56 protein-coding genes are annotated in these 55,583 nt (G+C 44.7%); 34 read left to right on the top strand and 22 right to left on the bottom strand.

Features of this window, described 5'->3' with window-relative positions:
* Positions 1 to 1,018: 1,018 nt before the first annotated feature.
* Positions 1,019 to 2,140 carry a calcium/proton exchanger gene (gene cax, locus JGK16_RS08985; protein ID WP_293186864.1) on the bottom strand — a complete coding sequence of 374 codons (1,122 nt, stop codon included), beginning with the start codon at positions 2,138 to 2,140 and terminating at the stop codon, positions 1,019 to 1,021.
* A gap of 363 nt (positions 2,141 to 2,503) precedes the next feature.
* Between cax and nuoB the strand changes: the two genes are divergently transcribed.
* The 9 genes from nuoB (at position 2,504) to JGK16_RS08940 (ending at position 11,094) form a co-directional block, all read left to right on the top strand.
* A complete protein-coding gene (nuoB, locus tag JGK16_RS08980; protein WP_293186872.1) occupies positions 2,504 to 3,205 on the top strand; it encodes an NADH-quinone oxidoreductase subunit NuoB in 702 nt (233 codons plus the stop codon).
* Between the two features lie 175 nt (positions 3,206 to 3,380).
* Positions 3,381 to 3,929: a GNAT family N-acetyltransferase gene (locus JGK16_RS08975; RefSeq protein WP_293190210.1), complete on the top strand. Its 549-nt coding sequence runs from the start codon at positions 3,381 to 3,383 to the stop codon at positions 3,927 to 3,929.
* 212 nt (positions 3,930 to 4,141) lie between these two features.
* Positions 4,142 to 5,251, top strand: a complete 1,110-nt coding sequence (locus JGK16_RS08970; protein WP_293190212.1) for a DUF262 domain-containing protein — start codon at positions 4,142 to 4,144, stop codon at positions 5,249 to 5,251.
* Positions 5,248 to 5,898 carry an MAE_28990/MAE_18760 family HEPN-like nuclease gene (locus JGK16_RS08965; RefSeq protein ID WP_293190214.1) on the top strand — a complete coding sequence of 217 codons (651 nt, stop codon included), beginning with the start codon at positions 5,248 to 5,250 and terminating at the stop codon, positions 5,896 to 5,898. Before JGK16_RS08970 ends, JGK16_RS08965 begins: the two co-directional genes overlap by 4 nt.
* 32 nt (positions 5,899 to 5,930) lie before the next feature.
* Positions 5,931 to 6,470 carry a GrpB family protein gene (locus JGK16_RS08960; RefSeq protein WP_293190216.1) on the top strand — a complete coding sequence of 180 codons (540 nt, stop codon included), beginning with the start codon at positions 5,931 to 5,933 and terminating at the stop codon, positions 6,468 to 6,470.
* Positions 6,471 to 6,474: 4 nt separating this feature from the next.
* Positions 6,475 to 6,768 carry an antibiotic biosynthesis monooxygenase gene (locus tag JGK16_RS08955; protein WP_293190218.1) on the top strand — a complete coding sequence of 98 codons (294 nt, stop codon included), beginning with the start codon at positions 6,475 to 6,477 and terminating at the stop codon, positions 6,766 to 6,768.
* A gap of 149 nt (positions 6,769 to 6,917) precedes the next feature.
* Positions 6,918 to 7,334 carry a VOC family protein gene (locus tag JGK16_RS08950; RefSeq protein WP_293190220.1) on the top strand — a complete coding sequence of 139 codons (417 nt, stop codon included), beginning with the start codon at positions 6,918 to 6,920 and terminating at the stop codon, positions 7,332 to 7,334.
* Positions 7,335 to 7,763: 429 nt separating this feature from the next.
* Positions 7,764 to 7,982 (top strand): hypothetical protein, encoded by a 219-nt coding sequence (locus tag JGK16_RS08945; protein ID WP_293186870.1) that lies wholly within the window; start codon positions 7,764 to 7,766, stop codon positions 7,980 to 7,982.
* A gap of 328 nt (positions 7,983 to 8,310) precedes the next feature.
* A complete protein-coding gene (locus JGK16_RS08940; RefSeq protein ID WP_293190222.1) occupies positions 8,311 to 11,094 on the top strand; it encodes a DUF3536 domain-containing protein in 2,784 nt (927 codons plus the stop codon).
* A gap of 70 nt (positions 11,095 to 11,164) precedes the next feature.
* Here JGK16_RS08940 and JGK16_RS08935 read toward each other — a convergent pair whose 3' ends face one another.
* Positions 11,165 to 11,296: a hypothetical protein gene (locus JGK16_RS08935; protein ID WP_293182345.1), complete on the bottom strand. Its 132-nt coding sequence runs from the start codon at positions 11,294 to 11,296 to the stop codon at positions 11,165 to 11,167.
* 48 nt (positions 11,297 to 11,344) lie between these two features.
* On the opposite strand from JGK16_RS08935, the gene JGK16_RS08930 reads away from it, so the two are divergent.
* The gene (locus tag JGK16_RS08930) at positions 11,345 to 11,578 is read left to right on the top strand and encodes a ferredoxin-thioredoxin reductase variable chain (RefSeq protein ID WP_293182347.1); all 234 of its coding nucleotides are present in this window, start codon (positions 11,345 to 11,347) and stop codon (positions 11,576 to 11,578) included.
* A 547-nt stretch (positions 11,579 to 12,125) separates the two neighbouring features.
* On the opposite strand, the gene JGK16_RS08925 is transcribed toward JGK16_RS08930, so the two are convergent.
* Complete coding sequence (locus JGK16_RS08925) at positions 12,126 to 12,851, bottom strand: response regulator transcription factor (protein WP_293182349.1); 726 nt, start codon at positions 12,849 to 12,851, stop codon at positions 12,126 to 12,128.
* 394 nt (positions 12,852 to 13,245) lie between these two features.
* On the opposite strand from JGK16_RS08925, the gene JGK16_RS08920 reads away from it, so the two are divergent.
* The 4 genes from JGK16_RS08920 (at position 13,246) to JGK16_RS08905 (ending at position 18,761) form a co-directional block, all read left to right on the top strand.
* Positions 13,246 to 14,106: a phycobilisome linker polypeptide gene (locus JGK16_RS08920; protein WP_293182351.1), complete on the top strand. Its 861-nt coding sequence runs from the start codon at positions 13,246 to 13,248 to the stop codon at positions 14,104 to 14,106.
* Between the two features lie 334 nt (positions 14,107 to 14,440).
* On the top strand, positions 14,441 to 15,193 hold the full coding sequence (locus JGK16_RS08915; RefSeq protein ID WP_293190223.1) for a phycobilisome rod-core linker polypeptide: 753 nt from the start codon (positions 14,441 to 14,443) through the stop codon (positions 15,191 to 15,193).
* A gap of 557 nt (positions 15,194 to 15,750) precedes the next feature.
* The gene (locus tag JGK16_RS08910; protein ID WP_293182355.1) at positions 15,751 to 16,056 is read left to right on the top strand and encodes a CpeR family transcriptional regulator; all 306 of its coding nucleotides are present in this window, start codon (positions 15,751 to 15,753) and stop codon (positions 16,054 to 16,056) included.
* Positions 16,057 to 16,145: 89 nt separating this feature from the next.
* On the top strand, positions 16,146 to 18,761 hold the full coding sequence (locus JGK16_RS08905) for a PAS domain S-box protein (protein ID WP_293202975.1): 2,616 nt from the start codon (positions 16,146 to 16,148) through the stop codon (positions 18,759 to 18,761).
* A gap of 370 nt (positions 18,762 to 19,131) precedes the next feature.
* On the opposite strand, the gene JGK16_RS08900 is transcribed toward JGK16_RS08905, so the two are convergent.
* From JGK16_RS08900 to JGK16_RS08885, 3 genes are all read right to left on the bottom strand, one after another.
* Positions 19,132 to 20,241: a hypothetical protein gene (locus JGK16_RS08900; protein WP_293182359.1), complete on the bottom strand. Its 1,110-nt coding sequence runs from the start codon at positions 20,239 to 20,241 to the stop codon at positions 19,132 to 19,134.
* A gap of 228 nt (positions 20,242 to 20,469) precedes the next feature.
* A complete protein-coding gene (locus JGK16_RS08895; RefSeq protein ID WP_293202973.1) occupies positions 20,470 to 23,535 on the bottom strand; it encodes a poly(A) polymerase in 3,066 nt (1,021 codons plus the stop codon).
* A gap of 511 nt (positions 23,536 to 24,046) precedes the next feature.
* Entirely contained in the window at positions 24,047 to 25,063 is a 1,017-nt protein-coding gene (locus JGK16_RS08885) for an adenosine kinase (protein ID WP_293190225.1), read from the bottom strand.
* 179 nt (positions 25,064 to 25,242) lie between these two features.
* Between JGK16_RS08885 and JGK16_RS08880 the strand changes: the two genes are divergently transcribed.
* The 4 genes from JGK16_RS08880 (at position 25,243) to JGK16_RS08865 (ending at position 29,003) form a co-directional block, all read left to right on the top strand.
* Positions 25,243 to 26,802, top strand: coding sequence for a bifunctional aminoglycoside phosphotransferase/ATP-binding protein (locus JGK16_RS08880; protein ID WP_293190227.1), 1,560 nt, complete (start codon positions 25,243 to 25,245; stop codon positions 26,800 to 26,802).
* 87 nt (positions 26,803 to 26,889) lie between these two features.
* Positions 26,890 to 27,213, top strand: a complete 324-nt coding sequence (locus JGK16_RS08875) for a hypothetical protein (RefSeq protein ID WP_293156260.1) — start codon at positions 26,890 to 26,892, stop codon at positions 27,211 to 27,213.
* Positions 27,214 to 27,619: 406 nt separating this feature from the next.
* Positions 27,620 to 28,414 carry a YdcF family protein gene (locus tag JGK16_RS08870; RefSeq protein ID WP_293190229.1) on the top strand — a complete coding sequence of 265 codons (795 nt, stop codon included), beginning with the start codon at positions 27,620 to 27,622 and terminating at the stop codon, positions 28,412 to 28,414.
* 352 nt (positions 28,415 to 28,766) lie between these two features.
* Positions 28,767 to 29,003: a hypothetical protein gene (locus JGK16_RS08865; RefSeq protein WP_293156254.1), complete on the top strand. Its 237-nt coding sequence runs from the start codon at positions 28,767 to 28,769 to the stop codon at positions 29,001 to 29,003.
* Between the two features lie 170 nt (positions 29,004 to 29,173).
* Here JGK16_RS08865 and JGK16_RS08860 read toward each other — a convergent pair whose 3' ends face one another.
* A complete protein-coding gene (locus JGK16_RS08860; protein WP_293182463.1) occupies positions 29,174 to 30,154 on the bottom strand; it encodes an ABC transporter ATP-binding protein in 981 nt (326 codons plus the stop codon).
* A gap of 110 nt (positions 30,155 to 30,264) precedes the next feature.
* Here JGK16_RS08860 and JGK16_RS08855 point away from each other — a divergent pair, with 110 nt between their 5' ends.
* The gene (locus tag JGK16_RS08855) at positions 30,265 to 30,453 is read left to right on the top strand and encodes a hypothetical protein (protein ID WP_293182371.1); all 189 of its coding nucleotides are present in this window, start codon (positions 30,265 to 30,267) and stop codon (positions 30,451 to 30,453) included.
* A gap of 159 nt (positions 30,454 to 30,612) precedes the next feature.
* Here the strand turns inward: JGK16_RS08855 and JGK16_RS08850 are convergent, their stop codons facing one another.
* Complete coding sequence (locus JGK16_RS08850) at positions 30,613 to 31,542, bottom strand: phosphoribulokinase (RefSeq protein WP_293182373.1); 930 nt, start codon at positions 31,540 to 31,542, stop codon at positions 30,613 to 30,615.
* Between the two features lie 165 nt (positions 31,543 to 31,707).
* A complete protein-coding gene (locus tag JGK16_RS08845) occupies positions 31,708 to 31,890 on the bottom strand; it encodes a hypothetical protein (protein ID WP_293182375.1) in 183 nt (60 codons plus the stop codon).
* A 367-nt stretch (positions 31,891 to 32,257) separates the two neighbouring features.
* On the opposite strand from JGK16_RS08845, the gene JGK16_RS08840 reads away from it, so the two are divergent.
* Positions 32,258 to 33,391 carry an adenylate/guanylate cyclase domain-containing protein gene (locus JGK16_RS08840; RefSeq protein WP_293182377.1) on the top strand — a complete coding sequence of 378 codons (1,134 nt, stop codon included), beginning with the start codon at positions 32,258 to 32,260 and terminating at the stop codon, positions 33,389 to 33,391.
* A gap of 575 nt (positions 33,392 to 33,966) precedes the next feature.
* On the opposite strand, the gene JGK16_RS08835 is transcribed toward JGK16_RS08840, so the two are convergent.
* Positions 33,967 to 34,224 (bottom strand): hypothetical protein, encoded by a 258-nt coding sequence (locus JGK16_RS08835; RefSeq protein WP_293156235.1) that lies wholly within the window; start codon positions 34,222 to 34,224, stop codon positions 33,967 to 33,969.
* A 219-nt stretch (positions 34,225 to 34,443) separates the two neighbouring features.
* On the opposite strand from JGK16_RS08835, the gene JGK16_RS08830 reads away from it, so the two are divergent.
* From JGK16_RS08830 to JGK16_RS08820, 3 genes are all read left to right on the top strand, one after another.
* Entirely contained in the window at positions 34,444 to 36,849 is a 2,406-nt protein-coding gene (locus JGK16_RS08830; protein WP_293190231.1) for an ATP-binding protein, read from the top strand.
* A gap of 84 nt (positions 36,850 to 36,933) precedes the next feature.
* Positions 36,934 to 37,125, top strand: coding sequence for a hypothetical protein (locus tag JGK16_RS08825; protein ID WP_293182381.1), 192 nt, complete (start codon positions 36,934 to 36,936; stop codon positions 37,123 to 37,125).
* Between the two features lie 110 nt (positions 37,126 to 37,235).
* On the top strand, positions 37,236 to 37,634 hold the full coding sequence (locus JGK16_RS08820; RefSeq protein ID WP_293202971.1) for a hypothetical protein: 399 nt from the start codon (positions 37,236 to 37,238) through the stop codon (positions 37,632 to 37,634).
* A gap of 78 nt (positions 37,635 to 37,712) precedes the next feature.
* Here the strand turns inward: JGK16_RS08820 and crn3 are convergent, their stop codons facing one another.
* The 7 genes from crn3 to JGK16_RS08785 form a co-directional block, all read right to left on the bottom strand.
* On the bottom strand, positions 37,713 to 38,042 hold the full coding sequence (gene crn3 / locus JGK16_RS08815) for a CRISPR-associated ring nuclease Crn3/Csx3 (protein ID WP_293182385.1): 330 nt from the start codon (positions 38,040 to 38,042) through the stop codon (positions 37,713 to 37,715).
* Positions 38,043 to 38,318: 276 nt separating this feature from the next.
* Positions 38,319 to 39,272, bottom strand: coding sequence for a DUF192 domain-containing protein (locus tag JGK16_RS08810; protein WP_293202969.1), 954 nt, complete (start codon positions 39,270 to 39,272; stop codon positions 38,319 to 38,321).
* Positions 39,256 to 41,091 carry an NAD+ synthase gene (locus tag JGK16_RS08805; RefSeq protein ID WP_293202967.1) on the bottom strand — a complete coding sequence of 612 codons (1,836 nt, stop codon included), beginning with the start codon at positions 41,089 to 41,091 and terminating at the stop codon, positions 39,256 to 39,258. The genes JGK16_RS08810 and JGK16_RS08805 overlap by 17 nt, the downstream gene beginning before the upstream one ends.
* Before the next feature lie 208 nt (positions 41,092 to 41,299).
* Positions 41,300 to 41,605, bottom strand: a complete 306-nt coding sequence (locus JGK16_RS08800; protein WP_293182391.1) for an isochorismate lyase — start codon at positions 41,603 to 41,605, stop codon at positions 41,300 to 41,302.
* 201 nt (positions 41,606 to 41,806) lie between these two features.
* A complete protein-coding gene (locus JGK16_RS08795) occupies positions 41,807 to 42,556 on the bottom strand; it encodes an NUDIX domain-containing protein (RefSeq protein ID WP_293190239.1) in 750 nt (249 codons plus the stop codon).
* Positions 42,517 to 43,116 (bottom strand): nicotinate-nucleotide adenylyltransferase, encoded by a 600-nt coding sequence (locus JGK16_RS08790; RefSeq protein WP_293190241.1) that lies wholly within the window; start codon positions 43,114 to 43,116, stop codon positions 42,517 to 42,519. The genes JGK16_RS08795 and JGK16_RS08790 overlap by 40 nt, the downstream gene beginning before the upstream one ends.
* Before the next feature lie 156 nt (positions 43,117 to 43,272).
* Positions 43,273 to 44,676 carry a nicotinate phosphoribosyltransferase gene (locus tag JGK16_RS08785; RefSeq protein WP_293202965.1) on the bottom strand — a complete coding sequence of 468 codons (1,404 nt, stop codon included), beginning with the start codon at positions 44,674 to 44,676 and terminating at the stop codon, positions 43,273 to 43,275.
* 154 nt (positions 44,677 to 44,830) lie between these two features.
* Between JGK16_RS08785 and JGK16_RS08780 the strand changes: the two genes are divergently transcribed.
* Positions 44,831 to 44,965 carry a hypothetical protein gene (locus tag JGK16_RS08780; RefSeq protein WP_293182397.1) on the top strand — a complete coding sequence of 45 codons (135 nt, stop codon included), beginning with the start codon at positions 44,831 to 44,833 and terminating at the stop codon, positions 44,963 to 44,965.
* 95 nt (positions 44,966 to 45,060) lie between these two features.
* Positions 45,061 to 45,210, top strand: coding sequence for an isochorismate synthase (locus tag JGK16_RS08775; RefSeq protein WP_293182399.1), 150 nt, complete (start codon positions 45,061 to 45,063; stop codon positions 45,208 to 45,210).
* Positions 45,211 to 45,559: 349 nt separating this feature from the next.
* Here JGK16_RS08775 and JGK16_RS08770 read toward each other — a convergent pair whose 3' ends face one another.
* The gene (locus JGK16_RS08770) at positions 45,560 to 46,246 is read right to left on the bottom strand and encodes a diacylglycerol/polyprenol kinase family protein (RefSeq protein ID WP_293190245.1); all 687 of its coding nucleotides are present in this window, start codon (positions 46,244 to 46,246) and stop codon (positions 45,560 to 45,562) included.
* A gap of 170 nt (positions 46,247 to 46,416) precedes the next feature.
* On the opposite strand from JGK16_RS08770, the gene JGK16_RS08765 reads away from it, so the two are divergent.
* The 4 genes from JGK16_RS08765 to JGK16_RS08750 are packed head-to-tail and all read left to right on the top strand — an operon-like array spanning position 46,417 to position 47,271.
* Positions 46,417 to 46,608, top strand: a complete 192-nt coding sequence (locus tag JGK16_RS08765) for a hypothetical protein (RefSeq protein WP_293156198.1) — start codon at positions 46,417 to 46,419, stop codon at positions 46,606 to 46,608.
* Positions 46,583 to 46,750, top strand: a complete 168-nt coding sequence (locus JGK16_RS08760) for a type II toxin-antitoxin system PemK/MazF family toxin (protein ID WP_363319151.1) — start codon at positions 46,583 to 46,585, stop codon at positions 46,748 to 46,750. The genes JGK16_RS08765 and JGK16_RS08760 overlap by 26 nt, the downstream gene beginning before the upstream one ends.
* 60 nt (positions 46,751 to 46,810) lie before the next feature.
* Entirely contained in the window at positions 46,811 to 46,945 is a 135-nt protein-coding gene (locus JGK16_RS08755) for a hypothetical protein (protein ID WP_293182405.1), read from the top strand.
* A 44-nt stretch (positions 46,946 to 46,989) separates the two neighbouring features.
* Complete coding sequence (locus JGK16_RS08750; protein WP_293182407.1) at positions 46,990 to 47,271, top strand: antibiotic biosynthesis monooxygenase; 282 nt, start codon at positions 46,990 to 46,992, stop codon at positions 47,269 to 47,271.
* A 240-nt stretch (positions 47,272 to 47,511) separates the two neighbouring features.
* Here the strand turns inward: JGK16_RS08750 and JGK16_RS08745 are convergent, their stop codons facing one another.
* Both JGK16_RS08745 and JGK16_RS08740 read right to left on the bottom strand, forming a co-directional pair.
* Positions 47,512 to 48,489, bottom strand: a complete 978-nt coding sequence (locus JGK16_RS08745) for a glycosyltransferase (RefSeq protein ID WP_293182409.1) — start codon at positions 48,487 to 48,489, stop codon at positions 47,512 to 47,514.
* 121 nt (positions 48,490 to 48,610) lie between these two features.
* Entirely contained in the window at positions 48,611 to 49,081 is a 471-nt protein-coding gene (locus JGK16_RS08740; protein WP_293182411.1) for a tetratricopeptide repeat protein, read from the bottom strand.
* Between the two features lie 76 nt (positions 49,082 to 49,157).
* Between JGK16_RS08740 and JGK16_RS08735 the strand changes: the two genes are divergently transcribed.
* On the top strand, positions 49,158 to 50,537 hold the full coding sequence (locus JGK16_RS08735; protein WP_293190293.1) for a glycosyltransferase family 4 protein: 1,380 nt from the start codon (positions 49,158 to 49,160) through the stop codon (positions 50,535 to 50,537).
* Between the two features lie 38 nt (positions 50,538 to 50,575).
* A complete protein-coding gene (locus JGK16_RS08730; protein WP_293190247.1) occupies positions 50,576 to 52,495 on the top strand; it encodes a hypothetical protein in 1,920 nt (639 codons plus the stop codon).
* 439 nt (positions 52,496 to 52,934) lie between these two features.
* On the opposite strand, the gene JGK16_RS08725 is transcribed toward JGK16_RS08730, so the two are convergent.
* Positions 52,935 to 53,081 (bottom strand): hypothetical protein, encoded by a 147-nt coding sequence (locus JGK16_RS08725; protein ID WP_293156176.1) that lies wholly within the window; start codon positions 53,079 to 53,081, stop codon positions 52,935 to 52,937.
* 308 nt (positions 53,082 to 53,389) lie between these two features.
* Positions 53,390 to 53,572: a hypothetical protein gene (locus JGK16_RS32710; RefSeq protein WP_363319150.1), complete on the bottom strand. Its 183-nt coding sequence runs from the start codon at positions 53,570 to 53,572 to the stop codon at positions 53,390 to 53,392.
* A gap of 166 nt (positions 53,573 to 53,738) precedes the next feature.
* On the opposite strand from JGK16_RS32710, the gene JGK16_RS08715 reads away from it, so the two are divergent.
* The 3 genes from JGK16_RS08715 (at position 53,739) to JGK16_RS08705 (ending at position 55,462) form a co-directional block, all read left to right on the top strand.
* A complete protein-coding gene (locus tag JGK16_RS08715) occupies positions 53,739 to 54,077 on the top strand; it encodes a hypothetical protein (protein ID WP_293182415.1) in 339 nt (112 codons plus the stop codon).
* A gap of 205 nt (positions 54,078 to 54,282) precedes the next feature.
* Positions 54,283 to 54,858: a DUF4360 domain-containing protein gene (locus tag JGK16_RS08710; protein ID WP_293182417.1), complete on the top strand. Its 576-nt coding sequence runs from the start codon at positions 54,283 to 54,285 to the stop codon at positions 54,856 to 54,858.
* Positions 54,859 to 55,000: 142 nt separating this feature from the next.
* Positions 55,001 to 55,462, top strand: coding sequence for a helix-turn-helix domain-containing protein (locus JGK16_RS08705; RefSeq protein ID WP_293182419.1), 462 nt, complete (start codon positions 55,001 to 55,003; stop codon positions 55,460 to 55,462).
* Positions 55,463 to 55,583 lie beyond the last annotated feature (121 nt).

The following is a 55,583-nucleotide window of genomic DNA, read 5'->3' as shown; positions in this document are numbered from 1 at the left end:
CAATTCTAGCGGTCGCTATTAGCCATGAGTCACCCACTATTTTCAGCCAATTTAACGAGTTGTGGACTTCCTTCTCGACCTTAACAGGCTGGCTAGTACAGACATAACTGCGGTTTACAAACCGGATAATTGAGCCTTGGTTTTCGGCATTGCAGATATCATAGCCTTTCTAGACTTATCTTGTCCAGCGAGCTTTAACTAAGTTTAGATAACTATTTCGCCCTGTAAGTTAACCTCTATCAAGTTTTACTTTGGCACTCTCAGCACTCTTGGTGACTGAGATTCTTGGTTCAACGAAGTCACTTGCTTGCGACTGGATTACTCCAGGTCAAGTAAAAGTGTCTTCTCCTGAAGCGTAAATTCCGGTATGCCCTACCGTACTCGATCGTCTCGATCTAGTCAGGTTTTCGTTCAAATACGAGTTTTCCTAGACGGCAACACCGATCGGTGTGACTGCGTACTCAACAATCCAGTTAAGTTTTTACGTTGTCTAGTTATACTCAATTTTCAACCTGCGACGATCGTATCACACCCAGTACAAGACTGATGAGCACTCTTGATTTAAATCCTTCCCGTCGCTAATGTCAAGCGGAGTGAACTCTAGCTCGTTTTCCGCTTTCCATTGTACGATCGCTCCGGAGCACTCTGGAAGGAAGAAATAAAAGAGAGTGGGGGATGGGGAGAGTGGGGGAGGGGGAGAGGGGGAGAGTGGGAGAGGGGGAGAGTGGGGGACAAACATCTGCCTAATGCCTTTTCCATCTTCCTTCCTTCTGCTTTCTTCCCTCTTCCCGATGACGGCATAACTGATGAGTAATCGGGAATTCTATCCGTTACATCCGTTAAATCCCGCACATTGCGAATAAGGCCGAACTTCCTTCTGCTTTCTTCCCTAGGACTTCCCTCTTCCCGATGACGGCATAACTGATGGGTAATCGGGAATTCTATCCGTTACATGAGTTAAATCCCGCACATTTCTCGTTGCCGAACTTCCGACTTCACGCTTGACTTCTTTACCCTTTTAAACGAGTCCTTCGATTACGGGATGGAAGAAAAACGCCAGCGCCAAAACCGCATAAGCAGCCAACAGCAAAGTACCTTCGAGCCAGTTAGACTTGCCATCAGAACTGATAGAATTCGCAATCAGCACCGACACCGTAACTGCTACAAGTTCAAACGGATTGAAGTTCAAGTCCATCGGTTGGCCCACGATAAAACCCACCAAAACCAACAGCGGGGCAACAAACAAAGCAATTTGCAAACTCGAGCCCATAGCCACAGAAACCGACAAATCCATTTTATTTTTCATCGCCACCGTCACCGCCGTCGTGTGTTCGGCAGCATTGCCAATAATCGGCACTAAAATCACCCCGGTAAACAGTGATGTCAGCCCCAAACGCGCCGTCGCTTCTTCTAGACTACTAACCAGGAGTTCTGACTCGATCGCCACCATGACGGTACAGGCCAACAGTACCGAAATCCACAACGGTAGATTCACCTTGTGGTCGGGACTGTCTGGTGCTAAGTTACTTTCGGCTAATTCTTCGAGACCTTCGACTTCTGCCACCCCTACATCGTAAAGATAACTGTGGGTTTTCATCGAAAACAGCAGAGTCAGCACGTAGACAATAATCAGGACTATCGCAACAGCGCTAGAGAGATTTTGCATAGTTTCCGGGGCGATGCCGATAGAAGTGACATTAACAGCCGTCGGCACCAAAATGGCAATCACAGCTAAGTTCATCGCGGAAGCATTCAACCGCGCGACTGTGGGCTGAAATTCTTGTTCTTTGTAGCGCAAGCCGCCTAGCAGCATTGCAAATCCCATCACCAGCAGTAAGTTGCTGATAATTGAACCGGTGATGCTGGCCTTAACAACATCTATTAGTCCGGCGTTGAGGGCGACGATGCCGATAATCAATTCCGTGGCATTTCCGAAGGTAGCATTCAGCAAACCCCCCAAGTTGGCGCCGAGGACAACGGCGATTTCTTCGGTGGCCGTACCCATCCAGGCTGCTAAAGGGATGATGGCTAGGGCGGAGGTGATGAAGATTGTGGAGGATTCCCAGCCGAGAAAGTGTCCGGCGATCGAAACTGGGATAAATAGCAGCAGGCTGGAAATTATGTTGGTTGTGTTTAGCATTTAAATTCTGAAAAGCTCCCAACCGTCAATCATAGCCTGCCAGCAAGTTTAGCCAAGGGGAGGGGGAAAGGAATTGGATGCTGGTTTAAGGCTATTGGCGATCGCACTCACGTTTTTTGGTCAGAAGTTGGCGAAGATACTTAATAAAATTGAAAAGGTCGATCGATAATTTGAAAATGACTCAGCCGAGAACTAAGCTGCTACACAGATAAATTGCCTGTTCCGAAGATGAGAGAGTGCGCGAGTATCAAGATATCTGACAGTTCGTGGCGGGAGCTAAAATTCGATGCCAGAATTAGAGTGTCAACGAACAACCAACAGCTATATCGTTCCAGGAGTTTTGTCAACATGAATTCACCTGACATGACACGAGATATTGCTTCAGAAGATTTGTCGATCGCCAATCCGGCTGCTTATCCCGAAGTTACGCAACAGCTATCGGAAAACGTAATTTTCACAACCGTCGATGACCTTTACAACTGGGCAAAAATGTCCAGCCTGTATCCGCTGATGTTTGGCACTGCTTGCTGCTTCATTGAGTTTAGCGCCATGCTCGCTTCCCGCTTCGATTTGGATCGATTAGGTGTATTTCCCCGGATGTCTCCCCGACAGGCAGATTTGATGATTACCGCCGGCACAATTACGATGAAATACGCTCCTGTGTTGGTGCGGCTTTACGAACAAATGCCCGAACCCAAATACGTGATTGCAATGGGCGCTTGCACGATTACGGGCGGAATGTTTAGTGCAGATTCTCCGACTGTTGTGCGCGGTGTGGACAAGCTAATTCCGGTGGATGTTTATTTACCTGGATGTCCGCCGCGGCCGGAAGCGATTATGGATGCGATCGTCAAACTCCGCAAGAAAATTGCCAACGACAGCTTGCAAGAAAGGCAAAAGACGGAACCAACCCACCGCTATTACACCCGCCCTCACCGGATGAACGTTGTGCAGCTAATTCACGACGGAAAATACCTGGAAACCCATCAGGTGCCGCCTGAACTTGTCGCATCGGGATTGCCTGTTGTACGGGAGTTGGAATCGATTCGGGCGATCGAAGCTTAAGTATGATTGAAATTCATATCTTCCACGAGTCTCACCGAATAATATCATCTCCGCAACCAAGACCACAATAAACAAGGTTTGTAGTGAGGACTTTAGTCCTCTGATATTTCTGCGGACTAAAGTCTTCACTACGAACCGTTACAGATGACTGTTAATTAACCAGACACCATATGAAATGGATTTTTATATTCGATTAGCTAGCTTAGAAGATATTCCTAAGCTGACAACTTTAATTCCAGATTCTGCTAGAGCTTTGCAAGCAGACTACTACACTTCTGAGCAGATTGAAGGCGCAATCGGCACAGTCTTTGGGGTTGACAGCCAACTGATTCAAGATCGAACATACTTTGTTGCTGAACACAATAACCAAATTGTCGGTTGCGGTGGTTGGAGCCAGCGAAAAACGCTTTATGGAGGTGATTCAGGCAAAAATAATCAAGAAGACAGCCTGCTCAACCCAGACAGCGACTCAGCCAAGATTCGGGCATTCTTTGTCGATCCAGCACGGGCGCGTCAAGGAATTGGCAGTCAGATTATCCAATCCTGTGAACTGGCTGCTGAGCGTGCTGGATTTAAGGATGTGGAGACGATCGCAACGCTGGCGGGAGAGCCATTTTACACAAAATTTGGCTATCGGGCGATCGAGCAATTTGAAATTCCGCTCCCAAACAATCAGTTTCTCCCCGTTGTCCGTATGTTTAAGACCTTTCTGTGCAGCCGGTAACTCAGTAACGATCGAATCAGTGTGAAGGTTGTGCCACTAATTTACAAGAGAAAATACCTGGAAACTTCAGCAGGTCTGATTTCGCATGGTCTTGACAACAAAGTTGACTATTTCTGGGCCTCCTTTCTTCAAATGTTCGCCTAGTGATATAATGTCTAAGTATTGCCCTGCAAGGATAGCTATACATAATAATACTTAGGAATGCTTCAGCCATGCCTCTACAAGAAGAGATTGACAAAACAAGGCAAGAAATTCGGACAGATAGCTACTCAATGTCTATTGGCGAGTGGATCAGTCTTTATGAAAATAAGGAAATCGATATTCACCCAGATTTTCAAAGGTTTTTTCGGTGGTCTGATTATCAAAAATCAACTTTTATAGAATCAATTCTTTTAGGCATCCCGATTCCTCCGATTTTTGTTAGTCAAAGAGATGATGGGATTTGGGATGTGATCGATGGTTTGCAGAGACTCTCAACCATCTATGAATTTGTCGGTCTTTTGAAGCCTGAAAATCCAGAGCAAGAAACATCTTTTTTCGCTTTACAAGAAACTACATACTTACCTTCCTTGAAAGGCAAAAAATGGGACGACCCAGACGACAAAGAGAACTCTTTTAGTCAGGTACAACGTTTATTGATTAAGCGAGCCAAAATATCCGTCAATATTGTTGAAAAAGAAAGCGATGAAATGATTAAATATGAATTATTTCAGCGGCTAAATACAGGAGGATCAATTGCCACGCCACAAGAAGTAAGAAATTGCATTCTTTTAATGTTGAATAAAAATTTGTATGATTTGATGCGTTCACTGGCAGATCGCGAGTCATTTAAAAGCTGCATTGCTTTGAGCGATCGACTCTATGAAGAACAGTATGATATGGAATTAGTATTGCGTTTTATTCTTCTCTTCGACCAAGATAATGAAAGTCTTAAAAAGTTGGGTGGTGACGTGAGTGAGTTCCTAACTGCTAGAATGCGTGAAATGGCTGTTAAAAAAGATTTGGATTTCAGCCATATAGAGAAAGCGTTCGATGTAACATTCAATATTCTCGATCGAGCTATGGGAGATGATAGCTTCAAGCGATATAAATCGGATCAGGATAAATTCCTCGGAGGCTTTCTATTATCTTTATATGAGGTGGTAGCACTAGGAATTGGATACAACTATCAAAATCCAATTGAAATAGACCAAATATCTAATCGTATAAAAACTCTTTGGTCAAATCAAATTTATAAACAATGGTCGGGAGCTGGAATGAATGCAGCAAGACGCTTACCTTATCTGATTCCGCTTGGTAGAAAGGTATTTTCACCTTTATGAGCATCCGAACAGCGGAACAATTAAGTGATAAATTGGCTACCGATCTTGCTTGGCGAAAGAAAGAACTTTCAGAAATGAAATCTTTGATAGAAGCGAAAAATGTTTCTGACCAAAGACATAAAGCATTAATTCGAGGTGGAGTATGTATTCTGTATTCCCATTGGGAAGGTTTTGTTAAGTTAGCAGCAAACTCTTATCTAGAATATATAATCTCAAAAAAGCTTAGCTACCAGGAGCTTTCTAGTAATTTTTTAGCTTTGGCTATGAAAGAAAAACTTAAGGAGGCAAAAGAGACAAATAAACCATCATTGTATATACCTGTTTGTGACTTTTTCCTTTCTGAATTGAATCAGAGATGTCTCCTACCTAAAGATGTAATATCTACTGCATCGAATCTATCTTCTGAAATCTTAAAGGAAATAACTTATATTCTGGGAATTGATTTTTCAATCTACTCTACTAAGTCGGTATTAATTGATACCAAGCTTTTGAAGACAAGGAACGAAATTGCACACGGAAATTATTCGGTGTTAGATAGGGATGAATATCTAGAGTTGCACAGAGAAGTTATAGGAATGCTGGATATATTTCGGAACCAGATAGAAAATGCTGCTATTGAGAAAAAATTTCGGTCTACTTCACCTTAGATAATAACAACAGGAGCAAATAATTATCAATCATGTCAAGAAAACTAGATTTTATCAAAGTAGAAGTCGTCCCGCACGATCCAAGTTGGCGAGATGTTTTTGAGGCTGAGTCAAAACAGATTGCACTTGCACTTACCGAAAATGCGATCGCTATACATCATATTGGTAGCACAGCAATTTCACAAATTCATGCAAAGCCAATTATCGATATGCTAGTTGTGGTCAAAGATATTATCAAAGTGGATACACAAAACTCAGCACTTGAGGCATTAGGTTATCAAGCAATGGGTGAGTTTGGGATATCGGGTCGTCGTTTTTTTCGCAAGGGGAATGAGGCAGGGATTAGAACGCACCACATTCACACGTTTGAAGTGAACTCACCACAGATAGGGCGTCACTTAAGGTTTCGAGATTATATGATTTCCCATCCTGAAGATGCACAGCAATACAGCGAGCTCAAACAAGAACTCGCAAATAAATACTATGATAATATTCAGGCGTACATGGACGGAAAAGCTGGATTTATTAAAGCAATGGATATGAAGGCTGCCAAGTGGAGAGCATCTGATTAAATCTATGATATTAGAAGTTGCAATTCTTGACATTAAACCTAATATGGCTGCTGACTTTGAAATTGCTTTCAAAACAGCTTCAGCTATTATATCTTCTATGCCGGGGTATATCTCGCACGAGCTGCAACGCTGCATAGAAAACACAAATCGTTATATTTTGCTGGTGCGGTGGCAAAGTTTGGAAGACCATACCGTTGGATTTCGAGAATCGCCAGATTATCAAATGTGGCGTTCCTTATTGCATCATTTTTACGACCCATTTCCAACAGTAGAACATTATGAAGTCATTTTGTCATGACTTACGTATTAAAACTAAAGAAACCTGGTTTTTCACCTAATCTGAGGGCTACAGCGAAAAGTTTTTGTAAAAAAACCCGGTTTCTAACCTCTCCTGCGTCCCGGAGTATTTATAAAGTTTTAAGTCTAAAGCATGGAGGAACATCACAAATGATTGATATCGGTTTCACTCACATCGCACTCCCAGTTTCCGATGTTGAGAAAAGTATTGAATTCTACTCGAAGTATGCTGGGATGCAGGTCGTTCACCGCCGGATTGATGCAGCAGCAGGTGTTGCTGTTGTATGGCTTTCTGATGGCACTCGTCCTTTTGTAATTGTGCTGATTCAGACAAACTCTGTACATCCAGTTTTGTCTCCGCTGGCACACCTTGGGGTTGGTTGCAAGAGTAGGGAATATATGGATTCTCTCTGCGATAGTGCACGTCAAGAAGGTGTGCTGGTTGATGAACCAAAAGATTCTGGATATCCGATCGGCTATTGGGCCTTTTTGCGAGACCCGGACGGTCATACTCTGGAACTATCCTACGGGCAAGAAATTAGATTTACGGTGGAGAAAGTTGGCTGAAAATAGGCTGTGCAGGGGCTGAACGGCACTTGCACGGCACGGTGAGGGCGGACGAAAGGCGCCGGGACAGCAGTCGCATATAATTGGAATAGTCCTGAACGGTAAATGTGCCATGCAGCAGCATCAACCGTCAATTGCTCGATCGCCCCGCGAGTATGTGAGTCTGTTTCCCCGCCCACCAAAAATGATGCTCGAATACCCCAACAATCGATAAAAAATAGACTTGAATTGCAAAAATCGGAAAACACCCTGAAATTATCTGCGTTGCATCGTCGGTTGCATCTGTCTGACATCTGCGCTTGAGGGAGCGATCGAAGACTTATGCAATTCAAGTCTATTATTGTATCGAGGCTGTTTCAGCAGTCGGCATCAAGTCGAGGTAAGACATGAAAATCCCCACGCACGCGATCGCATTAATGAGGCTATCTGTTGGCTTCCATAAGTTACTGGTGTCGGGTAAAAGTAACTTTTCACCAAGAAAACTCAACAAAAGATTTTGCGCCGACACAACGCAGCAATTTCGTGCAGCAGCCCCCCTCAGCCAAAGTTTTGCCTGCTGAGGGGTTTCACCCTATTGTTAACTTTCAACAGCACAACCACCATCGATCGCCAAAGATTAAATTTTTCCGGGGAAAACTTGCCATTTAATGAATAAGACTTTAAGATGCAGCAATGTAAATATAAACTCTCAACGAGCAGCCCTGCACGCACTAACCTGAAATGGGTCGAAAGTGCCACAAAGCAGCAACAGCTAACTTTTATAACTCTTTCAACAGCAAAGCATTGGCAGAAAAACTCAGGGATCGACGGTTGGTATATTGCAACGAATGCTTTGCTCGAAATACTACAAATGAATCAAAAATTATCTGCCAAAATTTAGCACCTACAGATGCCTAGCCCAAACGCCTGCTGCGTAAGGTTTAACTTACTGATTAGGCTGGTTTTCATGTCTTTAACTACTTGAGGATTCGATCGCATGGTTTCGATTTCTAAAACTCAGTCCAACGTGCTCTCTGTGTCTGCACCAACCGTAACGACTGCAACCCAAAGCACCGCCGCAACTGCAACTGGAGTGTGCGTGACGATTCACGGTCACTTTTACCAACCCCCCCGAGAAAACCCTTACCTAGACGCGATCGAGCGCCAAGGGAGCGCCTCTCCCTTCCACGACTGGAACGAACGCATTGACAACGAGTGCTACCGCCCGAACGCCTTTGCGCGCATACTCAACGATCGCGGTGAAGTCGCCGGGATCGTCAACAACTACGAATATCTTAGCTTTAACATCGGCCCGACTCTGATGAGCTGGCTGGAACGCTACGATCCCGAAGTTTACCAGCGGATTCTGGAAGCCGATCGCAAAAGCTGTCAGCGCCTCAACGGTCACGGCAACGCGATCGCCCAAGTGTACAATCACATCATCATGCCGCTGGCGAACGAGCGAGACAAATACACCCAAATTCGCTGGGGGATCGCAGATTTTCGCTCTAGATTCGATCGCCATCCCGAAGGAATGTGGCTCGCCGAAACCGCCGTAGACTACGCCACCCTGGAAGTTTTAGTGGCTGAAGGCATTCGTTTTATTGTCTTAGCCCCCTCCCAAGCCGAACGCTGCCGCCCGCTAATCGCGCAAAACCAAGAAGGAGAGCAACAAACAGATGGCGAATGGCACGAAGTCGGCGGCGGCCAAATCGATCCGACTCGCCCCTACCGCTGCTATTTGAAGCCGGAAATGCGGTTGATGGCTGACCACCAACTTTCGCCCCTGAGCACTTACCACTTTACTCGCGGACACGGCCAGCAGTCCTCAGCCCCAAATCCTCACACTCCCTACATCGATATCTTTTTCTACGACGGCCCGATCTCGCGGGATATGGGCTTCAATGACGTTCTCAGCAGCAGCCACCACTTGGCTGGGCGCTTGGGTCAAGCAGTGCGGGGAGACCACAGACCGGCTCAATTAATCTCCGTGGCCACAGATGGCGAAACTTTCGGCCACCACAAAAACAGTACGGAAAAATGTCTCGCCTACGCTTTCACAGAGGAGTTTCCCCGCCGCGGCTGGACTGTGACGAATTATGCTCATTATTTAGGTCAAAATCCCAGCACTTGGGAAGTGGAACTCAAACCGGTGACGGCTTGGAGTTGTTCTCACGGGGTCGATCGCTGGCAAGATGATTGTGGGTGCGGTGGCGGCGGCGGGTGGCATCTCCTGTGGCGCAAGCCTTTGCGCGATACTTTGAATTGGCTGCGCGATCGACTGATTCCGATTTATGAGGAAGCGGGGCGCAAGCTGTTTTGCGATCCCTGGAAAGCCAGAGATGAATATATTGATGTCATCCGCGATCGATCGCCCGCTAACGTTGACAGTTTCCTCCAACGCCATCAAATTCGCGAACTCGATGCCGCCGAACAGGTAGACGCCCTGCGCCTGCTGGAAATGCAGCGCCACACTTTGTTAATGTTCACTAGCTGCGGCTGGTTTTTTGAAGAAGTCTCTCGCCCCGAAGGCGTGCAAATTTTGCGCTACGCCGCCAGGGCGCTGGAATTGGCGGGGGAAGTTGCTGGTGTTCAGCTAGAACAGGATTTTATCGATCGACTAGCCCTAATACCCAGCAACGTTGACTCTTTCAAAACAGGCGCAGAAGTTTACCGCCAACTGGTGACAACAGCCCAAGTCAGTCTCAAACAAGTCGCCGCCCACTACGCGATTAGTGCTCTGTTTGCCAAATATCCCCGCGAACAGCGAGTTTACTGCTATCAGGCCGAACAGCAAGATTTCCAAATTCAGCGCATGGGATCGATGACTCTGGCTGTGGGTCAATTGCAGTTAACCTCGGAAATTACCCGGGAAACAGACGTGTTTGTGTTTGCTGCATTCCACCTTGGGGGCTGGGATTTCCACTGCTGCATTCAGCCTTTTGGCAGCCGCCGGTCTTACAATATGCTCAAAGAGCGGTTGTTTGGAGTTCTGCAAGAAGCTTCGGCGGCCCACGCGATTCTGGAAATGGTGCGGTTGTTTGGGGATCAGTCGTTTAGCTTGCGGGATTTGTTCGCAGAGGAACGCCACCGCATCGTCCAGTTGCTCAGTCAGGAAAATTTGACTCGCTTGGATCAGCTTTACACTCAGGTTTATCGGGAAAATTACGGGGTGATGATGGCTTTCCATCGCGATGAGTTGCCGGTGCCGGTTGAGTTGCAAGTGGCTGCTGAGGTGGCTTTGGGACACCGCTGTTTGACGGCGGCGAAGGCGCTGGAACTGGAAACCGGAGACGCGGAACCTCTGCTGGCTGACATTGAAGCGATCGCCACTGAAGCCGGTCTCCTCCGCAGTCGGTTGAAGGTTCCTGAAGTTAAGCAAATTTTGGAACGGCTGGTTTGGCGATCGCTAGACACGCTGCTGCAAGCAGGATCGGGCGTAGATGAACGATCGCCTCTGGAGTTAGAAGCCGATATCCTCCACATCGAGCGTTTGATTGCTGTGGGCGATCGGCTGAGTCTGGGTTTGTGTTTGGACAAATCGCAAGAACTGTATTTCGATTCTCTGTACAGTCAAATTGTGCCTCTGTGTTTGGGCTGGCTGCAACGGCAAGCTACTTCGGACGGCGAAAATAAGGTTGACCCGGTTGCTTTAGATATCGTCGGCTCAGACGGTGGCTGGGAGTTGTCTTCGATCCGGCAGTTGCTGGAGTTGGGTCAAACTCTCGCCGTTGATGTTGAGTGTTGGTTGGATCAGTTAAGCCGATCGCTGGTCGATTAGCCTGGATCAATTCCGGCACAGCAGAATCCGCCCGATCGGTTTAAATGCCGATCGGGCGGTGGGGATCGAGCTAGAGTCGATCGGCATTCAGGCTTCCCGGAATCGAAGTACCGACAAACAACCGCCAATTTTCTTTGAGTATTCGCTCTACTTCTGTGGGAAGATGAAAAGACTGTCCCCAAAGCCAACAAGTGTTCTGCACTTGCAGGCTTTGTAGAGTTTTGAAGAAAGAACACTAAATTTTTTAGCTATGAAAATTGGCGATCGCGTTTGCGTTAAAAACTCTGTTGTTGTCTACCACCACCCGGAAAATCGCAGTCAACCAGTTGAGATTAAGGGTATGGAAGGAGAAATCGTGGCGATCGTTCACGAATGGCACGGCAGACCTGTCAGTGCCAATTGGCCGGTGCTAGTTCAGTTTGACAAAAAATTTCGAGCTCACTTCAAAGAAGATGAAGTCGAATTGGTTTCTGCTGAAGCCTAGCTTTAGTATTGTTTTGTGCTATTATATCCCCGACTTTTTATTAAAGAAGTCGGGGTTCTGCTTATTATATCCTGGACGAGCGATTTACCATAATAATATGCCGGCAAGAGCGGGTTTTTGAGCTTGTCAATTATTGGCGGGTATTGTTGTTGAAAGGGCCCTTACCATATTAATAATAGGCCGGACATGATATTACAGCAGAGTCCACGTTGATGAAGTAAACCGTAAGAGCCCCGTAGGGAAACGGCACTGCCGTGTCCTTTATCTCTGCCAAGGAATGAGAATTAAATAACTTACAATTTTTATTGTTCTTCTGGCCCATCCCACAAATATGTGTAAATTATTTAATTCGAGATCCTAAGCTGTTGCGTGCCGCAGTTAAATTCTATATTTCGATGACAATCGAGAATTCTCTTCCCCTCTCCCCGTCTCCCCCGTCTCCCCCGTCTCCCCGTCTCCCCGTCTCCCCCTCTCCCCCGTCTCCCCGTCTCCCTTGTCTCCCCCTCTCCCCCGTCTCCCCGTCTCCCCCTCAATTAAGTGAATGTTTTTACCGTGTAGTTTTCAATTCCAGAGGGGTTTTTATCATATTTGTACTGGAATCTGATTGCTTGAGACGATACCCCATACTGTGAACTGTCTCAATTAAATCTTCAGCAGCTCCCGCAGCTTTGAGTTTTTGACGCAAACCTCTGATGTGAACCTTGACAGTATTTTCTTCTGGTGGAGATTCCAACGACCAGACGTGTTCGATCATGACACTTCGACTGAGAACACGGCGACCATTTCGCAACAGAAGTTCCAGAAGCGCGTATTCTTTGGGCGTGAGATGGAGTGGGGTGTATCTATAGCTAACTTCATAGGTACTGGGGTTGAGGCGAATTTCTTCCCATTCTAAAATCGGCCCAGAAGTGCTACTACCTCGACGCAATAAGGCTCGAATCCGAGCAAATAGTTTTTGCAAGTCCACGGGTTTGACTACATAATCATCAGCCCCAGCATCAAGCCCATTAATTTCATCACTGAGGGTGTCACGGGCTGTGATCATCAGGACAGGCATAGTATAGCCGTGCGATCGCAATCGATGGCAGAGACTAATTCCATCAAGTTCTGGTAACATCAAATCTAGCAGCAGCAAATCATAGTTGAGCATCTTTGCTTGATGCCATCCAGATTCCCCATCGGTAACTATATCAACAACATAGCGCTGGTCTGTCAAGGCTTCTGCCAACGTTTCTGCAAGGCGCAGATCGTCTTCAACCAAGAGAATCCTCATAATCAAGAGGCTGGGGGAAAGTACAAAGCCACTTATTGACTTTTAGACAAGATTGAGTTAGCGAACCAGAGCGCTCTAATACCAATAGGGCTAGGGCGATCGCCATGCTGGCTCCTCAACATCTTATTCGCATTTGGGCCCCAAATTTTACCGATTTGCGATCGAGATGTCAACAAGTTTTGACCCAAGGGAAGCTCAGAAACCATTGGCCAAAGCTTTCTTAACAAATATTGCCAAAAATCACGATTTATTACTTATTGAGAATCTTTCCGATTTCTTTACCATTTTCTGACTCATTTCTTTACTTGTTATATGTAATTGTAGGTGGGATCGGCACTTGGATGGGGTCAATTCTCCCACCCACTTGATAGTTAATTTGGGAGATTAGTGTTAAATGGCTTTTGGACCAGCTTCAAGATTGGGAGTGAGCCTGTTTGATGAAACCCCACCAATAGAGCGGGTTACAGGTAACTCCAATGAAGACCTTGAAACCATCATTCAGGCAGTATACCGACAAGTTTTGGGAAATGCCTACGTCATGGAGAGCGAACGCCTCACCGTTTGTGAGTCGCAGTTTAAACGCGATGAACTGACGGTACGGGAGTTTGTGCGTCGGGTTGCAAAGTCTGACTTGTATCGATCGCGATTTTTCGATAGTTGTGCTCGCTATCGGGCGATCGAACTCAACTTCAGACATCTACTTGGTCGCCCTCCGCTGGATCTCGAAGAAATGCGGAGCAAAAGTACCATTCTGGATACCAAGGGCTTTGAGGCTGAGATCGATTCTTATCTCGATAGCGATGAATACCAGAATACTTTTGGAGATGACATTGTTCCCTACATCCGGGGATACAAAACCGAAGCTTGTCAAAGCATGGTGCAGTTTACCCATACCTTCGAGTTGGTGCGAGGTGCTTGTAGCAGCAGCTTGAAGGGAAATCTGGCTGGTAAGAGTCCGCGTTTGAATTCCCTAGTAATTCAGGGCACGCCAACCGCCGTAATTTCTCCAGCCAGCAGCGGATCGACATTCCGCAATCCATCCGGTAGTGCTCGGACTCGTCATGGCGCTGGATCGGATGAAAACGGAAAAGTCTATCGCATTGAAGTTACCGGCTATCGCGCCAATGTGGTGAATCGGATTTCCAAGTTTCGCCGCAGCAACCAAGTTTACCTGGTGTCGTTTAACGAACTATCCGAAACCTATCAACGGATTCACAAACAAGGTGGGACGATCGCTAGTATCACCCCTGTCTAGTTGAAAGTCGATCAATTTTAGATTTTAGATTTTAGATTTTAGATTTTAGATTGAAGAATTATTCGGGGCTTGTAATGAGAATTCGGAGCTTTGCTTCAATCAACAATCAACAATCAATTATCAAAAATCAACAATCATTCCGGTACAACTGGAATTGATATAAGCCGTGTATTGCTGACATATTAAACCATTCTCAATTAACCTTTTACGAACAGGCAAGATGCCTGTTTCACAAGAAATCCACTCTTTGTGGAACAGGCATCTTGCCTGTTATTGACAGTGGTGCAAGATTTCAGCTACTACCAACTATTATCTGTAAAGGAGATTAATTGCAATGGCAGATTCGACAAAATGTGAACTGTGGCCAACCAGCGGTGTAGATGAGGTGCAAGCTGTGATTCGCGCCGTCTACAAGCAGGTTTTGGGCAATCCCCACGTGATGGAAAGCGAGCGCTTGGTAACTGCGGAATCTCAATTGTGCGATCGCAGCATCTCCGTGCGTGAATTTGTCCGATTGGTTGCTAAATCTGATTTTTATAGCACTCGCTATTTTCAAAAGTGCGCTCCCTATCGATTTGTAGAACTCAATTTCCTGCACCTGCTAGGTCGTGCACCACAAGATCAAACAGAAATTTCTGAACACATTATCCGCTGTGTTGAGCAAGGCTACGGTGCCGAAATTGACTCCTATATCGACAGCGACGAGTATCAAACCGCTTTTGGTGAAAACGTTGTTCCCTACTACCGAGGCAGAAGCAGCGAAGCAAATACCAAGCAAGTAGGTTACAATCGGATGTCGCTGCTCGATCGGGGTTTCGCCCAAATCGACAGTGCCGTCAAAGCTTCTCAGTTAGTCTACGCCGTTGCTACCAACAGCGCTAACGCCATCAAGCCCTCAACCAGTCGAGGAGGCGCTTATGTCGCAACCGAAAAAATGTTCAAAATTGTGGTAACAGGGTCGAAATTCGACAGACCTCGGCGCCTCAGTAACACGACATACATTGTGGCAGGAGACAATATGAGTCCGCAAATTCAGCGGATCAATCGCACCTCTGGCAAAATTGTCAGCATCACTGAGATTCTCTAAATCCAACAAAAACAAGAAGTTTAATAGATGGATTTAAGTCATATTTAGAGGGTTTTTCTGGCTTCTCTAATTAGATTCAGCTATCTCTAAATTTCTAGCAACAATTGGATAGAAATTGAGATTATATCAGTTTGTCAAAATAATTGTACAATCTACATCTTTGGGTCGATATTCTACAATCAACCTACTGTTGTTACTGTATAATTTGGGATAACTGGTATTTCCTCATCTTGAGAGCCGTAAACATCTCCAGAATTGGAGGATGCCCAATTCTGGAGAATGCCAACTCTATTGATAAACTAGCTGGAGAAATTTAATTTGAAATCCTCATCACGTTTTTTCGATCGGCCATGATTCTCTATACTCCAATACTTAAGACAGTTTGTTTAAAGCCTCTGTAAGTTGGACAGTACCAGCCCTGCAATTTTTAATTTTTTTTCTGCGTTGCCATTAAAAACAAACTTGGAAAAAATAGTTCACAATAGATCCAGCCTAGGTTTCATGTACTCGATTAGCACCTAAAACTGTCCGAAGTATTGATACTCAATCATATTAGAATGTTGCCACCACAAGCCCAAAAAAAGTTGCAATGCTGGATTCGCAGCCGTCATTTAATTTGTTCTGGCAATTTTTACATCTTTGAAACTATAGACTATAGCGCTATTGAGCGATTTACCGAGTCGATTACGGCTTTAGGAGGAACATTAATCTCGGTTCAGCCGATCGACAAAATTTGGATGGGCGATCACCGTCAAGTCATTCTATATCGTGCCAAAGCCAGTTTGCATACGCCTTGTCACAACCTCAAGCAATACTGGTTTAAATATGGTAGTTTCCAGACTAGGTTCGATCCAAGCTCTTGATCTGGCTGATACTGGTTAGCATGGTTGTAGCATTGTTGTTGTCTGTTGGTGGCATCCTGATTTTCATAGGAATTATCCAACCATTTTCTATGCTAAGTAACATTTTTCTAGTTGCGATCGGCGTTTTAGTTGTGGTAGTAATTTGCCCCTGCTTCAAACAGGAAGTAGCCCGACGACAAACAGCCGAAGGGGTGCTGCGCCAACAAACCGATCGCGAACGGTTAGTCAATCAAATTGCTCAACACATCCGACAATCCCTGGATTTAGACCACGTGCTAGAAACCACGGTAGCAGATGTGCAACGCTTTCTGGAAGCCGATCGCGTTCTCATTTACCGCCTGTGGCCAGACGGAACGGGTAGCGCCATTAACGAAGCCGTTTTACCCCCTTACCCCGTCATTTTAGGAAAATCCTTCCCAGCAGAAGTCTTTCCCAGCGAGTACCATGAGGCTTATTCTCTGGGGAAAACCCGCCTCATTGCCAATCTTGAAGAAGCCGATCTCGAAAATTGTCTGACTGATTTTCTTCAACAATTTGGAGTCATAGCAAAATTGGTTGTCCCCATCATCCAAGAAAATCGGCAGGTTGAGGGGAATCCTTCTGTACCCTATCTTTGGGGGTTATTGATTGCTCACCAGTGCGATCGCCCGCGCATCTGGGAAACCTGGGAATTGGAGTTAATGCAGCAACTAGCGACGCAGGTGGCGATCGCCATTCAACAGTCAGAATTATACCAACAGCTTCAACAACTCAACGCCGAACTAGAACAGCGCGTCCAACAACGTACCGAAGAATTAGCTGAAGCCAACGTCGCTCTACGAGACGAAATTGGCGAACGACAGCGCACCGAAGTAGAACTGCGCCACACCAACCACACCCTAAAAACCCTGATTAGCGCCTCTCCTCGCGCTATCTTCACGCTGGATATAGAAGGGTACGTCAAAATTTGGAATCCTGCCGCCGAACAGATGTTTGGTTGGACTGAAGCAGAAGTCATCAACCATCCCAACCCAATTTTTATCGACGATCCATTAGAAAATTATTCCACTCTCCGCAGCAATCTCCTGCAAGGAATCACATATAGTGTCGAACTGCGCCGCCACAAAAAAGACGGAAGTGCGATCGACATTATCTTCTCCGCTGCTCCTTTAAAGAATAGTGAGAATCAGATTGAGGGCATTGTCGCAGTGATTGCCGACATTACCGAACAAAAGCAACAGGAAGAACAGGTGCGACTCCTCCAATCAGTTGTTGTTAACACAAATGATGGCGTCGTAATTACCGAAGCGGAAGCGATCGATGAAGTTGGTCTTCGCATCATCTATGTCAATGAAGCATTTACCCAGATTACAGGATATAGCCTAGAAGAAGTTTTGGGTAAAACACCCCGGATTTTGCAGGGTAAAAAAACCGATAGCACAGAATTAGACAAAATTCGGATAGCACTTTCGCGTTGGGAATCTGTCACCGTTGAAGTGATTAATTATCGGAAAAATGGCTCCGAATATTGGAATGAATTTAGTATTGTTCCTGTTGGCGATCGCACGGGTTGGTATACTCACTGGATCGCCATCCAGCGAGACACCACCGAACGAAAACAAGCAGAACAAGCCCTGCGACATAGCGAAGAACGGTTTCGATCGCTCATTGAAAATGCTCTAGACATCATTATGATTCTAGATACAGATGGTACGATCGGCTATGTCAGTCCTTCTGTGGAAAAAGTCTTAGGGTATTTAGTATCTGAACTCGTGGGGAAAAAAATATTTGAGCCAATTCACCCAGATGATTTTACCACTACTTATCAAAGTCTCACCAATACTTGGCAAAGTGCAGAACTCAACCGTCCCATTGAATTCCGCTATCGGCACAAAGATAATTCTTGGCGAACCTTGGAAGCGATTAGCCAGCCTTTTATAAACAATGCAGCCACCACACAAATTATCGTCAATACTCGTGACATCACCGAACGAAAACGACTGGACGAAATTCGGTTAGCCCTGGAGCGCGAAAAAGAACTGAGTATTCTGAAAACCCGTTTTTTTTCAATGGCATCCCATGAATTTCGCACTCCACTCAGTACGGCTTTAGCAGCAGCTCAAATTCTAGAAAACAGCCCAGACGAATGGAATGACTCCCAAAAGCGACTGAGAAACCTGCACCGAATTCAGGATTCTGTAAGGAATATGGTGCAATTGCTCGACGATATTTTAACCATCAATCGCGCCGAAACTGGGAAACTAGAATTTAATCCAAAATTTTTGGTTTTGGACAAATTTTGCGAACAATTTGTGGAAGAAATGCGGCTCAGCGCTGGCAGTCAGTATACCATCACCTTTACCTGTGAAGGAAATCCAATTCCCGTTTGCTTGGATGAAAAATTGTTGCGATCGATTCTGTCCAACGTATTATCCAATGCGATTAAGTATTCGCCTAAGGGAGGTAATGTGCATCTTGGTTTAGAGTTTCAGTTGCATCAGGTGCTACTCCAGGTTTGCGATCGAGGAATTGGCATTTTTCCAGAAGATATAAAGCAGTTGTTTGAGCCATTTCACCGAGGTAAGAATGTCCGAACTATCCCTGGTACGGGATTGGGATTGATCGTGGTTAAAAAGTGCGTTGACTTGCATCAAGGTAGTATTGAGATTACCAGTGAAGTTGGTATTGGTACAACTTGTGTGGTGACACTTCCGCTGGTATTATAAAACTATCAATAGGTCAAGGTATGTTGTTGCGCTTCAGCGCTCTTTCCTAATATTTGTAAAGAGCGCCCAAGCGCAACTACGTACCTAATTTGTCTGACTACAATAAAACCGTCCTTTCTGGATAGGATATATACAACTACTAATAGGCTAAGGTATGTAGTTGCGCTTCAGCGCTCTTTCCTAATATTTGCAAAGAGCGCCCAAGCGCAACAACGTACCTAATTTGTGTGACTGCAATAAAACCCTCCTGTCAGGATAGGATATATAAAACTACCAATAGGTCAAGGTATGTAGTTGCGCTTTAGCGCTCTTTCCTAAGATTAGCAAAGAGCGCTGAAGCGCAACAACGTACCTAATAAGGAGCACGATCTCATTTGGCAAGATGGGAATCATGGCCGGCTGGGGCTTCGAGCTTGACTGGTGGGGTAGCTTTGAGATCGTCGAAGAGGGCTTTTTCTTCACGAGCAATTGCATTGTAATCATTCACTTTCTGCTTGTAAATATCGAATTGCTCTTGAAAAGCAGCAACGCGCTCCTGCTGTTCGCGCACTCCATCGTTAAATTCTTGCACTTTTTGATTGTAATCAGATTTTTTTTGTTCAAACTGAAACACCTTTTCTGGAGAGCCGTTACCCTGTCGGTAAGATTCTTCAGCTTGTTCCTTAAAACGCATTAAATCCAATTGCAACGCATCTAGATTGCGTTTCTTCGATCCGAGTTCGAGATTGTGCTCTTTGATTGTTTGCTTGGTTTGTGCGAGACTTGCTTCTAAGGTCTCAATTTCAGGTTTGAGTTGCTGGGATTTCTCATCTAATTTTCGCACAATCTCTTGAGACAGATCGGCTAACTTTACCACTTGTTGGCGATCGCGAAAGTAACGCTGATAGTATTGTTCGAGTTCGACATCGCCGAGATAGCCGAGCTCTGTCCCCAGATACGAGTGCAATTCGTTAACATACAAAGCTATATCCTTTTGCTGGTATTGCTTCAATATGCTAGACAAGCGATCGTTTTTGATTTGCAAAGCAGCTTGTTTGAGTTGGGGTGTTAGCTTGTCGCGATCCGATGGACTGAGGCGAGTGTAAGCGGCATGGAGCATTTCATGGGCTGCTGTCACTTCCATCACGCCTTGAAATCGATCGTCTGTAACCGACTGAATCGCGATTTTGCCCGATTTACCGTTGGTGAAATAGCACCCAAAGATAATTAAGGTATCCTTCACCTTTTCTTTTGTTTGACAGATTTTAAAGAAGGTTTGCTTGGGTTCGATGGTTGGAGTTTGCCGGTAGAAAATTTGTTGCGCTTCCCGCGTCATGGTGGTGGCGGTGGCGAGACGTTCGATTGCTGCTGAAGGTGGCGCTACACCAATCCACTCGTCAAGCTGCGAATTTAAGACAATCCTAGAGATGGCCACAACTAGCACAATTATCCAGAAGTTCTGCGATCGAAATAAGTTTTTTATCGACCATTTTATATTCATAAAAATTTTGGTAAATCCATTTCTTTAAAAACTGCTAGGCGCAGATAACGCTGGTAGGTTAGTGACTCGGTGGAGGCGCTAATTTGAGTTTTTATTTGGGAATGTAGGATGCAAATTCATCGGAGCGCTACAGTTGAATTACAATTTTACCATTGAGTTACACCAGACGACCGATCGATCTGCCTTTCTTGTTCAAGAAAAGATGTCAAATGGGTTCTGTAGCCTTTCTCAGGTAGATGAGGTACAATGTGACCAACCCGACTGGACATGATATGAGTCGCGATCGCACAACTCGATCTGCAAGATACTGCTACAATCGTTAGCAGCATTGAACCGATCGATAAACTCATTGCTAATTTGGGCGATCGCACCAGAATCTTCATCTATATTACAGATGATACCTAGCACGACACTAACTAGATTTTGCCTTCTCCGAATTCCAGGCCAAGGTCTGACAGAAATATTTAGTTTTTGCTCTAAATCGATCGCTAATCCAATTATGTGACCTTCAATCCAGCCGCCGCATTTTTCTAAATTACCAACTTCTGCACTACTTACCGTCAATACTAAAAACGCATTTGATTGTTCCAGTAAATCAACGGACTCAAATAGAGTTGTCCAAGTGGTATTTCCCGCCAATACTTCCGACGCAATTTCTGCACCGCGACCCAATTCGCGGCGCAATATTTCTGCGGTCGATCGCGTGACATTTCTGGTACTGTTTTGACAAGGTGCGATCGATGTAATTACAGGCAACCATTCCCGCGATTTTTGTACTTGATACTGTGTTCCGGCTTCAGTTAATGCTATTGGTTGAGTCCAATCGTGTTGGCTGAGGATTTGGAAAAAATGAGCAAGTAATATATCTAGGTTTAAGTGTTCGCTATGAATAGAACTCCAAGCTGTCAGTAATGCCCAAGAAAAATTACCGAGAAATCCCCAAGCATTACCGTGAATCTGACGTGCTTTCGCCCAGGTTCGCACCGCCCTTAACAAGTTTATAAATAAATCCCAGGACAAATGTTGGCTGACTGTATCTACCATTAAATCCGCTTCCAAAGCACCTACTACGGCACTCCAACTGACGGCATCAAAAAATGGTCTAGCCTCTTGAGATAATGGTTCAATTATCTGGAATTGTCCGAGGGTTGTGGCAGAGAGTAAATCGACTGCCACTCCTTCTATTTCCATTCTCAATACTGGTACTCTCCCCGATTTTACCAGTTGGGAGCAATAGCACAATCCTGCTAATCTAGTTTGTACCTGTTTGAGGAATGTTTCTCCTGTTAAAGGGGCAGGAATTATACAAAGTAAATCTAAATCGCTGTGGCTGCTTTGTATGCCGATCCGCGCCGATCCAATTTGCTGTAATAATGGTTGGTAGCCTAAACATTCTTGACAGGCTTGGGTGACGATCGACTGAATTAGTTCTTGATGCAGTGTCTGTGTTTGGCTTAGTTTTGGATCGAGTTGGTTGATTATTTGTATTAGTGATAAGTTAGACTCATTTTCTCGTGTTTTTGCGCCGGGATTTTCTGGGGGAGTTGCCGATTTTAAAGGTATCCGATATCTAATCTCGAATGGTTCGTTATCGCGACGGCTAATTAGGGCGATCGAGTCTACTTGAAATTTGACTGGATGCCATTGGGAAAGTTCGGTTTTGGCGACTTCGGTTGTGTCAAATTGACCTACAGTTAAATGGGGTGTGAATCCGTTAGCTGATTTGCTACTTTGTTCATCACATTGCGGAAATATTTGTTGAAGTATTGCTTGTAATTGATGCAGTGGATCGGCAGGTTGAGGAATCGGATTTAACCATGCCGTACAGCTAGAAGAGTGCGTGAAAGTTTCAAAGTTTGATAAAGTTATAGTAAATGGTTCTAGTTTTGTCAGTGCTTGGGTAATGGCTGCTGCTGCTTCTGAAAAATATGATTCTGGCAGAAAACCATATATTATATTGATATGAGGCATCCAACGATGAAATTGCCGATCGCAACGGCGGCGAATACTTTGAATTGCAGGTAAAATGTCATCCGGTGGAATGATGACAACTGCACTTTTATAGACAGGTGAGATGGTTTGCAAACAGGTGATGGATTCTAGTTGGGTGAGGAGACCAAAATGATCTGAGGGATAGATTTTTCCTTCTGTATCTGGTATGGGATTGCAGGCAAATAATTCTATTTGACGAGATATCCAATCTCGGTTCTGACTCCGTAACATCATCCTATCTAACCGTCCCGCAAGTCCAGTTAGACTCATTAATGCTGCCAAAGGATTAGCCTGGGGATGGAAAGTGTATCCCGGATCTTCGGGATGCAGTGTTTGCCAAAGATCGATAAAATTGTTTGTCGTTAATATCTCTGCTGGTTCGTTGTCTTTGGCATTGAAATCGCCAACAATTAGACAATCTCCCGGCTGTGAGTTTAGGTATTCTAGCAAGATATTAAGTTGCTTATACCTGACTTTTTCAGAATTTTTATTGTAATCGCTGGTGAAATGGACGGCGGCGACATTGAGAGTTTTACTATTCAGCAACCACTTTCCTACTAATACCCGCTTCCGTGGCGAGTAGCGATATTCTACTAAAGTAAATGGCAATCGCGATAGCACTAATAAACCGTGCCATTCCAGCGTTTCGCCTTGGGGAGATTCGGAGATATGATAAGCCTGAACCCAATCCTCAGCTAATAATTTTTCTAATAAACGCGGTGTTACTTCTTGAAGGGCGATAATATCGGCATCACACTGACGCAGATGCTCTATAATTATCGGAATTCGCTGGGCTGTCTCGGTAAGTTCTGACTCGTAGAGATCTGATAATACGTTATAACTGACAATTTTTAATCTGGTTATCGTTACCGACTCTAAGGGCAAATTCCTGGCTTGCCAATTTTGTTGATTGTATTGGTAAATAGATCTAGTCGGGAAGTCTTTCACAAAGGTGGGATTTGATTGTTGAGGATCGATTTGCAGTTGCTGGTTTGCCGATTCTATATTTTCCGTGGCGACAACCCATGCCGCGACTGGTAATTCTCCAGTAGTAAACAAGTCTACCAGCCGATCGCGATCCCAAACAATTGTTTCCCCACATTTAACATAACGAATCCGATGCCAGGGAATATCGCCATCGACTGCCCATTCTGACAAAGGCTTTTCCCGCATATTACCAGAAATGCGATCGCTAAAACCAAGGCTAAAGGCACGATGGTCTAAACGACTATCCCATAAAATGCGATCGTAAATCTCGCGGATTGTCGCCATTTTGGGTTTTGGGGACTTTGGCTGTGACATGGCATGATGCGGTTATAGTTACGCGTATAACACGAATATAACTATATTGTACTACACGAAAAAGGCGATCGTGTCGGGTGCGATGGGTGTCGATAAGGTAGCTTATTCCCATTTCCCATTGAAGGTTCGTAGTGTGGACTTTAGTCCGCAACATACTGCGGACTAAAGTCCACACTACGAACAATTTTTGTTATGTTAATCGACCGGACTTGATATTACAGGCAATTATTAACTTGAAAAAATTGAAAGGGGATGATAATGCCTATCAGCTTCGGATTGGTGACTATCGAATAGGTTTTTATTTTGATGGCGAAACTGTTACTTTTGCCAGGGTGCTTCACCGGAAAGATATTTATCGCTACTTTCCACCATAAAACTGTTTTCACTCTGACAGAACGTTTTAGGTAACTTCTCCTTGTCCTTTGAAGTAGTAGATTAATGTATTTGTATCCGATTAGTTCCACAGGCGATCGCCCCTTACGACAAAAAGTGCGATCGCCATTTTCAACTACTAACCAGAAATCACCTGGTTCAGCAAATGAGCCTGAGAACCCTCAAGACGAGGGCCGTGAATCTGCACCACCATTGAAGCCAAATAATTGCCCCAACGAGCCGCTTTTTCAGCGCTCAAACCATTAGTAATTCCAAACAAAACACCGCCTGCAAAAGCATCGCCAGCACCCACAGTATCGATCGCCTTTACGGGAAATCCAGCCACATCTACAATCTGTTTGTTTTCCACCACCATGCAGCCTTTGTCCCCATTTGTGATAAAAGCCAAATCCGAAATCTCGCTCATCTTGCGAGCGCACTCTTCCAGAGATTCCTCCTTGAAAAAGCTCCGAACTTCGTCAGAGTTGCAAAAAATGACATCGCAATATTCCGAAACCACCTTGTGAAAATCATCCGCAAATCGATCGACCAAAAAGCCATCCGAAAAAGTAAAAGCCACCTTCACACCCAGACGCTTAGACTGTTCCATCGTCTCAATACTAGCCTTTCTGGGCTCGGTCGCATCCCAAAGATAGCCCTCAACATAACTGTACTTGCAATGAGACAGGCGATCGACATCAATATCAGTCGCCGCCAGAGTAGTAGAAACCCCCAAATTAGTACACAGCGTGCGTTCCGCATCCGGCGTAGTCAGCACGACACAAGTACCCGTGGGCCCATTCGACTCAGTAGCAGGATGCACATTAAAATCAATCCCAGCCTCCAGCAAATCTTGGCGGTAAAATTCGCCGTTAGTATCCTTAGCAACCTTCCCCGAATAATAGCCTTTACCGCCACTCTGAGCCAAACCAATCATCGTATTTGCCGCAGAACCCCCCGATCGCATTTGCAGCGAATTGTGTTCCAAATCGTGCAAAATTCCCCCCTGTGTTTCCGAATTCATCAGCGTCATCGCGCCGCGATTCAGCCCGTGCTTGACCACAAAATCATCTTCGACTAATGCTAGGATGTCTACAAGGGCATTGCCCACGCCAAACACATCTACGGAACCGGATTCTTGATTGTTTTCTGTCATCACTAATTTTTGGTTTACACTAACTATCAACTCTATAATAAATCGGATGAAAGTCAATATCCTTGCATCCCCAAATCCAAATCCTCAATCCCCAATCCCCAATCCCCAATCTAAAAATCCCCAATCCCCAATCTAAAAATCCTCAATCCAAAATCTAAAATCTAAAATCCAAAATCGATATGACTTGTCTCCCACCTCTGATTCAGCAGATGTTGCAGCCCGGGTTTTACCCGCACGGGGTGACAGAACCAGTGCAACTAATTCAGACTCACATTTCCTTTGTCCTGCTGACTGGAGATTATACTTACAAAATCAAGAAGCCAGTCGATTTTGGCTTTTTGGACTATTCGACTGTGGAGAAACGGCAGCATTTCTGCATCCAAGAATTGGAAATGAACCGACGCACAGCACCGGAAATTTATCTCGAAGTTTTGCCAATTATTCAAAGTGGCGATGCGTTTCAATTTGGCAGTAATTCACCAGATGTAAATCCCACCCAAGTTGCTGTAGAATACGCGCTTAAAATGCGGCAGTTTCCTCAAGATTCACTGTTGCTCAGTTTGTTGGAACACGGACTATTGACCGAGCAAATTATGGCAGACTTAGGGCGCGAAGTTGCTAGGTTTCACAGCAGGGCAGTTAGTAATAGCTACATTCGCAAATTTGGCGAAGTCACTCAGATTCGTACAGCAATAGATAACAACTACCGGATTTCCCAAAAATATATCGGCGGGCCGCAGACTGCGAGTCAATATCGGGAAACTAAAGATTATACTGATGCGTTTTTTGATGAAAATCAAGACTTGTTCGAGCGACGGATTGCTAACAATAAAATTCGCGAGTGTCACGGAGATTTGCACTTGCGGAACATCGCTTGGTGGCAAGATAAAATATTGCTGTTTGACTGCATTGAATTTAACGAGCATTTTCGCTTTGTGGATGTCATGTACGATATTGCTTTCACCGTCATGGATTTGGAATCGCGGGGGCGCAGAGATTTAGGAAATGTTTTTCTCAATACTTACGTCGAACAAACAGGCGATTGGGAAGGACTGCAAGTGCTGCCGCTGTATTTGAGCCGTCAAGCTTATGTGAGAGCAAAAGTAACTTCGTTAATGTTGGACGATGAAGCGGTTTCTACTAATGAAAAAGCACAGATTTCACAGAGTGCCGCTCATTACTACAAACTGGCTTGGGAATACACAAAGCCGCGCTCGGGAAAGTTAACTTTGATGTCTGGTTTGTCTGGTTCTGGGAAAAGTACAGCGGCTCGATATTTGGCCCGCCACACTGGGGCGATTCACATTAGATCCGATGCTGTTCGCAAACATTTAGGGGGAATTCCTTTAAATGAACGCGGTGGTCAAGATTTGTACTCGGATGAGATGACGGCACGGACTTATGGTAGATTGTTAGAGTTGGGGATAATGCTGGCTGACCGAGGTTGGGATGTGATTTTAGATGCTAAGTTCGATCGCCAAAACTGGAGAACCGATGCGATGAATCTGGCTCAATCCCACGGCTTGCCCCTGCAAATCGTTTACTGCACCGCACCAATGGCAGTATTGCGACAACGACTGCAACAGCGCAGAGGCGATATTGCCGACGCCACAGCAGAACTATTGACCTCGCAGCAAGCAGAAGCAGAACCTTTTACACAATTAGAGCAAATTTCTCTAAACGTTGTAGATACCGCACAAGACTTAGATGTACAATTAAATTTGATTTGTGGGAAGTAGTTGGAGTGCGATCGCCCGCGATGAATTTCATTCTCTGCTAATATTGTCAATATCTTTCTGTATTATTACAAAAATAACTTGCAGCTCATGGCAAAATTTAACGGAGACTCCAAGGGGTTTAACCCCGCGCTGATCTGGTTCGTGTTGTTTACCGTTGGGTTTCGCTTAGTAGGATGTAGTCTGCCCGTGAGTATTGGCCTTGGTGTCCTCGGCGGCGTGGCAGCAGGCTTAATGGTTGCTTGGTGGCACAATGAACTACTACTCAACCCGAATACACGTTCCAAGGAGAAAACCTCGGATGCTATCCTCAATAAAGAAGTCGTGGAAGTAGACGGGCATAAATACAAAACCTCCCGGCGTGAGCCTACTTCATTCTTTGACTGGCTATCAGAGCCTGAGGATCGTCGCTAGCACCGATTTGTTTTTAGTATTGAGTTTTGAGCTTTAATTTTAACAGTGTAAACTTCAAAACTCAATCATAAAAATTAAACTTTTAGACCAAAATAGTTAGCAGATCCCTGCCACTCCCAAGCTTGCCTATTTTAAAAATATAGCGGTTCTCAGAAAGATGAAGTACGTTGTTGGGCTTTAGCCCTCTGAGTTTATCTGAGTTTAGTGGTTATATAAGCTGTCAGTCATACCTCATCTTTTTGAGAAAAGCCATATCTGCGTTTATCTCGGTACATCTGCCTTTAATCTGTGGTTTTCGTATTAATAAAATCTTGGCAATAACTCTACCAATGCCCAATGCCCAATGCCCAATTCCCAATTCCCAATTCCGAATTCCCGCTAACGAGCAATTTTAATTACTTCCTGAATGTTTGTATTTCTGTCTAAACTTTTACCGCTGTTTATTTATCCTTTGGGGTTCAGTTGCCTGTTAATGATGGCGGCTTTAATCGTGCTTTGGAAGCATCCCAAATGGGCGGCAGCACCAATGGCTGGGGCTCTAATTATTTTACTGCTTGGGAGTAGCGGTTGGGTGTCAAAATCGTTAGTGCGATCGCTCGAATGGCAAAATTTACCAACCGCCGAGTTCCCTCAAGCTGAAGCGATTATCGTGTTGGGTGGCGGTGTGAAAGCAGGACTAGCGCCCCGCCCTTGGGTAGAATTGGGGGAAGCGGGCGATCGTATAATATACGCTTCCCGACTTTACCGTCAAGGCAAAGCTCCCCTGTTAGTGCTCAGCGGCGGTAGAGTAGATTGGAAAGGTGAGGGCTCTCCCGAATCGGCAGATATGGCAGAAATTGCCCAAACAATGGGCATACCGGCATCAGCAATTCTGCAAGATCCCGATTCCCACAACACCTATCAAAATGCCGTCAACGTGCGGCAAATCTTAGACGCAAAAAACATCAAAAAGCCCGTTTTGCTAGTGACATCGGCGATGCACATGACTCGATCCCTCTTGATTTTTCAGCGCCAGGGAATAAAAGTAATCCCAGCACCAACAGATTTTCAGATAACCCAGCAGGATATCGCCACATCTCAAAGCAACGGGCTAGCATTCGCCCTCGACTTATTGCCGGATACCTATTATCTACACCAATCTACTAAAGCTCTAAAAGAATACATCGGCTTAATCGTATATCGCCTGCGGGGATGGCTTTAATGGATTTTAGATTCTGGATTTTGGATTTTGGATTGCAGAATTTTAACTAATATCAAGCAAGAACAATCAATGCAACAATATTGATGATGATTCTTGTGGGATGGGCGTCCCGCCCGTCCTCTCTGGACGGGCGGGACGCCCATCCCACGAACTTCTGTAAATTATTTAATTTGCGATCCTAAAAATCTACCCAGCGACGCACCAGCACGACAATCTCTGAATAAACTAACTCAACGCACGATTTTTTATAAATCTTATAAATTCTAAAATCCCAAATCTAAAATTCGAGGATTTAATGTGTTAAATTAAAGTAATCACACCAAATATTTGCCACAGTCGCCCCCAAACAATTATGTTGCCCCACGAGCTACAAAACATTGTCCCAGAACCGACTCCAACGGCTGAAATTTTTCAGAGACATCAAGTTGTCCGTGAGTTTTATGACGAAGTTAAATACCGTCAAGAATTTGAGCTTTATTGCCAGTGGTATTATGCTACAGCCAAGCAGCACCAACAAGAATTGCAGAAAATGCAGGGAGATTTTAATATATTCGCTTGGTTCCGTCGCGGACATACTCCGGGCACGTAAAAGCGCGGGGATTCTAAGGTCAAACTGCGATTGCATGGCCTGTCTAACATCACCTAACTCGGGCGGTTGATGCCAAGAAAAACAAGCAAGTTATTCTTGGCAGGGTTTTCATCCTGTCCATCGATCGGATCTGGCCTCGGCGGTAGCCGTTTTCAACAAATATCCCTATTTCAACTGCTCGAATAAATACCTCTTTCTTGCAGTTGCTGAATAAAAAACTCTTCCAAAGAAGGCTTAGCCAAATTCATCCCAATTAGCTGCCCTCCCATCACGCTCAAATTAGCAATAAAGTCCTTCGGATGTCCCTGCAAATGACCGTACCATAAATCATTATCAACTTCCATATCCGGTATCCATTTTTGCAGAATATTCAAATGGCCACCCTTACCTTGAACTCGGTAAGTTTTAGTATTACCCAAAAGTTCATCGATCGCACCAACACAGATTAACTCACCGCGAGCCAAAATTGCCACCCGATCGCAAATCTTCTCCACATCCGAGAGTACGTGCGAATTAAAAAAAATCGTTTTCCCTTGATTTTTCAGCGATAAAATTATCTCCCGCATCTGATAGCGCCCCATCGGATCTAAACCAGACATCGGTTCGTCCAAAAATACTACATCGGGATTGTTAATCAAAGCTTGAGCCATGCCGATCCGTTGCAGCATTCCCTTAGAATACTGGCGCAACTGTTTTTTAATTGCCGCCGATTGAGCTAGCCCAACTAAATCTAGTAAATGCGGAATTCGCTGCCGCTGAATCGAGGGGGGGATTTGAAATAAGCCCGCCGCAAATTGCAAAAATTCCCAGCCCGTGAGATAATCGTAAAAATAGGGATTTTCTGGCAAATAGCCGACTCGTTGCTTCACAGTGCGATCGCCCAAAGGCTTCCCCAACAACAGCGCCCTGCCAGAAGTCGGCCGCACTATCCCCAGCAAAGTCTTCAGCAGCGTAGTTTTCCCCGCTCCATTCTGCCCTAACAGCCCGAAAGTTTCCCCCTCAGAGACAGTCAGAGTGCAATTTTTGAGCGATTCAATCTTTTCGTTCATCCAGAAGCCAGTACGGTAGAACTTCCCCAGATCGAATGTTTGCACCACTGGGGTAGCCCCTGGCATCTGGGTGGAAGTTGGCGCATCTATAACAGGTTCCATTTTCGTCATAAAAATAAGTAGCACCTGATTATATTGTATTGCATAAGTCCCTTAATAATTGCTCCATTTAATGTTAAACTAAGATTAGCTGCACTTAAAATATTCTGAATATGGAACGTTCAAAAATTATTGCTATTATCACCGGCGTCATTTCTGTAATCCTAGCAGTTGCCTACCTGCTGCTCGTCACTCTCCTCGACTTCCGAGGCGAAATGGTTCCCGCACCTCAAAGTCAGTTGCCAGTATCGCTGCAAGTTCAGCAATTGGCGACAGTTAATCAGACTTTGCCCTCACATTAGTTATTGGTTATTGGTTATTGGTTATTGGTTATTGGTTATTGGTTATTGGTTATGGCAATAATAACTAACAACTGCCAACTGCCAACTGCCAACTGCCAACTGCCAACTGCCAACTGCCAACTGCCAACTGCCAACTGCCAACTAACAACTAACAACTAACTAATACACATGAATTGCTTTCATCATGTGATATGCAACTAGCAACTGCGTCAAAGCTAGCGGGTAACTTTGCAAAACTTCGCCAGTTGTGCCGATTAGTTTGCCAATTTCCGGGTTGCCTTGGGCACTGCAAAATCCCCGCAGGTGGGGCATTTCGTTGCACAAAATCTTTTCCAGTTCGTTTACTTGTTCGCTCGTAGCGTGGGAGTCTACTTCTAAAACATCTACTGGTTTCCCCATATCGCGATCGAGTCCCAAACGAATGGCCGGTTTAAAACTATCGCTGCCTTGAGCTAAAATCTCAGTAAAATCAGGGTGAGGAATTGTTGGTCTCAGGACTAAACGCACGCTCAAATTTGATTCTTTGTCGGCTTCTGGCGGGTAAAAACTAACTACAACATCGGCAAATTTGCGCTGGGGGCGAATATAATTTTCTGAATCCGGTTCCCGCTTTTCTATTTCTGCAAGTACCTGTTCTTCAGTATAACCGCGCTTCATAATATCGCGCTTAACTTTCCACTGAGTTCGCAACTCTTCTGGGGGAGCAAGATACACTTTGACATCGTAAGAATCGCGGATGGTTCGGGTTGAGTAACCCAGCAAACCTTCAACTATTACAAATTTTTCTGGCTTGATGTATTCCGGGGGATCGAATGTACCTGAGTGGTGGTTGTATATGGGTTTGAGAATTGCTTGACCTGTACGCAGCAGGCTGAGGTGCTGCTGCATGATGTCGAGGTAATTGCAGTCGGGATGCAGTGCTGTGAGCCCGATTTCGGCGCGCTGCTGTCTGTCATACCTATGATAGTCGTCTGTGCAAATCACAGTGACATTTTCTGGCCCCAATACTTGGGCAATTCCCCGCGTCAGGGTGGTTTTGCCTGCTGCGCTGTCTCCGACAATACCGAGAATGATTGGTCGATCGCTCATTGTTGTTACCCCGACGGACAATAGCAAATTTTTTCTGAATCTTAAATCTTATCAAAATTGTACTCGATCCGATCGCTAATCGCATGGTTTGACTTGCTCCCTTCCCGAGTTTCCCCATGTGTAAAATTATTGTATTATTTCTTAATAAAATGTGGCACCAGAGACTCAGGGATGATATGACGAAAAAATCACGCCCATTTCTCGATCGCCCGCCATGTCGATCGTACTTTTAAATCCAGCTATACTAAGAATTTCGGGAAAATTAGCCCCGCCAACTGTGCCAGTAAGTCCATGAGTGTAGTGTAAATTGCAACAGCGGTGGGAATAGTGCGATATGTTTGTTTTCAAAACGGGTACCAAGCAGTCAATCAACTTACCAGTCAATCAATCTACATGGAGGGCGATCGAATTTACCCACAACATGAAGTTTTTGGCAAAGCTTTTGTTGTGCCTGACAAATTAGTATACATTTGAGTCAAGGAGGCATTCGTACATCAAAAATAGGGCCAATCGCTCTTTCTCCCTGCTTCAACAAGTAGTTTCATGAAAAAAAAGATTTCGATGCACCGTGCGTAAGTTTTGAATTTAAACCAATCTTATAGCGGTTCTCAAAAAAGTGAGGTATGCCCGATGCCCGATGCCCTATCCCCGATGCCCATGAGTACCTCATCTTTCTGAGAAAGGCTATAAGTTTAACTAACTTCCTAGCAAGCTGATGAATCAACTATCTTTTGAAAAATTCAGGGGCAGTATTTTAATTATTGACGACACTCTTAACAATTTAAGTTTACTGGAGCGAATCTTGTCGAAAAAAGGCTATGAAGTACGACTTGCATCTAGCGGCCAACGGGGACTCGAAGCTGTGGAGTTGACTCAACCTGACTTAATTTTGCTAGATATTATGATGCCTGGGATCGATGGCTATGAAGTTTGCAGTCGCTTGAAAGCTAGCGATCGCACTCGCGGCATTCCCATTATTTTTCTGAGTGCTTTGGTAGAAGTTTCTCATAAGGTGAAAGCCTTTAATATTGGCGGGGTGGATTACATTATTAAACCTTTTGAAGCAGTAGAAGTGCTAGCTAGGGTTGAAAATCAATTGCGGCTGCGGGAATTAGAACTGCAACTTACGCATAAAAATCAGATGTTGCAGCGGGAAATTGCTTCTCGGGAAGAGGCAGAAATTGAAACGCGGTTGCTCTTGGAAACAACCAAATTTCAGAAAGAAGAAATTGAAGAATTGCTCTTAAATATTTTGCCTAAACCGATTGCCGATCGCTTGCAGGAAGGACAAAGCATAATTGCTGACAGCTTTTCGGATGTCAGCGTTTTATTCGCTGATTTGGTGGGATTTACAAATTTTGCATCTCAAAAAAGTGCGGCAGAAACGGTGAAAGTTCTCAATCAAATTTTTAGTCAATTCGATCGGTTATCGTTAGAGCACGGTTTAGAGAAAATCAAAACTATTGGTGATGCTTACATGGTAGTCGGCGGTTTGCCCCAACCGCAAGAAAATCACGCAGAGGCGATCGCCCAAATGGCACTCGATATGCAAGCTGCTCTCGCTAGCTTCAATCTCAAACACAATCAAACTTTTAGTCTCCGCATTGGGATAAATATTGGTGGGGTGGTGGCGGGAGTCATTGGTTTAACTAAATTTAGTTACGATTTGTGGGGGGATACAGTGAATGTTGCTCACCGGATGGAATCAAACGGTATTCCGGGAGAAATTCAGGTGACTGCTGCGGTTTATGAGCGTTTGAAAGATAATTTTTCCTTTAAAATGCGCGGTGCTGTTGAAATTAAAGGTAAAGGAGAAATGATGACTTATTTGTTGCTCGGGCGAAAGTAGTCAGTAGTCAGTAGTCAGTAGTCAGTAGTCAGTAGTTAGTAGGGGCGGTGCCCCCGTGCCCGCCCTCTTAGTAGTCAGTTGTCAGTTGTCAGTTGTTATTTGTTGGTTGTTATTTGTGAGTTGTTATTTGTTGGTTGTCAGTTGTGAGTTGTTGGTGATAATTAATAACAACCAATTCCCGATGCCCTCTTTGGCCGATGCCCAATGCCCAATTTCCAATTCTCATATATTAGATTTACTGAACATTAACAAGTATTTTTAGGCACACTGCATTGGCGCATTAATACGCAAGACACCAGTGTTTTGCGTTCATATAAGGCATTTAATATTAACCGCAGAAACTTATACGTAAGTAATTAACTCTAATCCCGATCGTCCCAGTATAAAATACTATTCCGTAGTAGATCAGTAGAATTTTAGCTCGAAAGCTCGAAAATTATGCTGTTTATGCCCTAAGATAGATACACTAACTATTTTCAACTTAATTCCTGGCTTGGGGTCAGCCAATATGGATGCAACAATAGATGCAGTACATTTGACTGCGGTAATGCCTGGAGATCGCCCGATCGCGAATTTTACACCGATTTATCGAACCGCTTTCGGGGCTGTGGGCGATTGAAACCGCTAACCCGCCTGTAGCAAACTCTTGTAGTTTCCCGATCGGCGCGAAACGACCAAAAATCTAGATATTCCGGGCGCAATTCCTGCCCGCAGTATAAAAACCTACGCCCGCAGTTACCGATTTGTTGTGGACTTCTGCGAGGCGGTTGTGCCAGAATGCGATCGTCGAGTTGCATCGCGTGACAGTTAATTGCATCGCTCGAAATAGTCATCAAGCAAACAGATATTCCAGGACGAAATCGAAAGGAGGTCAGTTATTTTAAAATATATGAAAGATTCCTATCTGGGAAGTTTTATTTATAGTAACCTGCCAGATAAAATGGGATAAATCTTAGCACAAATAGACGCCGGATCGGCAATAAATTCCAGCCGCAATCCGAAGTAGTTAGACAGGGAGATACCAACAAGATTCATGGGAAAGTTGTGTTGTAATGCTAGTAACTATGATGCACGAATTTTACGATGCGCTGGCAGATTTAGCAATCTATGAAGATGCCGCACCGACAAAGCGAAAACAAATCCTAAAACGTGTTTTTGTAATTCAAAAAAACCTCAAAGAATTCGCGCAGCGTAACCCGAATAGTCACCAGCACAAATTAGATCTGGTTGAAGCAGAATGGCTTCGCATTTTTGGGAAGACTACAGAAGCAATGGAACTTTACGATCGAGCTATTGCCGGAGCTAAAGCTAACGATTTTTTGAATGAAGAAGCTCTTGCTTGCGAACTCGCTGCTAAGTTTTACCTGTCATTGGGAAGAGAAAAAATTGCTACAGTCTACATGATAGACACCTATGATTGCTATCTGCGCTGGGGAGATCGAGCCAAAATTGATGAATTAGAAAAATGCTATCCTCAATTGTTGTCAGCGATTTTGCAGCCTGCTAAACTCGCTACAGATTCATTAGCAACCTTCGCGATACCTGTCAAACAAAATCAATCTGTACCTTCATTGATGAATCCGTCTGTGTCGGCGACAGTCTCAGATTTTGGGAATTTTTCAACTCTGCTAAAAGCTTGTCAAGCGCTTTCTAGTGAAAGAGATCTCGATCAACTAATTGCCAAACTGATACAACTGGCGATGAGAAATACAGGCGTTGACAAAGGAGTGCTGATTTTGCAAAACGGCAATCAATGGGAAATTGCTGCTGCAAGAGCGATCGACAATTTGGGTGTCGATCGGGCGATCGACTTATCATCCGCAACACTCGATAAAAACAGCGATATCCTGCCCCTAAACATTGTTGATTGCGTTAAAGAATTGTTAAAACCTGTGATTTTGCGGGACATTCCTCAACAATGTGATTGGGAGTCCGACTCCTACATCCTCAAATACCAACCGCAGAGCCTGTCGTGTTTGCCGATTCTCGATCGAGACAAGTTAGTCGGCATTTTGTATCTAGAGAATCTGTTAACTGCAAGAGTTTTTACGCGCGATCGGCTGCAATATCTGAATCTCCTGTGTTCTCAAGCAGCCATCAGTTTGTCAAATGCTCTGCTATATAAAAATTCTCAGGATTACAGCCAAAAATTAGAGCGAATGCTAACAAAAGTCAGCCGAACAGAAGTTCAGCTTGCCGAGCAAAAACAAATGCTGCAAGCGATTCTTGATGTCGCTCCGATTTGGATTTGGATGGTTAATCCTCATGGAAAAGTACACTTTTTCAACAACACTTTTTGTCAAGATATCGGTGTGCCTCTCTCCGCTTTACTAGCTGTCGAACATTACAAAGATATACTAGGAGAAAATGCAGCGAATTGCCTGGTTTCAGATGCAGCCTGTCTTGCCCAAGATTCGCCCCATTACTCCAACGAAACTCTAATGTTTGTGGACGGCAAACTGCACTATTTAGAAGTCACAAAAGTGCAGTTAAAAAAATCCGATGGCGAGAGGATCGGGATTATTGGTTTGGGTGTTGATGCCACCGAGCGTAAGCGAGCACAGGAACTTTTGCAAGAGCAAAATCAGCGCCTCGAACAAACTTTAAAAGACTTACAACAAACGCAACTGCAACTCGTACAAAATGAGAAAATGTCGGCTTTAGGTAATTTAGTTGCCGGAGTCGCCCACGAAATTAACAATCCGATTGGGTTTATTTCGGGCAATTTAAGTGAAGCTAAAAGAAGTTTCGGGGATGTAATAGAACACTTAGAATTGTATCGCTCTGATGCACCCAAATCGGAAATTGCGAACCATGCCGAAGAGATAGATATCGATTATCTCTTGGAAGATTTACCGAAGATGATTAATTCCATGCAAGTCGGGTGCGATCGCATTTCCAGCATCAGCACCAGTTTGCGTACATTCTCCCGAGGCGATAAAGACTACAAAGTTCCTTTTAATATTCACGACGGCATTGATAGCGCTATTTTGATTTTGAAACACCGTCTAAAAGCTAACGAAAATCGCCCGCAGATTGAAGTGATAGCTAAATACGGTAATATCCCTAAAATTGAATGTTTTCCCGGTCAATTAAATCAAGTTTTTATGAACTTACTTGCCAATGCGATCGATGCCTTAGAAGAGTTAAATATTGGACGCACTTTTCACGAAATTGCTGTCAATCCCAACCGCATCACGATTTGCACTAATTTAATTGGGGAAGATTATATTATAATTCAAATTGCTGATAACGGAACCGGGATGCCAGAAGAAGTAAAAAAACAGATATTCGACCATTTGTTCACGACAAAAGCTGTCGGGAAAGGAACGGGATTGGGGTTGGCAATTGCCCATCAGATTGTGGTAGAAAAACATGGCGGCACTATCGAGGCGAAGTCCCAGTCTGGAGTTGGCACTGAGTTTGCGATCGTTTTGCCTGTGAAAGTGAAAGGATAAATATTAATTAAAATTAAAGGTTTTTTGGGCGATCGCGTGATAAAATATAATTTTACCACTCTATTTTATTAGAGGGTCTTTTCAATGCCCTACAGCCAATTTAGGCTTGAACAAATCAAGTCAGAATTTGGAATAACTTTTTGCGAGCAATTCGGACTGTTTGCAGAGATTCCAGAAGCTACCTACAGCCAGTTTTTATCAGAAACCCTAGAGTACAATATTCCGTTAGCTCTGGCAATTAACTCGGACAAATCTCGATCGGAAATGATTGTATAGCCTTTCTCAAAAAGATGAGGTATGACTGACAGCTTATATAACCCTTAAATTAAGAGGGCTGAAGCCCAACAACGTACCTCATCTTTCTGAGAACCGCTGTAGCGCCAATTTTGATTGAACTCAGAAAACAATTTGACAATGGAATAGGCTTATTTTCCGGTAAAGATTTTACGGTAGATAGCCTGAGAGGTTTAAACGGATTTTGCGATTTCCTGATTAGCAAATCGCCGGAACAGTTAATTATCGAAGCGCCGGTTATTGCTTTAGTCGAAGCCAAAAATGATAATATAGAATCTGGTTTGGCTCAATGTATGGCTGAAACGATCGCAGCTCAATTGTTTAACCAACAAAAAGGCAATGAAATTAAGAAGGTTTACGGAGTTGTGACAACGGGAAGTCTCTGGAAATTTATGCAGCTAGAAGAACAAACTATATCGATCGATATCAATGAGTATTTTGTGGGCAATCCTGGCAAAATTATCGGTATTTTGAAAAGTTTTATCGAATAACGTTGTACAATTTGTTTGTAGTGAGGACTTTAGTCCTTCTATTGATTCGGACTGAAGTCCTCACTACGAACCAAATTACTAAGTTGGTAAGTTCAATTTGATTATTTGTCCCACTGATACTTCGTGCTTATGAGTTGCTACTACCACGGCGCCTTCTAGTCGCGGATCGTAACATCCAACCCAAGCAGCAGGATGGCATTCGTGCACTAAATACCCGTACAGCCAAATTGCTCCTCTACCTTCAATGACAATTCCTTGGCTGAATTGAACATTTTGAGGGATTTTCAAACCTTGTAAATCATCTGGTATAATAATACCGTCTTGAGTAGTAATTCGTAAGCGTAAATGTTGGTAGGCTAAACCGTCTTGAGTTTGATTGGGGATTATTGTTAATTCAATAGGATTCATTGGAGGCAAAAATGTTGAATGTTTTTACAGAATCATATCATGTCCGATAGCATGGGCGGGGGCGGGTTTATGAGATTGTAGATTATGGGCAATTATTGTTGGTGAACCCGCCCCTACAAAATTTAACATCATACAATTCCGAATCAAACAGACATGATATCATATATAGCATTTATCAGAAAGATGAGGTATGACTGACAGCTTATATAACCGCTTAAACAAAGAGAGCCCAAGCCCAACAACGTCCGCGAACCTATCTGAGAAGGGCTATACCTTTTAGGGCAAATTTGGAATTCGATCGCCTACTTTGAGTCCCAACTGGGCCGCCCTGCCGCCTTTGAGCTCGATCACTCCGTCAACGGGAACATCGGGGCCGTAGTTGGGGCAGGTGTCGCTGAAACAGGGCGGTACGTTGGGAATTATCGCCTGCACTACCCCTTCGCGCAGAAAAATCATATCGAGCTCGATTTGCACGTTTCTCATCCAGAAACGCACATTGCGCGGGGGGGCGATCGCGAAAAGCATTCCCCTGTCATCGGGCAATTCTGTGCGAAACATTAAGCCAATTGCTTGTTCTTGGGGAGTTTTTGCCACTTCCAGCCCGATCGCCCGATCGCCCAAAATCGCATTCACTGAAACTGGCAAAAGTTGAGCCATATCCATCCCACCAAACATTGAGATAAAGTTTGATTCAGTCAAATTAAATCTTCCTGAAACTACTCCTAAATAGTTACCAGAATTTTTATTTTGCATCACAGTTTGGTTCTCAGAAATAGAAATATTCAAATCGCTAAACTTGATGCCTTCTGTCAAGACAATTTTATCATTGCCGCTGCCAAAATCTGTAATAACATCGGCTTGGGTGACAGTAGATGCAGGGGATGTGCTTTCAAGCACAAATAAATCATCGCCCGCGCCTCCTGTCAAGATATCTTTGCCTTCGCCGCCGATTAGTAAATCGTTCCCCCGATCGCCATTAATCGCATCTTCACCTTGTCCTCCATAGATTGTATCGCTTCCTTGACCTCCAAACAGGGTATCGGCGCCTTCGTTTCCGGCGATCGAGTCATTGTCGCGATCGCCAAAAATCAGGTCATTCCCCGCCAAACCTTGAATAGTGTCATTCCCTGCAAATCCTCTCATAGTATCGCTTCCGGGAGTTCCCAGAAGAAAATCGAAGCCGAAAGTACCGCCGATGTTAACCATTTTGCGTTTAATGATGCGTTTCATAAGAGGAAGATTTGGCGATCGGCATCCGCCAACCGGTACCAAAAGCTCGATCGCTAATTTTCAAACCCGGGGCTGCTTGTCGCCGTTTAAACTCCGATTGCCTGACTAATTTTACTACACGCTTAACCACGGCTTCATCGTGTCCCGCCGCGATAATTTGTTGGGCAGATTCGTGATGTTCTATCAACCGCTGCAAGATGTCATCCAAAATATCATAAGCAGGCAAAGAATCTTGGTCAACCTGCCCCGGTTTCAGTTCAGCACTCGGCGCTTTATTAATAATATTAACTGGAATGATTTCGCTGTTAGGAGATGAGAGTACAGTCCCTATATATCCCCCTGCATTCAGCCAGCAAGAAAGCGAATAAACGCGAGTTTTTGGCACATCGGAAATGACGGCCAATCCGCCATTCATATCGCCGTATAGAGTGCAGTAACCCACCGACATTTCCGATTTATTGCCTGTGGAAAGCAGCAAATGTCCGAATTTATTAGAAATCGCCATCAACAGATTGCCGCGAATGCGCGATTGGATATTTTCCTCGGCAATTCCGAAAGTGGTATTGAGAAAAAAATCGCCGAGAGTGCGATCGTAAGTTTTCATCAAATCGCCGATCGGCAACATTTCGATCGCAATTCCGAGATTTCGGGCTAACTCCAAAGCATCATTAACCGAATGATCCGAACTGTAAGGAGAAGGCATCAGCACCCCTAACACATTTTCGGGCCCGATCGCGCAACTGGCGATCGCCGCCACCAAAGCCGAATCTATCCCGCCACTCAAACCAAGTACAACCTTAGAAAAACCGCATTTGCGAACATAATCTCGCACTCCCAAAACCAAAGCAGCCCAAATTTCCGCATCCCCGAATGGCGGTTCAAAACTTAAATCTGTTGTAGAACTTAAATCTGTTGTGGAACGGGCATCTTGCCCGTTCCCGCCACTGCCAATTAAACCTAGTTTTTGTCCTTCACCTAATCCCAAATCAGTTGTGGAACGGGCATCTTGCCCGTTCCCACCCCCCATCAAATCTTGTTTGTTTTCGTCATATTCCAGCACAGCAAAATCCGTTTCAAAAGAAGCCAATACCCGAATCAAATTCCCCTGACGATTCACCGCAAAACTGCTGCCATCAAAAATAATATCATCATTTCCGCCTACCTGATTAGCATAAACAATCGGTATTCCTGAACGGATGACACTGTGCTGCAACATCGCCGATCGCACTCCCCGCTTGCCAACAGAATAAGGCGATGCCGACAAATTAACCACTAAATCCACACCCAATTTTATCAAATCGGAAATAGGATCGCCCGCATAACTGCGTTTACCCCAAAACTCCTCATTGTTCCACAAATCCTCACAAATTGTCACACCAATTTTGAGTTCACCAATAGTGAAATAATTACTGTTTTGTCCAGGTTCAAAATATCTATCTTCATCAAATACATCATAGGTAGGCAACAAGCGTTTATGAAAAACTTGTTGCACTGCGCCATTTTGCAACAAAACAGCACTGTTGAATAATAACTTCTCGCCTAGTTTCACAGCATCAGCATTAGGTACGGCAGTGCCGACAATGACTGCTAACTCCGGTGGCAAAGCTTGCGCCAGTTGTTCCAAATGTGCGGTGGCAATTGCAATGAAACTCGGGTTCATCAACAAATCGCGCGGCGGATAACCCAGCAGGGAAAGTTCTGGCGTTAGTAATAAGTTTGCGCCCTCAATCTGCGCTTGTTTCGCCGCCTCCAGAATTAGGTTGGAGTTGCCACAGATATCACCAATAGTAGGGTTGAGTTGTGCGATCGCAATTTTCATATTACCAAGTCACCTAATAAATCTTGCTAGCAGTCCGCTCGCGCGGACTCAATTTCCTATAGTCTTAGACTTGAATGTAGGGCAACATTACCAGAAAGAATTGGTTGAAAGCCTCTCCCTTTTAAGGAGAAAGTTAAATCAGACGATTCATTACTTCAATCCACTTCCTTCTAGGTAGAGGTCGTTGTCAACTGTCAACTGTCAACTGTCAACTGTCAACTGAATCAGATTTGTAACGCTTCAATTCTTCCTCAATAAAATGATTGACCAAATCCCGGTAGAGTTTTTCTACCACATCAGGATTCAAACCCGATTCCAAAGCCCACTCGCGTCGCTGTTGTAACATAGCCTGAAAGCGATCGGGCGCTCTAACGCTCGCTTCACTTGTTTTGAACCTGGCTGCTGCAATGACGTATTGAAATCTCTTGCTCAAAGCATCGATCACTTCTCGATCGATGATATCAATTTCCTCGCGAACTTCATGAATATTAGCACATTGATCTGGGTCTTTCATCTGCTGCACTCCTTAATAGATTGTTTTCTCATATTACTCAATTGAACTCGTAATGTCAGTCGATTTTAGATTTTAGATTTTAGATCTTAGATTGACTCCACGGATTAATCTGAGAGATTTAACCTTAGTCTAAAATTTGGCGATCGACTCTCAGCAAGCGTCGGTGGCGGCTATTTTTAGGCGAGGTCATCCAAGGAACAGCTATATAAACACTAGGGGCTTATTTTTGAAAGGAGCAAAAGCGGCAGCATCAAAGCGGTACAAACTAGCAGGACGCCCTGCACCTCGCGAAACCTTAACACGGGTATCGCACAAAAAGCCCAATTTCAACAATCGAGCTCTAAAATTAGAATAATCAGAAAAATTTTCCCCCAAAATAGTAGTATACAATTGATACAGATCGCTCAAAGTAAAAAGCTCTGGCAAAACTTCAAAAGCTACGGGACTGTATTCAAGTTTGTTGCGGAGTCGCCGGTATCCGTATTCGAGAATTTGATTGTGATCGAAGGCTAGCTTCGGAACTTGTTGGACGGGATACCAAGCAATGCCGCCGACGCGGTGCCCGACACCTGCAACTACACTTCCAGCAATCAATTCAGCTTCTTCAAACCGCACCAAAGCAAAGTAACTCACCGAAAGATAGCGATCGCCCCTGGTGAATTCTCTCGGATCGCGTCCCGGTTCTCCAAAAGTATACAGTTGCTCCAGATACAAATTTTCTACTCGAATTTTTTCCGACAAAATCCGGTAAGCTGCATTTTCCAGAGACTCTCCGTGCCGTACCAAAGTACCGGGAAGACTCCAAGAATCGATAAACGGTTCGTCTTGCCGCATTACCAACAGCACCAACAAGCGGTTCTGCACGGTATCGACGGAGAAAATTACATTATCTACTCCTACTTTAAAGTCAGCTAATGAGCAACCTTCGCTCTTTTTTGTGCCTCGTGCCATGCGTACAAATGCTCCCGATTAATGTAATCTTCGATAGTCGGAGTCAGGGCTTCCGTGTCTCCTGTTTCCCGATAGGAAGTTGAAGAAACATCGGGAGCGTTCAAAGATGCGATCGCCACTTCTGCACCCATGCGCTTCAACTGCCACAAATCTAACTGTTCTGACGGATAACCAGGCCGCGGTACTATCAGTAACTCTACTTCTTTTAACAACTGTTCAAATTTGTACCAGCGAGGCAGTTGTCCCACCAAATCCGAGCCTATTACCATCGTCAACTCTGCATCCTGCCACTGCAATCTTGCTTGTTCCACGGTTTCTAGCGTCCTCGGACTGCTGAGTTCTGGATGCAAACAAAGGTTGTGTCTGGGCGAATTAATTTCTTGAATCATTAACAGCAGCATTGCCGATCGATGTTCTAGGGATGTTTGGTGCGACTTGAAAGGATTGTCCGACGCCCAAACTGCTACCCAATCAAAATGCTGAGCAAGCCAATTCAAGATTGTTTTGTGTCCCGCAGTAGGTGGATCGGCACTGGTTCCAAACAAGGCAATTCTTTGCATAGGGAATTGGGAATGGGTAATGGGGAAATAGGTACGTTGTTGGGCTTTAGCCCTCTTTATCTATATCTATAAAGAGGGCTAAAGCCCAACAACGTACCTGATCGATGCTATAAGCGAGATATTTCATAAGTTTTAGTCTGACGTTGACACAAATAACTAATGACTCTTTTTCGTTTTTTGAGTGAGAGTCTGCAAATCTGTAGAAATTTCCATCGGTGGCGAAATCGGGTTATTTAATTGGCGAGTTTCTGCCGGGAGACTGGCGACAGAAGCAGCAGTTCGTTTGGCGATATCCTCCAAACTTTCGGGTTCGTGCAATCGTTTGCCATCCTTGACAACCAATTGCATTAATGGTAAATGATGCTCCGAATTGTAAATATTGTCCGCTGCCAGTCCCAAACAATCTCCGATAATTTCTCCATCTTTCATGGTTCTAAAAATTTGCTTTTTCCCTGGATATGTTACCTTGCCGCTGGCCTCTTTCATCACGGGCATTCCGTCTATTTCCACTAACTTATAAACACCGTTGATAGGCGAACCGGTGACCAACTTTGTTCCCAAACCGTAACCGTCAATGCAAGCACCCGCACTTTTTAATCTAGCAATTTCGTGTTCGTCCAAATCACCGCTAGCAATAATTGGCACGCCCGGAAGGATCGATCGCACTTCCCGAGACAATTTTACCAAATCCCCCGAATCCAGCCGCACGCCTTCCAAGGGCATTTCACCGCTGTTGACTCGCGATGCTAAAGTCCGCGCCGCCGCCACAGTATCGTAAGTATCGATCAACAGCGGCGCCCCCGGAAAATAGCGGTGAAATGCTGCAAACGCCTCATCTTCGCTGCCTTCGAGAGCCGACACAGCCATTACCAAAGCATGGGCGATCGTACCCACAGGTTTACGGCCCAATTTCAAAGCAGCCAAAACATTAGAAGTACCATCGATCCCAGCAGCCAAAGCGGCCCTAGCAGCCCAGACAGCAGCTTGAGGCCCAAAAGCCCTGCGCGTCCCGAATTCCAGCAACTTAGCCTCCGGGCCCGCCACATCGCGCAGCCGCGCAGCCCGCGTCGCAATTAAAGTTTGATAATTGATTGCATTCAACAAATAAGTTTCGACTAACTGAGCCTGCCACAGAGGAGCCTCGATCCGCAAGAGAGGTTCATTGGCAAATACCGCCGTCCCCTCGGGTACCGCCCACACATCCCCAGTAAAGCGGGCGGAAGCGAGTAGATCCCAAAATCGCTCGGGGGCCCCGGCAAAAATTCCGGTGGACTGTAAAGCCTGAATTTGCGCCTCGGAGAACCGCAATTTTTCTAGATAGTCGATCGCCTGAGCCAAACCCATGGCGATCGCATAACCAAAACCATCTGGTAGCCTGCGCGCGAACAATTCAAAACTCGCAGGGCGATCGTCGAGGCCTTCCCCGACGTAACAAGCCGCCATCGTTAGCTGGTAGAGATCGGTCAACAGGCTGTAATCTGCTGGAGAAACCGTCAATTCCCGATCTTCTAAGATTTCCTCAAAACCTGTGACGTGCAGGCTTTCTGTCGCAGTTTTCATCAAAAAAACCCCGGACAAACTTTGTTTATTTAATTATAGTGACAAATACCATATCTTTTTGTAAAGGTTTGATTAAGATTTCAGAGAGAGTCGGAATATTTTATGATTTATGCCCTCTAATAGGGGTTTTTGTGTAGATGGGTACAAAATAATTATGGTAGAATCACTAAAAAGTTCGCATTTAGCAATCTCAGCAAATCGATCGCAAAATATATATGAGGAGATTGGGGCGATCGACCAAAACACTGAATTGGTAAAAGCTTCAGTTTGCTTCGATGTTGCAGACTAATAAGTAATTCAAACAAATATTGCTAAAGCGATCGCAGGGCAGAAACTCAGACTAATCTATAAAGTATCAACAGCCAGAAAAGAGAGGCGGTTCTTATGAATCTTTCTAAATCTGTGGTAGGCGCAATGCGTTACGTTTCGGAAGCTGCATCGAGGATTTTTAGACGGAGCGATGACGATTATCCGGCTACTGGCGTTCAGCCTTTTGAAGGTACGCCACCCAAAGGCTCTAAATGGGACAGATGAAAAGGCGATCGGAGTATTTCTAGTGAGATAGGCAAAGACATTCGCCTCACCCAATAACGGTAAGTTTTTCAACTACTTTGAAATATCTTCAATTTTCCCCAGCTAAACAAAGCTTAGCTGGGGTTTTGCCGTTAAAAATTGGTAGTAATGATCAAGATTTTCAAAGGTGGTACCCGCCACGTGATTTATCCGTGGAATCAATCCCAAATCAAAAATCGAAAATCCTCTCTTCCCCCGAATTTATCAGTGGGGTCGCCTCTAAAATCTAAAATCTAAAATCTAAAATCTAAAATCGATTGACGTTGATGTTTTGAGTTTTATGAGGACTGAAGTCCTCACTACGAACCAATTACCAAAATTGATTGAGCAAAAAGGCGATCGCCCCGCTGCCGATTGGCACAGTCAAATTGTCAATTCCCAACTTAGACACCGACTCCAAAGTAGCAGCAACCAAAGCCACAACAGCCGACACCGCCCAAGTTTGCCAAACATTGCCTTGCACAGCCAGCAAAATCAAACTGCTAACAGCAAAACTCACCAAATACATAGTTGCAGAACCTTCCCAACTCTTCTGCATTCCCCAAACTCGATAAAGATGTTTGCCGTATTTCTGCCCAATAACAGCGGCCAATCCGTCCCCCCAAGCCATCACTAAAATGCCCAAAGCAGCGTATTCTTGATGTTGTAGCGGCCAAAACCAAGCGACGAGAACGCTGATACTGACAGCATAGAAAAAAGTCCCGAAACTCTTGCGGTGGATAGTGTTCAGACTTGGCAAAATCGGAACTTGGTAGGAAATTAGGGCGATCGCACCAGCCAAAAAACCAGCCGAAATCCCCACCCAGTCGGGTATTTGCAGCCACCAAGCCAGCAAAATCACGTTTCCAGTACCGATGTGAACCACCTTGCGCGATACCTCGGCACCGACAGCAGTAAAGCGATTTAACCCTTCAGCCACCAGCAAAATTACGCCCAACCAGGCTCCCACGAGGGAAATTTGCAACCACACAGTCGGAATTTCAGACAATATAAACACGATATTTAGGAAAAACTGCGATCGGGCACTATGTACTACTTTAATGGAAAGCGCGATCGATGTTAGAACCCCGCAGCCTTAAAGTGCTGCGGGGAGCTGGCTGTTATGTTTTTTTAGGTTGGTCTACTTAAAACCTGTGCTATGCTATAAGCAAGTCTAGGGAAAAAGCTATGACTATTTTAGTAGAAGAACTCTTGAATACCTTTGAGCGATTAACAGACTCAGAACGGTTAGATTTGGTATTGGAAATTTTGAAACGGACTGTCGATTTAGACTTTCCGCCCCTGTCTGATGACGATTTAGTTCTGAATGCTGAGGGAATTTTTCTAGAGTTAGATGAGGAAGAATCCGTATATGAATAGTCCAGATCGTGGTGAAATATGGTTAGTCGATCTAGGTTATATTGCGAAAGTCAGACCATGTTTGGTCGTGAGTATTCCTGCTTTAAATCAAGACCGGGCCTTAGCGACTCTAGTGCCACATACAACAAGTCTACGCGGTTGAAGATTTGAGGTAAAAGTCAAAAATAAGTTCCTCCGAGAAGGAGTATTTGACGTACAAAATATGATTACAATCCCTCATGCAAAGCTTCTACGCAAATTGGGAAGTCTGACATCCGAGAAAATGCTTGAAGTAGAAGAGGTAATACTTTTGTGGTTGGGATTTAAAGAGGACAGTGCTGAGGAAGAAGAGGAGTAAGCCGAACCCTTGACGTTTTGAAATAATCAGAAAATCTGACTGCTATGCAATATGTCTTAATTATTCATGAAGTCGAAAATTATGCAGCTTGGAAAAAGGTATTTGACAATGCTGCAAATATCCGAAAAGAAGCTGGCGAGCGCTCGTATCAGGTTTTGAAGTATGAGAATGAACCTAACAAAATTGTTCATTTCTCCGCGTGGACATCAACAGCAGATGCCAGGGCATTTTTTGAGTCGCCTGCACTGGTTAAAATTAGAGAGGAAGCGGGAGTTAAAGCTCCTGAATTTATCTATTTAGACCAATTAGAGTCAGGAGTATTGTGAAAGACGCATTCGTATAATGTCAGTATAAAAGACTCGGCGGTTGAAACCGCGTCTACACAAACAATGTCCGCCTCCGCGGACTCAAGAAAATCAAGAATTAAAACCGCTTTTTCGGTAGATTTTGTCTCCATAAATGTGATTTTAACTACCCACTCTTCAACCTGCGGAGGCAGGTTTTGTCTGTGTAGACGCGGTTTCAACCGCCGTCTCAACCGCCCGGTATTGTCTCGAAATCATCTTTCACAACTCGCGTTTCAACAACTCCCGCACTAGCGCAAAAGCCCTCCCCCGACACTTTTCGGGCAGCAGCGACAATCCCAAACCCGCCCACATTTTAGTCTCAGAAACCGACTTCCCAGCTCGCACCATCCGCCGCCCTTTTGCAGTTTCACCCACCTCAATTAACCGCAAACCAAGCGCTAATTGAGTTTCTGCAATCCTCTTGAGCCTGACTGTTTCCAACTTCTCGGAATCAAATTCGTAACTGGTCAAATAGCGCAATTTATCGCTCAAATAGGGAATTGCCCGATCGCATCCTTGCTGTCCTGCATGAAATCGATACTCCATCAACAGCTCGGGCAAGTAATAGCACTTTTTGCCTGCAAGCGCAAGTCTCACAAACAAATCGTTATCTTCGCAATTTTGCCAATTGGGCCGCAGAAATCCGACTGTTTCCAGCGCGCGGCGCCGAAACAAAGTTGCGCCTATTTGCAAACTTTGCCTCAGAAAAACTGTAGCAAGTAAATCTTCAATAATTCCCGCCGACAACTCGGTGCGGCCCCACCGCTGCGAATTCAGTTGTGTCTGGTTTTCGTCAATGTTGTTGTTGAGATCAATGACCCAGTGGTCGGTACTGACAAAATCTATGTTGGGGTTTTTATCCAAAATAGCAGATGTCCGCTCTAGAAATTGCGCGCTCAGGCGATCGTCATCGTCAAACTTGATAAAATATTCGCCCCTAGCCGCCGCAAAGCCCGATCGCATATTATTACTTTTGCCGATATTCTGCGGGTGCCGAATGTAGTGAATCGGGCGATGGCTGGGAGCCCCGCAAGCTACGACAAATTCCGACATCAACAGCGCAGTCGTGTCCGTCGAACCGTCATCGCAGACAATTAACTCAAAATCTGTATAAGTTTGATCTAGCACGCTGGCGATCGCACTAGCCAGCAAATGCACTCGATTGCAAGTAGGAATGCAAACACTAATTTTCGGCATTAAAACCATTTTAGATTTGGGATTGAGATTGCGAAAAAAATTCGCAATTGAGTTCAGGGAAAGAAACCACCTATGCCCTATGCCCTATGCCCAATGCCCAATGCCCTATGCCCTATGTCTTTTAATTTAAACGAGCTGTACATTCCAGAATTAACTTTTGATTCACCAATGCAAAAGGTTGAATTTCCAAAGCGCGACGAAAAGCTCGAATAGCACTTCTGTATTCTCCCAGGGCAGCGTAGCACAAACCCAGACCGTGCAACGCCCCAAAATGCACCGGATTTAGTTGAAGGACTGTTTCGCAGTCTTTGATCGACCTTTGATAATTGCCTTGGGTATAGTGAAGTACGGCGCGCCGGTTCCAAGCTTCAGCAAAATCCGGCGCTTCCGCAATCAGTTTTGTCAGCAAATCCAAAGCGTGCCGAACATCTCCTGCATCTAGGGAAACTTGCGATCGCCTGAGAACTTGCATCCCGTAGTCACCCTTCTGGTTAAACCAAGTGCGCCAGAGTTCTGTAGTAGCCCGATCGCGCACGCTTTCGTCAGACTTTTTCAAATCTTCGAGCAGCGCCTTAACAGATAATTCATCCATAGGTGGGAGGATTGTTAAACAGGTTTTATCAATCAATTTTATCGTGACAGTGGCAACTTTATTTATTCAACATCCCATGCGAATTTTGATGCTTTCTTCAACTTTTCCCTATCCGCCAAGCCGCGGCGGAACTCAGGTAAGGACATTTAATTTGTTGCAATACTTGAGCCGGCGGCATGATGTAATTCTTGGTACTGTGCGATCGCCAGATGTCACTGACTCACAAATCGACGCATTGAGGCAACAAGTTACACAATTAGCAGTTTTCCTCCACCCGCAGACACCCCCCCAACCCCCCCTTGCTAAGGGGGGGCTAAGACTCAATCAGGAGACTACTGAGGGGGGGTTCTTTCCTCCCCCCCTTAACAAGGGGGGGATTGAGGAAGAATTCTTTCCTCCCCTCAATCAGGGGATTGATGAGAAAATGAACGAAATAATAGGAAAATTCCACAGATTTAGTCAATTTTTGTTATCCGGGACGCCTCCGAACGTAATCTCCAGCTACTCTCAAGCAATGCAAAATTGGGCAGACAATTTAGTCATAGCAGGCAAATGTGATGCTGTTACCTGCGAGCACAGCGTTAACGAGATTTATGTGCGTCCAGAATGGCGGCAAAAACTGCTAACAGTTGCAAATATTCACAGTTCCGTTTGGGGAACTTGCAGGGAAATGTTAGCCACCGGGACTTCCCAAAAACCCCTGCGCGATCGACTAAATTTACCGCTACTCGCCCGCTACGAAAAACGTTACTGTACCAAATTCTCCCGTATTGTCGCCACCACATCCACAGACAAGCAGCAACTGCTAGAATTGCTGTCCTCTGGCAGCCTCGGAGGGAAAGCAGATTTTTTTGTCCCTCCCATTGATGTGATTCCTAACGGCGTGGATTTGGCAGAATTTCCCTATCGGTCGATCGATCCAGGAGGACACACCTTAATCTTTGCAGGCGCCATGAACAATTTGCCCAATATAGACGCGGCCAGGTTTCTCAGTTTGCAGGTACTCCCAAAGTTGCAGCAGCGGTATCCCGATGCTACCCTCACCCTAGTCGGCACCTCGCCAGTTCCCGAAGTCCTCGCCTTGGGGAAACTTCCGGGAATTCAAGTAGTAGGCAGGGTGCAAAGGGTGGCAGAATATTTGCATCAGGCTGCTGTTTGTGTGGTGCCGATGCGGATTGGTTTTGGAATTAAAAATAAAACTTTGGAGGCGATGGCGGCTGGAACGCCTGTAGTTGCTAGCGATCGAGGTTTGGAGGGTTTAACCGTCGGTGGCGGGCCTTCCCCGACAAGGGCCTTGCGGGCAAACGAAGTTCAGGAGTATGTTGAGGCGATTACCAGTTTGTTTGAAAATTATCAGCTAAGACAGGAACTGTCTCTGAGGGCGCGATCGCTCGTTGAAAGCCAATATACCTGGGATATCATAGGTCGGCAGTACGATCGGCTATTCCAAATTTAAACTCTAAATTCTAAAATCTAAATTCTAAAATTTCGACGATGGAACACAAAATAAACTCCTCAAAAAATCGAGCCAAACCCCCAGAAAATCGCAAAGTTACTCCTTCTCCGACAAGACGCCGCCGCCAAAACCGACGCGCCAAAAAACTTCAAGAGTCCCAGCTTCCCATACCTGGTTCCCCAACTCCCGCCAGATATCCTTGGAAAAGACTGGTAGCTAATTTGACAGCCCTCAGCGTCTTGTGCGGCTGTGCAGCTTTGATGGGAGGTGGCGCTTGGCTGAGTTACCAGCTAATTGTCGATCCCAACGGGAACAGATTGATATCTCAGTTTGTACCCGGATGGTCGCGCCTGCCTACAGGTAGCAGAGATACCATCCAAACTCTCGATCAAATCAAAGCCAGCATCCGCAAATTGGGATTCATCACCGGCGAACCCCTACCGCTTCCTGTTGAGAAATCCGCAGATAATTCTATTTCCGATTTGCTGTTGCCGGTGATGGTGGAAAGAACAGTTAATGCTTCTACAGTTTGCAAAAATCCTTGCCGTCAAATTGTCGAACTTCGCGTGTACAAGCGGGTGCAACTTCCCGATCGCGATTCCGATACCGTACAGTATTTTCAGCTAGCAAGTTCTGTGAATATAGAAGGCCCGGCGGAATCTTTTGTCATTGCTTCTTTGGATGACTCTGGATCCAACAATCAAGCCTCAAATCAGTCGCTACCGCTGACAGAACTGCGCCGCTTTGACGGCAAGCCCCCCGAATTGGGCATTTGGTTTAATGTCAGCGGTAAACTCGTGCGGGGCGACAAGAAAATTCCCTACGGACAAGTCGTTCGCTACAACCCCAGTCAAAATCATTTAATCTCGCTGTTGGATTGGGCGAGTGCGGCCGGACAAGCGCCGAATTGGCAGCAAATTGTTAAGGGGCAAAACCCCCAGTTGGCGATCGACCAAACAATTGGTTTAGAACCGCAATTTACCATTTATCAAATTGGTTCGCGCAAATTTATCCCGAACCCAGTTCAATTAACCGCGATTTCCTTAGAAGAATTTGCCTTCAATGACCAGACTTATAAAAATGGGCTGCGACTGGCAAAAAGCGGACTTTGGTCTCCCGGATTAAATGTCATGCGTTCAGCTAAAGCCAAAGCCGGTCAGAATTGGCCCGCAGTCGCCCAAGCTCAACTAGAGACGATCGAATTTCATGCTAAAATTACCCGTGCTCAGGCGATCGCATCTTGGGCCAGTCCCAGCCAACAAGTTCTCGCAGAATTGATAGACGGCCGCTGGAATCAAGCTTTGCAAGTATTTGAAGCCGATCCCAGCAACACTCACGAAATTGCCGCCACCCTCAAAAATGAAGGCGGGCGGATCATGAACCGCGTAGACGCCGCCTTGAGAGTCAATGCCGCTGACGCCGATGTCAAAGCTTGGGGCACCCTGATTGTAGCCTCTCAAGACGGAACTCGCGAGGCGATGAATTGGCTCGACCAGCAACCAGATACTGACAGCGAAACTCGAACTAGAATTCGCAATTTGGTCAATAAACTTGAGGAAGCAATTTCTCAAGCTGAAAGTTTAGAAGACCACAAAAGTCAAATTATGGGTTCTGCTACTTTAATTAGCAGTATCAACCCCGCTGAGTGGCTGGAACCAGAAGCGAAAAACGAGTTAAAATTGACCGGAGAACAAGTTTGGTATCAGGTACAAGTAGCCAGTTTTTACGACGGAACCCGCTGGGTCAATCCGCCCTTTGCAGATGTAGAAGTCCGCTCTTTTCCTGCTACTCAAATCAAATGGTTGTGGGGGCGCCTGGGCTTGCAGGCTGACCCCAAGATTAAGATAGAGGTAGCGATGGCTAACGGTCAACAAAGAGTCGCTGTGGGAACCGTGAAAGCGGTGCAGATTCAAGACGGAAATCTGCGGTTGCTAGCAGCGGTTGACAAGCGATCTTGACAGTTGACAGTTGACAGTTGACAGTTGACAGTTGAGGGCGACCTCTACCTGGAAGTTTGAGGATTCGAGTAATGAATAGTCTTGTTTTAATTTCTCCCGCTTAAGGCAGAGGCTTTAAACCATGTTTTTCTGGTAATCCGGGAAAAAACCTTCGGCAGAAATAAAAGTCACGGACACACTCTTGGTACAAAGAAACCAGTTTTTTTACCATTTCTGCCCGTCGCAACAGAAGTATTTCCGCAAAAAAACCCAGTTTCCGGCCACCCGTGCGTTCAAAACAAGGAAGAAGCAAAAAGTTTTCTTCTCCCCCTCTCCCCCTCTCCCCCTCTCCCCCTCTCCTTCTCTTCTCTCGATCTCCCCCTATAGAGATCGGACAACAATGCAGACAACAATTTTGTTAAGTTAATTTACACCACTTGCACACAAAAACCCAGAGATGTTAGATCGCGGCCTTTTTAGAGAGTGCTGCAATCATCTGTCGTTTGACCGCTTTAGCCCAAAGCTCAAACTCCAAGCTGTTGATATCGTTAATTTTCACTTCCTCAGCAGTCTGATGTGGGGCTTGCTTCTGTGCTGTAGTCTCCATTGTTTTTTTCCTCGTTCAAAAAAAGTTATTAGTCGATCGTAAGCAGTGAGCATCATACCTCTATTTTATGTAGTAATTGCTGCCATTAGTTATACTAAATACATAGAATTTAACGATTAGATGCAGTAAATACATCTTGATAATGCAATTTGTGAATAAAATCTTAAGAATCCTGTAATCCTTGCTATATATAGGTTTTTCCTGACATAAGAATGTAACAAATTACAAATTATGGCAATATCAAACCAAGATTCATGTTAACAAAGTTTTGTTAAATGAATGTATTAGCATATACAGCAAAAATATATTTAATTCAATTTACAAAGGGCAATAAAGGCGATCGCCACATCTCCAAGTCCCAGTACAATATCGATTCCCTCCAGCGCCGCCAGCAAGGACAAAAACTTAATAGACTTCGGATTCACTTGTTTAAGCCGATCGACTGCCGCCACTGCTGAGTTAGCAGCAACCAGAATGCGATCGACAATCAAAACATCTCACTTTAGCGATCGGCATTTCCATTTCTTCGTATTTCAGCAGCAAATCTCGCGTCACCTCACAGGCTAGCAGCATCCCAATTTCTTTCAGCAGTTAACGAAATTTTCCCGTGTGCGCTTGAGCTTGCAGCACGAGAGTTAACTTGTGCTGTATCAAAAGATGGTCGATAACACTAACTCATTTTTTTGTGAAGAGTTAATCTACCTTACTATCATCTCTCCCTACCTAGATCTGCCTGAGAATACATCTCTCCTCTTTTTTACCGTTACCCGCTACCACACAGATCATTTCACTACAGCTACAAAGCCTATAATTCCAGAATGCAAGCATCTTTTCTCAACAAATAGCCACGGGAAAATATTTGCTGCTGAAAAAACATTTTTCCGCGCAGCAGCAGACAAAAAAAACAGAGCTTTGTTCCCGCAAACACCTGTAAAAAAAAATCAATTTTTTATCATCGAATTTTCCGGAACAATCTCTAAATGCCATGAATCTTAGAAAGTATCAGGACAAAACAAGTATTAGTCCATCAACTAATGCTACTTGATCAAGCTCCGAGCCAGGTACAGCGATCTAGCTCCCAGTCAGAGTCTGACTGCCTTTTCAGTAAAGGCTTGCCATCTCCTAATTGGAAGGGTATCGCCTCAATCTTCCTTGAATAATTCAGGTTTGTCCTAACAAAAAAACATTAAGGAGAACATCCATGAAATTTGTAAAACTATTGCTAGCCACAGTATTAACCACTGCTGCTATCAGCCCAGCCTTGGCTGCTAACCCATCAGTTCAAATATTAGGTGCAAGCTACGGCGGTAGCGGTTGCCCAGACAGATCCGCCAGCGTCAGCGTCAGCCCCGACGGTCAAGAACTCAGCATCCTATTTGATAAGTTTGTAGCCCAAGGAAACGTCTCAGCAGAGACCCGGAAAAGCTGCAATTTGAGCATTCCCATCAAAGTACCCCAAGGCTTCCAAATTTCGATTTACGATGCCGATTATCGCGGTTACGTTGCTCCTAAAACCAGCGGAAACCTCAGAGCAGAATACTTTTTTGCTGGAGCCAAGGGCCCAGTTTTTTCTCGCACTTTCAACGGCGAAACCAACTACAACGTTCGAGATAGCTTAGCCACTGTAGCAGATGTGTGGTCTCGCTGTGGCGACAGTGTAAATATGCGAGTAAATGCTTCGATGACAGCCCGCGGTGCCGGCACAGCCACCGTTGACTCCTTCGATTTAGCTCATCGCGGTTTAGTTTATCACGTCAAATATCGCACTTGCCGCTAACCATAACCGCTAAAAAACATAACACGCATGACCCGATTTCTTTACGAAATCGGGTCATTTGTGCGCTCATCAAAACTGCTAAAGCTTAGAGAATTTACCCAAAGATATGCTACAATGACGCTTAGGCTTTGAGGAATGTTCTATGAAAGTAAACTACCAAGAAAGAATTGATGTAACAGCCGAGGAATTAAAACAACTTCTGTCGCAGCAACGAACCTTGACTAATCGCTCAAAAATCCAGGCACTTTATTGGTTAAAGGCTGGATATAGCCAAAGCCTTACAGATGTAGCTGAACGTTTAGGTGTACATAGAATTACTGTACATAGATGGTTAAAACAATATAGTGCTGGCGGTCTGCAAGAACTGTTAAAAATACGGCAAGCAACTGGTAGACCCAGAATAATTCCCTCAGCAGTAATAGCAGGAATTGCAGAAAAGTTAAGTGAGGAATCCTGTGAATTCACAACTTACAAAGAAATTGCGGCCTGGGTAGAAGATAACTATCAAATATCAGTCAAATATCAAACATTACACAAGCAATTACACTATCGCATGAAAGCAAAATTAAAAGCACCAAGGCGTTTGAATAACAAAAAAAAATGATGCAGCTATCGAATTTAAAAACAACTCCTCTGAAAAATAGATACTGCAATAAAGGTACGTAGTTGCGCTTAAGCGCTCTTTCTTAGATATAAAGCAATACAGTTGACTAATATACTGCTAT

The sequence above is a fragment of the Microcoleus sp. PH2017_09_SFU_O_A genome, from assembly GCF_020738625.1.
In the GTDB taxonomy this organism is placed as follows: domain Bacteria; phylum Cyanobacteriota; class Cyanobacteriia; order Cyanobacteriales; family Microcoleaceae; genus Microcoleus.
This window is presented reverse-complemented; position numbering and strand designations above follow the sequence as displayed.

Coding starts and splice junctions, on each gene's coding strand:
- cax (WP_293186864.1), bottom strand. CDS start 2,140: ATGCTAAACACAACCAACATAATTTCCAGCCTGCTGCTATTTATCCCA.
- nuoB (WP_293186872.1), top strand. CDS start 2,504: ATGACACGAGATATTGCTTCAGAAGATTTGTCGATCGCCAATCCGGCT.
- JGK16_RS08975 (WP_293190210.1), top strand. CDS start 3,381: ATGGATTTTTATATTCGATTAGCTAGCTTAGAAGATATTCCTAAGCTG.
- JGK16_RS08970 (WP_293190212.1), top strand. CDS start 4,142: ATGCCTCTACAAGAAGAGATTGACAAAACAAGGCAAGAAATTCGGACA.
- JGK16_RS08965 (WP_293190214.1), top strand. CDS start 5,248: ATGAGCATCCGAACAGCGGAACAATTAAGTGATAAATTGGCTACCGAT.
- JGK16_RS08960 (WP_293190216.1), top strand. CDS start 5,931: ATGTCAAGAAAACTAGATTTTATCAAAGTAGAAGTCGTCCCGCACGAT.
- JGK16_RS08955 (WP_293190218.1), top strand. CDS start 6,475: ATGATATTAGAAGTTGCAATTCTTGACATTAAACCTAATATGGCTGCT.
- JGK16_RS08950 (WP_293190220.1), top strand. CDS start 6,918: ATGATTGATATCGGTTTCACTCACATCGCACTCCCAGTTTCCGATGTT.
- JGK16_RS08940 (WP_293190222.1), top strand. CDS start 8,311: ATGGTTTCGATTTCTAAAACTCAGTCCAACGTGCTCTCTGTGTCTGCA.
- JGK16_RS08930 (WP_293182347.1), top strand. CDS start 11,345: ATGAAAATTGGCGATCGCGTTTGCGTTAAAAACTCTGTTGTTGTCTAC.
- JGK16_RS08925 (WP_293182349.1), bottom strand. CDS start 12,851: ATGAGGATTCTCTTGGTTGAAGACGATCTGCGCCTTGCAGAAACGTTG.
- JGK16_RS08920 (WP_293182351.1), top strand. CDS start 13,246: ATGGCTTTTGGACCAGCTTCAAGATTGGGAGTGAGCCTGTTTGATGAA.
- JGK16_RS08915 (WP_293190223.1), top strand. CDS start 14,441: ATGGCAGATTCGACAAAATGTGAACTGTGGCCAACCAGCGGTGTAGAT.
- JGK16_RS08910 (WP_293182355.1), top strand. CDS start 15,751: ATGTTGCCACCACAAGCCCAAAAAAAGTTGCAATGCTGGATTCGCAGC.
- JGK16_RS08905 (WP_293202975.1), top strand. CDS start 16,146: ATGCTAAGTAACATTTTTCTAGTTGCGATCGGCGTTTTAGTTGTGGTA.
- JGK16_RS08900 (WP_293182359.1), bottom strand. CDS start 20,241: ATGAATATAAAATGGTCGATAAAAAACTTATTTCGATCGCAGAACTTC.
- JGK16_RS08895 (WP_293202973.1), bottom strand. CDS start 23,535: ATGTCACAGCCAAAGTCCCCAAAACCCAAAATGGCGACAATCCGCGAG.
- JGK16_RS08885 (WP_293190225.1), bottom strand. CDS start 25,063: ATGACAGAAAACAATCAAGAATCCGGTTCCGTAGATGTGTTTGGCGTG.
- JGK16_RS08880 (WP_293190227.1), top strand. CDS start 25,243: ATGACTTGTCTCCCACCTCTGATTCAGCAGATGTTGCAGCCCGGGTTT.
- JGK16_RS08875 (WP_293156260.1), top strand. CDS start 26,890: ATGGCAAAATTTAACGGAGACTCCAAGGGGTTTAACCCCGCGCTGATC.
- JGK16_RS08870 (WP_293190229.1), top strand. CDS start 27,620: ATGTTTGTATTTCTGTCTAAACTTTTACCGCTGTTTATTTATCCTTTG.
- JGK16_RS08865 (WP_293156254.1), top strand. CDS start 28,767: ATGTTGCCCCACGAGCTACAAAACATTGTCCCAGAACCGACTCCAACG.
- JGK16_RS08860 (WP_293182463.1), bottom strand. CDS start 30,154: ATGGAACCTGTTATAGATGCGCCAACTTCCACCCAGATGCCAGGGGCT.
- JGK16_RS08855 (WP_293182371.1), top strand. CDS start 30,265: ATGGAACGTTCAAAAATTATTGCTATTATCACCGGCGTCATTTCTGTA.
- JGK16_RS08850 (WP_293182373.1), bottom strand. CDS start 31,542: ATGAGCGATCGACCAATCATTCTCGGTATTGTCGGAGACAGCGCAGCA.
- JGK16_RS08840 (WP_293182377.1), top strand. CDS start 32,258: ATGAATCAACTATCTTTTGAAAAATTCAGGGGCAGTATTTTAATTATT.
- JGK16_RS08835 (WP_293156235.1), bottom strand. CDS start 34,224: ATGACTATTTCGAGCGATGCAATTAACTGTCACGCGATGCAACTCGAC.
- JGK16_RS08830 (WP_293190231.1), top strand. CDS start 34,444: ATGCTAGTAACTATGATGCACGAATTTTACGATGCGCTGGCAGATTTA.
- JGK16_RS08825 (WP_293182381.1), top strand. CDS start 36,934: ATGCCCTACAGCCAATTTAGGCTTGAACAAATCAAGTCAGAATTTGGA.
- crn3 (WP_293182385.1), bottom strand. CDS start 38,042: ATGAATCCTATTGAATTAACAATAATCCCCAATCAAACTCAAGACGGT.
- JGK16_RS08810 (WP_293202969.1), bottom strand. CDS start 39,272: ATGAAACGCATCATTAAACGCAAAATGGTTAACATCGGCGGTACTTTC.
- JGK16_RS08805 (WP_293202967.1), bottom strand. CDS start 41,091: ATGAAAATTGCGATCGCACAACTCAACCCTACTATTGGTGATATCTGT.
- JGK16_RS08800 (WP_293182391.1), bottom strand. CDS start 41,605: ATGAAAGACCCAGATCAATGTGCTAATATTCATGAAGTTCGCGAGGAA.
- JGK16_RS08795 (WP_293190239.1), bottom strand. CDS start 42,556: ATGGCACGAGGCACAAAAAAGAGCGAAGGTTGCTCATTAGCTGACTTT.
- JGK16_RS08790 (WP_293190241.1), bottom strand. CDS start 43,116: ATGCAAAGAATTGCCTTGTTTGGAACCAGTGCCGATCCACCTACTGCG.
- JGK16_RS08785 (WP_293202965.1), bottom strand. CDS start 44,676: ATGAAAACTGCGACAGAAAGCCTGCACGTCACAGGTTTTGAGGAAATC.
- JGK16_RS08780 (WP_293182397.1), top strand. CDS start 44,831: ATGGTAGAATCACTAAAAAGTTCGCATTTAGCAATCTCAGCAAATCGA.
- JGK16_RS08775 (WP_293182399.1), top strand. CDS start 45,061: ATGAATCTTTCTAAATCTGTGGTAGGCGCAATGCGTTACGTTTCGGAA.
- JGK16_RS08765 (WP_293156198.1), top strand. CDS start 46,417: ATGACTATTTTAGTAGAAGAACTCTTGAATACCTTTGAGCGATTAACA.
- JGK16_RS08760 (WP_363319151.1), top strand. CDS start 46,583: ATGAGGAAGAATCCGTATATGAATAGTCCAGATCGTGGTGAAATATGG.
- JGK16_RS08755 (WP_293182405.1), top strand. CDS start 46,811: ATGATTACAATCCCTCATGCAAAGCTTCTACGCAAATTGGGAAGTCTG.
- JGK16_RS08750 (WP_293182407.1), top strand. CDS start 46,990: ATGCAATATGTCTTAATTATTCATGAAGTCGAAAATTATGCAGCTTGG.
- JGK16_RS08745 (WP_293182409.1), bottom strand. CDS start 48,489: ATGCCGAAAATTAGTGTTTGCATTCCTACTTGCAATCGAGTGCATTTG.
- JGK16_RS08740 (WP_293182411.1), bottom strand. CDS start 49,081: ATGGATGAATTATCTGTTAAGGCGCTGCTCGAAGATTTGAAAAAGTCT.
- JGK16_RS08735 (WP_293190293.1), top strand. CDS start 49,158: ATGCGAATTTTGATGCTTTCTTCAACTTTTCCCTATCCGCCAAGCCGC.
- JGK16_RS08730 (WP_293190247.1), top strand. CDS start 50,576: ATGGAACACAAAATAAACTCCTCAAAAAATCGAGCCAAACCCCCAGAA.
- JGK16_RS08725 (WP_293156176.1), bottom strand. CDS start 53,081: ATGGAGACTACAGCACAGAAGCAAGCCCCACATCAGACTGCTGAGGAA.
- JGK16_RS08715 (WP_293182415.1), top strand. CDS start 53,739: ATGGTCGATAACACTAACTCATTTTTTTGTGAAGAGTTAATCTACCTT.
- JGK16_RS08710 (WP_293182417.1), top strand. CDS start 54,283: ATGAAATTTGTAAAACTATTGCTAGCCACAGTATTAACCACTGCTGCT.
- JGK16_RS08705 (WP_293182419.1), top strand. CDS start 55,001: ATGAAAGTAAACTACCAAGAAAGAATTGATGTAACAGCCGAGGAATTA.